Raw genomic sequence first — 55,822 nt, forward strand, 5'->3', positions numbered from 1 at the left:
CCTGACATTTCGCGCACGCATCCAGACAGGCCTGGTTGGCCGTTACCGCCATGACAGATCTCCTCACTCGTCGTTACCCCGTGAGGGTATAAGCTAGCAGCCCCTCGTAAGTCGAGTAAACAGTTGGCTTTTCGAACTTTGAGTTAATCCCCGGTGGGTTCCAGTTGGGGTGCGTGCAGTGTCATCGGCGGCTTCGTGTGGCACGATCGGGTCAATGCCTGGATCCGAAGCGCACCGCCCCGCCACGTGTGATGAGGAGCTGCTGTGCTGTCTAGGACCAGGGTTTCCCGCGTTGGCGGGCAGCGATCCTGACCGTGTGGTGAGGATCCGCGATGAGGTGGCGCACGGGTTTGCGGCGCTAGCCGACGTGACCCGTGCGGTGTCGTTCTTCGGTTCCGCGCGCACCCCGCCGGATCATCCGTACTACCAGCTGGCGCGCACGCTGGCCGCACGGCTGGGGGCCTTGGGGTTCGACATCATCACCGGCGGTGGGGCCGGGATCATGGAGGCCGCCAACCGGGGCGCCCGCGAGGCGGGGGTGCGCTCGATCGGCCTGGTTATCGAGCTGCCCTACGAGCAGCGCATGAATTCATTTGTGGATCTCTCGCTGGAGTTTAAGTATTTTTTCGTCCGTAAGCTGATGTTGGTCCGCTACGCGTCGGCGTTTGTGGTGTTTCCGGGCGGCTTTGGCACGCTTGATGAGCTGTTCGAGGCGCTCACGCTCATCCAGACCCAGAAGATACGACACTTCCCGGTCGTGCTTGCGGGCTCGCAGCACTGGGGCGGACTAGAGCAGTGGATCCGGACCCAGCTGCTTGAGCTGGGAATGATTTCGCCAGACGACGTCCAGCTGCTCGTGGTCGCTGACGATCCCTACGAGATTGGCGAGGTCATCGAGGGTGGGCTCCGTCGCCAGCTACAGACCTATCGCCCAACCACGCCGTGAGCGAATCGCCGAGATCACGAAAGGCGCCGACCCGCGACTGCGTTGCTTAGCTGCCGTCTGCGCCGACGTCGGTGGGGAACAAAAGTTTTCGGGATTGGTGTGTTTGTTTGGTGGACTGGCAGAAGTGATGGACTCAGACGCGGGCATGGCGTGGCTGCTGGCTGACGCGGCAGGGCCATGCCTAACCGGTGACCAGCGCGCGATGGTGTTTGTCGAATTGGGTTGCGGGGAAAATCATCTGGCGATCGAGACGATTCTTAATGCCGTCGTAGAAAACGGCTTCCCGTTGTCGACTGCCGTGCTGGCGGCTCTCACGGAATGGCTGGATTTATACGTCGGCAGCCCCGAGGAGCGGCTGCTGCGGGACCTGGTCCTCCAGGTCCGTGCGCAACGACCCGACTTCGAATCGGGACAGCATTGCGATTAACGTGCAAGCACTGCTGGTAAGCCTGCTTTGCGGCGGCCACGCCGATCGACGGCTTTGCCGTGTGGGGGGGCCGCCACCTTGCCAGGGGGTATGCGACCGCCCTGGCCAGCGGCGCGGCACGCACTCCCGTAAACGGTGAGCGTGGACTTTCCGAGAGGCAGACCGACGCACACCTCCGTAGCTGTCGGGCCGAAATCAGCAACTCTGAGGGCTTAACCAGCGGACCACCAAGCCGTCCACGGCTTTACGCGTCGTGGAATCAGGAGTGCTGATAGGCATCGTGTCAGGACGTTTGTCGGTTTTGGAACGCAACGCATGGCGCGCCGGGCCAACCATCTACGGCGCACGCGCCTACACCGCATTATGCCGGATTCGCCAGCACACCCTTCTGCGCGAAGCGACGATGTCGGTGACACTACTGGCTGTTTGATACCGTACCCGGGCGGGGTACAGATACCCGCAGGGGGTACAAACCAGACTGTGACGATGCTCGTCTCAGCGGGAATGCGACGCGCATACGCACCCAAAAATTGCTGCCCGACACATAGATCCCAACGACGGTGCGGCACACATACACCGGGCGGCGCCGGCGGCGACGAATGTGAGAAAGGACAGGAGGCGTCTGTGGCTATCGATCGACGAACTCGCATGAGTCTTATCGCGGTCGCTGTGATCAGTGTGATGGTGGTGGCCGTGGTGGCCGTGGTGATCGGGCGAGGCGATGACCACAATGGTGCGCTGCCCGCAGCGTCGGTCCTGCGCGCGGAAACGCCTGCGACCGTCACTGTCACTCCGGGCCCCGACGCGGTGAACGTTGACCCGCTGGGCGCGGTCATGGTGAGCGCGGCCAACGGCACCCTGTCCGATGTGCAGATGGTCAACGACCAAAACACGCCGATCCCGGGTGTTATGACCCCTGACCACCTGGTGTGGAAGCCCGGCGTGCCGCTGGGGTATGGCCGCAGCTACACCCTGACCGTGGCCAGTCGCGGGCCGACGGGAACTTTCGCGTCGCAGATGTCGAGGTTCACCACGCTTACACCCAGCAATCAGGCTGCGGTGTCGCTGACCACGACGTCGGGTGCGGCGCTGCGCGACGGCGGCACCTACGGGGTGGGCACGGTCATTGTTGCCCACTTCGATGAACCCATCATCGATCGCGCGGCCGCGCAGCGCCGACTGACCGTGACGACCGCTCCGGCCGTGGACGGCTCCTGGTATTGGGTTGATGACCAGAACGCCCATTGGCGCCCGGAGCACTACTACGCGGCGGGCACGAAAATCACCGTGGCGGCCAACATCTACGGCGCGCCGCTGGGTGGCGGACTGTACGGCCAAGAGGACCAGCAGACCTCGTTCACCATCGGTGACGCGCATGTGTCGATCGCCGACGACAACACGAAACAGGTCAACGTTTACAACAACGGCGTTCTGGTGCGCACCATGCCCACCTCGATGGGCATGGGCGGCACGCAAACCGTCGCCGGGCAGACCCTCACGTTTTGGACCCCACCCGGGGTGTACACGGTGATGGATAAGTCCAATCCGGTCGTGATGGATTCGTCCACCTATGGCTTGCCCGTCAATTCCCACCTCGGCTACCGCGAGACCATCAACTACGCCACCCGCATCAGCCCCGACGGCATCTATCTTCACCAACTCGACAGCACCGTGTGGGCTCAAGGCAACACCAACACTTCCCATGGCTGTCTAAACCTCAACGGCGACAACGCCAAATGGTTCTTCGGGTTTTCCCAACCAGGCGACATCGTCGAGGTCCGCAACACCGGGGGCCCGCCCCTGTCGTTGCAGAACAACGGTGACTGGAGTGTGCCCTGGGCGCAATGGCAGGCCGAAAGCGCCCCCGCCTGACCCGGCCGGGTGCTCTTCAAGACACGGCACGGGCTCCGTCAACGGTAGTCGCTGTCTCGTTGTAGAAACGCCGCTGCTCAAAACGTTTGCAGCGCTTGGCTCGCCAGATGAACCAAATCTGTCGCGGCAGTTTGGCCCAGGGCGCCGACGCCAGCCGTGATGGCGTAAAGGAGAAGCTGCTTTAACCGGCTGGGATTTGGTTGAGGCTCAGCGGCTTCCCTTTTGATCTCCACGGCGATCTGATGGGCGTGCTCCACTGCTTCAGGAGGCCCATCCGCGGCCGCCTCTAGTACTACAGCCGTAGATCGTTGCTCGTCGGCGTGTTTGCCTTGCTGGATTGGGTGACCGCGGCATCGTTCGGAGTTTGTGAGAACTAACGATGATGCCGCGGTCGCCGCGGCTTACAGGGTAGACGTTGATCGGTGGCGAAGTGGCTTTGATGAGGTGCTGGATCGGGTCGCGTCACGGTTCGCTCGGTGCGAGCCGCTGCGCAACGCCGGCGCGTTGATGCTCGGGTTGGTCTGTGACATTGACCGTAAGAACTGTTGGACGCTGGCCGAGCGTTGCGGCCACAGCAGCCCGGACCGGATGCAGCATCTGCTGGCGCGGGCGAAGTGGGACGCCGAGGGAGTGCGTGATGATCTTCGCGCCTACGTGGTCGACCACCTCGGCGATGACGAGGCGATCCTGATCGTCGATGAGACTGGAGACGTGAAGAAGGGCACTCATACCGTCGGGACTCAGCGCCAGTACACCGGTACCGCGGGCAGGATCGAAAACGCCCAAGTCGCTGTGTATTTGGCCTATGCGGGGCCCAACAGTCACGCACTGGTGGACCGCGAGCTATACCTGCCGAAGTCGTGGATCGACGACTCGGAACGCCGTCAGTGCGCCGGGGTGCCCACCGATGTCGAGTTCGCCACCAAACCTGCGCTGGCCGAGCGGATGATCACTCGTGCTGTGGCCGCCGGAGTCCCTGCGCGATGGGCCACCGGCGACGAGGTCTACGGCGCCGACCCCGACCTGCGCGCCGCGATCGCCGCCCAGGGGCTGGGCTATGTGCTGGCCGTCGGGTCCAATCGCACCGTCACCACCAGTACGGGCAGCCAGCGAGTAGACGAGCTTGCCCGGTCTCTGCCGCGGCGGGCCTGGCGGCGCGTCAGCGCCGGAACCGGCGCCAAGGGCCAACGCTGGTACTCCTGGACGTTGGTCGAAATCACCGACGCCGAGCCCGGCCACCATCACCTGCTGGTGCGCCGCAACGACAAGACCGCTGAATTGGCCTATTACCGCTGCTACAGCCCCAATCCGGTCACCCTGGCCGACTACGTACGGGTCGCCGGGCGGCGCTGGAAGGTCGAGGAATCGTTTCAAGCCGGCAAGGGCCTGGCCGGGCTCGACGAGCACCAGGTACGGACCTGGACCTCTTGGCACCGCTGGGTCACCCTATCCATGCTTGCCCATGCCTTCCTCGTCGTCACGACCGCCGCTCAACGGCGCAGCGACGAACCCGACGACCAGACCGGCCAGACACTGATCACGTTGACAGTCAATGAATTCCGCAGACTCTTCATCGCCCTGGTATTGCAGCCGCTACACGCGGTTGCCGACGTCCTCGCCTGGTCCACCTGGCGGCGACGACATCAAACGAGAGCCCGCACCTACCATTACCGCAAACAACATCAACAACAATGAACGCTATCTACGGCTGTAGTACTAGGGCGTCGGCAACCGCCAGCGCTCTTTTAATCTGCTCGGCCACCGTGTACGTCTGGGTTGCGCCAGGGCTGCCGATAGCGACATTGGCGCTGTTACTGATGTGAATCGTGGTCGCTCCCTGTGGGTCTGCCGGCGCGTTACCGCCCCGCACCGACTTTCCCGCATCAGCTAGCGCCTCGCCCTTGGCGGTGATGGATGGGCGCACCACACCATGGCCCCAAGATGCGGTGCCACTGATGTACTCCTGGTCCCGAAGCCACTCAGAGGCCTCCGCGACCTCTTGTTGTGTCAGCGAGTCGCCTTGCCACTCAACGGCATTCGCGATGTCGTCGGCCTTCAGCACCGGGTGTCTGTTGCCATCGACCATCGCCTTGAGATACAGCCATTTCAGGACCGCGTCCCGCACGCTCCATACCCGGTCAATCGGACTACTCGTCATCTCTTCCCCATCTTGTTCTCTGCTTCCATTCAGAGCCCGGTACACCGTCGAGCGCCCGACCAGCAAGGTGTCAGCGATCTCGGCCACCGGCATACCGGCGGCGGCCAGCTTTCGCGCGTGAGCCAGTCGGCGCCCCCTCAACGCCGGCGGTCGGCCGCCAATGCGGCCTCGAGCACGCGCGGCGGCCAGGCCCCCCATCGTGCGTTCGTGGTTAATGCCGCGCTCGAACTCGGCGAGCGCCCCAAACACATGCAACACCAGCCGGCCGGTGGCGCTGCTGGTGTCGATCTCCTCGGCCAGCGACCGTAGCCCTACCCCGGCGGCCGCCAGATTTTCCACCAGGCCGAGGAGATGCGGCAGCGAACGGCCTAGCCGATCCAGCCGCGTAACAACCACGGTGTCGCCCGCGACGACGGCCGCCACCAGTTCATCCAGGCCCGGGCGGCGCGCACGGGCCCCAGAGGCCACATCGGTCCATACACGCTCGCACCCGGCCGCCCGAAGTCCATCATGACCGTCGCCGCGGTCGCGATCCTGTTAGTCGCCCTGGCCGGCGTCAACTACCTCACCACCGACGTCAATCCGCCGGCACCGGCGACGCCGGCCACCGCGGCTCCACCACCACCACCCAGCCAGGCACCGCTCAACCGCGACACGATCCTGTCCGGGGCCACCGCCTCCGACGTCTGCCCCCGCGACCCCAACTATTCGGACGCCAACCGCGCGTTCGACAGCGACTTCAACACCGCGTGGGTGTGCACCCGCGCCAAGAACCAGGACGGCCAGCAGATCCAGATCGACTTCGGCCGGCAAGTCACGCTGACCCAGATCCGCATCATCGGCGGCTTCGACGCCACCGCACCCGACGGCACCGACCAGTGGTCCAAGCACCGCATCGTCACCAAACTCGAGGTGTACTTCCCGAAAGACCTCAGGCGAGACCCGGTGACAATCGACACCGGCGGCGCCCGCGACTGGCGATTCATCGCCTTGAACCCGCCGGCCACCGTCAGCAAATTGCTTATCCGCGTCGCTGAAACGTCTCCACCGCCCCAACCAGCAACGCCGACAAGTGAAACCGCCTCACCCAACCCGGACGAAGTGACCTCGGTAGCAATGTCGGAGATACAGTTCATCGGTATCGACGGACAGGCACCCCCACCCTGACGGTTCACCCCCGACAGTGATGCACCGTGCATCACCGACCGGTCACGCACGGAGCACAGCCGAGTCTCGCGCGTACCGTCGAAACGTGCCCACCACCAGGACTAAGCCCGCCGTGCGCGACGCCGCGTACGCGCCGATGCTGGCCACCCTGGGCGCCCCGCCCCAGGGCACCGGGCGGGCCGTGGAAGTGAAGGCCGACGGCCAGCGCGGCACGATCGTCGTGGCCGACGGCGCCGTCACCGTGTTCTCGCGCAACGGCACCGACGTCACCCGCACGTTCCCCGAGCTGGCCGGCGTCACCGCGGCGATCGGTGACCGCCGCGTCGTGCTCGACGGTGAAATCGTCGCCCTCGACGCCCAAGGGCGGCCATCGTTCACCCGGCTACAGCGGCGCTGGCCTCAGCAGCGTCGGCCCAGCGCGGACCTCGTACGCTCGGTTCCCGTCCGATTCTGGGCGTTCGACATCCTGCACGCCGACGGGCACAACGTCACCGAGCAGCCCTACACCCGGCGCCGGGACCTGCTCGACGACCTCATGGTGGTCGACAAATCGCGGGTACTCACCGTGCCGCGCCCCATGCTCGGCGTGACCCCCTCCGACGCGCTGGACGCCGTGGCCGCGCACGGGATGGAGGGTGTGGTCATCAAGGAACTCGACTCGCCGTACCGGCCGGGGGAGCGCAGCCCGTGCTGGATCAAGGTCCCGATCCGAGCCAGTATCGAGCTGACAATCGTCGGGTACTGGAACGCCGGCGGCCCAGGCGGACGCACCCGCGTCGGGTCCCTGCTCGTCGCCGGACACGACAAGACCGGCGACCTGATGGCCATCGGCCAGGTCGGCACCGGCTTCAGCGACCTCACGCGCCGGACCCTGCACGCCCTGCTGCAGCCGCTGCGATGCTCGACCGCCCCTGTCGCCAACCACGCCGACGTGCCCGGCGTGCGCTTCGTGCAGCCCCAGCTCGTCGCCGAGGTCGCCTACCGCGAGTACGTCGCGGGTCGATGGCTCCGACACACCAGCTTCAAGGGCCTGCGGCCCTCAGATCCCAGCCAGACACTGCTCCCGACCCCCGCGTAGCCCCGCTACTTCCTGCGGGCGCCGGCAGCCACGGCCAAAGCCGCCACGCCCACCCACGCGAGCTTGGCGTTCCCGATCTCGGCCAGGCCAGCGGCGCTGCCGGTGGTGTGCACCACGTAAAAGCCGAACACCAGGTACAGGTAGAGCACTCCGGCCAGCATCACGATGCTTGCGTTTTTCACGACGCGGTTCCCTCCGGGAAATCGCGGCAGAAGACCGCAGTCCTCTGGCTCCGCCGCTGCCGCGTAAATAGGTGGCGTCACCACCTATTCCGGGGACTCACGCCCCGTTTCACAGGGTCAAGAGTGCGAGGACCACCAGCGGTACAGGTCAGCCATCTCCGAGGTGTCGGCCTCGACAACGTTGAGCAGCAGGTCAGCGGTCGTGGTCCAGGCGATCACGGCCGTGCCGTCGCGGGTGCCGCAATACAGCGTCCCGGCCACCGACGTCGGGCTGGCGTTGCGCCGCCACGCGCCCGGCGACTGAATGTTTCCGGGGCACACGACCACCGACGACCGGCTCATCACGTCGGTGAACGCGCCCTGCAGGGCCGTCTCGTCCTCGGCGAGGGTGAACGTCGACGACACGGGGCCACCGGGATCGGTGTTCTGCCCGCACGACACAACGGCACGAGCGCCGGCACCGATCGGGGCCGGCTCGCAGCTGCCCGCCGGGTATCCCAGCGGAAGCAGCTCGGTGAGCTGTTCCTGGGCGGCGGTATCGCCGACCGGCGCCGGCGTCGACGTCGGAGCGGCCGCCGGCGGGTCGCTCATCTCCCGCCGCACCACAAGACTGATCAGCACCGCGGCGGCCACGATCAGGACGGCGGCCACGCTCCACAGGATGACAATCGGCCGGGGCATCGAGACGCTCGGCACCGACAGCTTCGACGCCGAGACCTTGGGCACCGAGACCTGCGGTCGTGCGCGCCGCGGCGCCTGGTTAGGCCGGAACTCTGTGGCGTGATCGAACAGCTGCTGCCGCGGCGGCGGCGGGATCGGCCGGGCCGGCTGCTCGACGACCGGAGCCGGCCTCGGCGGCGGCACGCGCCGCGGAGCCGGCGACGCCGGGATCGCGCGGTACGGCGCAGCCGACCCAGCGGGGGGCGCAGCACCGCGCACCGCGTCGGCCGCGGCCGCGGCGAACTCGCGAGCCGACCCGAACCGCTGCGCCGGATTCTTCGCCAACGCCTTGGCGATCACCGCGTCAAGATCCGGGGTGGCCCACGGCAGGTGCTCGGACACCCGCGGCTGGGCCTGCTGCAGGTGGGCGCGGATGGTGCCCACCACCCCGTCAGCCTGGAAGTACGGTTGCCGGCCGGTGAGCAGCCGGAACAGGGTGCAGCCCAGCGAGTAGATGTCGGCCCGGCCGTCGATCGGGTCACCGGTGATGACCTCAGGCGCGGAGTAGGCCAGGGTGGCGGTGAACGCCCCGTCCATCTCCCGGTCAGCGTCCTCGATCGGGCGGGCCACCCCGAAGTCGCTGAGGAACACCCGCTCACCATCACCAATCTCATCGCTGAGCAGCAGATTGGACGGCTTGACGTCGTGGTGCACGACGTTGCGCTGATGGGCGTAGTCCAAGGCCTTGGCGACCTCACCAACGATGTGGACCGCCCGGTGCGGTGTCATCGCACCGGCGCGCAGGGCCTCCTCGGCGTCGGTGCCGTCAACGTACTGCAGCGCGATCCACAGCTCGCCGTCGCTGGTTTCTCCGCGCCCGTACACCGACACGATGCCGGGGTGGTCGAACTGAGACACGATGTCGGCTTCGCGGATGAACCGCTCCCGGAACGCGCGATCGCGGGACAGCTCGGCGTCGAGGACCTTCAGCGCATCGCGCCGGGGCAGGGTCGGGTTCTTCGCCAGGTACACCGAGCCCATGCCGCCGGTGCCCAGCACACGTTCGATGCGGTACCCCGCTATCACTGAGCCCACCGAGACCATGCGTTCAAGGATGCGGCATGGAGGCGGCACGGTGGGCAAACGCTTCGTCAACGCGCCGACATGCCACGACGCGCGGGAGTGGTGTTGCGACACGCGCTGTCCGTCGGGGGTGACTGCGATAATGGTGAGCAGGCACCACTTCCTCCAGAAGGCGGAATGGGTTCCCGACCAGCCCGAACGACCGCCGAAGTGATTTGCGTCACAATAGTGTCGTTTCGGGCTGTTGAGGCCCCTTCAAGGTGAGACCCGCGAACAGTGCGGGGTGCCCGAAGGAGGAACAGCTTATGAACGAGGACCCCGAACGCGACCACGCCGCGTCCGCACCCGACGACGACGAACAGCTCGATCGCACCGCCGTGACCAACGCCGTCACAGAGGGGATCAGGTCTGCGATGACCGGCGGCCCACTGTCCGCCGTCCTCAACGCCGGCATGCGCGGCGCTGCCCATGACGCACTGGGCGCTGCCAGCATTGGCGCGTGGGCTTCGCCCGCCCATCAGCTGCGGGGCGAGAAGTTCGACTTCGGTTTGAGTGCTGCCGCCCAGGCAGTTGGTGACGCTCTCACGAAGGCCATCTCCGGGCGTGCGCACGACATTCTCGGCGGGAGCCTCTCCGACATCATCGGTGCGCGCGACCTGGTGTCACCGATCGACTTCATGAAGGACGTTCGCGGCCCACACCTTGATCTCGGCCTCGGCGCTGGCGCGCAGGTCGCCATGGACGCCTTCAAGCAGCGCACCGACGACCTGATGGGCCGCTCCACGCTCGCCGACATCATCGGGCCCGGCACCTTCACCTCACCTCTCGATCACCTCAAAGGCATCCAGGGACCCGACCTCGGCCTCGGCGCCGGCGCCCAGGCCGCCATGGACGCCTTCAAGCAGCGCACCGACGACCTGATGGGCCGCTCCACGCTCGCCGACATCATCGGGCCCGGCACCTTCACCTCACCTCTCGATCACCTCAAAGGCATCCAGGGACCCGACCTCGGCCTCGGCGCCGGCGCCCAGGCCGCCATCGACGCCTTCGGACCTCGGTCGTCGGCCTTCGACGTGCTGGGCCGGCACGGGGTGAACCCGCTGGCCGGGTTCCACTCGTCGCTAGATGCCGGCCTGTCGGATCGGTGGGGTGTCGGCAACCTGCTCGGCGGCCACGCGGCCAGCATCACCGATCAACTACGCCACGCAGCTCTGGGCGCCTATCCGTCCGCGTTCGACGACATGATGCGCCGCTCGCAGCATTCGATCCACGAGTTCATGTACGGGACGTCGCGGTTCCCTGAGCCGTCGGCATGGATGAACGATCTGTTCCGCCCTGCGGAGTCGATCACCGAGATGATGCGGTCGCTGTGGCCGCTCGCCGACCGCGGCATGCGCGCGGCGCAGTCTGCGCTGTGGGCTGCGCTGCGGATCGTCCGCATGCTGGAGCGCAACGACCCGAAGGCGCGGGACGCGGTGCGGGACTTCCTGATCGAGTGGCTCGACTTCAGTTACGCGACTTGGGATTTGGTGTGCTCGGCCACGTTGGTCCTGATGAACGTCGGCTCATGGCTGCCGGACAACCTGCTGGCGGGGACCTTCGATCCCTGCCCCCGGCTGCGCGCGCTGACCTTGAAGGAACATCGGGCGGTCAGCCGGCTGAGCACCGACCCCGACCTTCGCTTCCGAGGCAAGCCGCTGCTGTCTCTCGACCAGCCGGTCAAGGTGTCCGACGCCGACAGCTCGGTCACGGTGCTTCGTGACCTCGTTCGGGATCGAGCGGCACCCGATCCGGCCGACGTCGACGACGCCGAGATCGCCGACCCGCGGATCGCCCGGCTGTGGTGGAAGTTCACCGACCGCGAGCGCGAGATTCTGCGCGAGAAGAGCAAGCCGAGGGTGACGTGGCCGGCGGCGGCGATCGCCTGCGGCGGCACCGCAGCAGAAGGTGACCGGCTGCGACGCAAGGCCCGCCGCCTGGCCCGCGCCGATCAGACATCCGAGGCGCCGGTGCGCCGCGCCACCGAGGCGAGCTGATCGCATTGGGCGGCTACATTGATCCGGTTCAGCGCGTCGTCGACGACGCCTACAAGCGCACCAAGGGGCCGGTCGCGTTCCTCGACGAGTCGTATCAGGCCCCGGCCAACGGCACCCACCGCGGCTCGTTCTACGTTCTGACCGCTGTGCTGGTGGCCGTCAAAGACATGGACACACTGCGGACCGGGCTCGGCGAGATCGCCGGCAGCGACTACTGGCACACCCGCGACGCCTTGCAGACCGACGACGGGCGGGCCCTGACGCAGGAGATGCTCGACTACCTCGCCGAGGGCGTCGAACCGTGCGTGGTCGCCCACCGAGTCAACGTCGACGCCGAGGACGCCGACGCCGAAGGGGCGCGCCGGGAGTGCTACCACGCCCTGGCCGTCGAGCTGGCCGCCGGCCGGCCGGGCGTCTGGGACGCGGTGGACCTGCTCATCCTGGAGGAGCGCAACCAGAGCAACTTCAAGAACAAGGACCAGCTCAACCACAAAGAACTGATCTCAGCAGGGCGGGTTCCCCGACAGACCCGGCTCGTGCAGATCTCACCGGCATGTGAGCGCTTGTTGTGGCTGCCCGATCTCGTCGCCGCGGCGTATCGGCGCACCATCACCCACAGCGACCGCAGTCTGTTCGACGTGATCAAGGACCAGACGCACTTCGTCGCGCTGCCCTCACCGCAGACGGCCATCCAACCCCAGAAATGAAGCAGCCCCCGGCTGCCGTAGCTACACCGAGGGCCAGACCGACTGTCGAGGCATACGCCCGGAGGGCCGGTTCCTTTGCTCGCAATCAGGTTAACACCTATTCAGGCCGGAATCATCCCCGATCACAGGGTTACCGGAAGTCCGGCCACCTGCAGCGCCCCGCCCGGTGCGGCAGTGACCTGGCTTCGATCCGTTCCAGCAGCGCGAACCCGTGCCGCCCCGCATCACCTGCCGCCGACGACCATGGTCTTCCAGAAGTCTTTGCCGGCGCCTCCGGGCAGCTTGACCGGAGGCGCGGTGATGATGGTGGCTTCAGTATCCGGCGCGGCGACGCGAAAGCGAACCGCAGCGCCGCTACCGGCGGTGCGGAGGAGGCCCTCGCCTGCTGTGGAGATGAGCGAGGCCTCGTCGGAGCCAACAACGAGGCGCGAGGCGCTTGCGTCGGTGCGGTGCGCGATCCGTTGGGCGAACGTGTCCGCGCAGTCGTCGAGGAACCCCGGTTGTTCGGGGAGGAGCCCATCAGGTTCAGGGGCTTCGGCGTCGAAGTACCACAGGTAGATGCCAAGCGCCGCGCCGTCGGTGAGCACCTTGCTCATGATTCTGTCGAGGGGGCGGCCGTTGTGGTTGGCCAGTCGCGACCGACCCTCGACGATGATGATCAGATCGTTCATCGGCGTCTGATCGGCGGGGGCGCGGTTCCGGTACTCCTCGATGGTGGATGCACCTTGTTCCTTGAGAAGGCTTCTGCGACGGCTGATTTGGTCCTTTACATCATTGATGAACGTCAGCAGACTCCTATCACCGTCTGTGAGGTCGTTAGCGACCGCCACCACCGACGGCGCGCGGTCAACCAGCTGATGCACAAGCTGTGGCCCCACCAGACCCACGGTGGCGATCGCGAACTCCACCGGCGCATCGGCGGAGCGGGCGCCGGCGATCGCCGCGCTCAATGTGACGGATTTCCCAGATCCGGGCGCACCCATCACCAAGGTGTGGCAGGCCAGTTTCAGTGCCACGGTCTGCTCGTCGAGGGTTTGTCCGATCGCGGTGTAGCCCTGGGCGGCGTCGAGATCGGCGAGCTGTTTGGGCGCGAAACTGGGATCGAAAGCGGGTTGGCGAGGGGCACTGGGGATGTCGGGGATGTCGAGCTTTTCCAGCCGATTCAGGTCGTCGATCGAGACGATCGCGGCGAAGGGGCGATTCTGGTTCAGCACCACCAGCCGTTCGCCGTTCGAGGCTCGGGCCAGGAGTTGTCCGGAATTTCGATTCAGGTCGGTCGCGGATACGAGCGAGTGGGCGTGTCATTCCATCTGTGTAAGTCCGGGGTGGTCCAAGATCGGACCGCCGTTCGGGCGGACAGAAGGAGTGATTTGTGACCAAGGCCATAGCGTCGTCGGGTTCGGGAAAGTCGGCGGCTCGGCAACTGGCGGAGACGTTTTCGGCTGAGACGCTGGATTCGTTGATCAAGGATGCGGTGAAGTCGGGAACCCCGATTGATGGCGCCGATGGTTTGCTCAACGAGTTGACCAAGGCGGTGCTGGAACGGGCGTTGGATTCGGAACTGACCCACCACTTGGGATACGAGGCCGGTGACCCGGCCGGGCGCGGCAGCGGCAATTCCCGCAACGGCACGACACCGAAGACGGTGTCCACGGTCAACGGCCCGGTGGCCATCGCGGTGCCGCGTGATCGTAACGGCTCGTTCGAGCCGGCGATCGTGCCCAAAAAGGTCCGCCGGCTGGGCAACCTCAACTCGGTGGTGTTGTCGCTGTACTCGCGCGGCATGACCACCCGCGACATCGAAGCACATCTCGAGGAGGTGTACGGCGCGTCGGTGTCGCGAGAGCTGATCTCCAACATCACCGAGGTGGTGGTCGATGAGATCAAGGCCTGGCAATCGCGCCCGCTCGACGAGGTCTATCCGATCCTCTACATCGACGGGCTGCGGCTGCGCATCAAAGACAACGGGGTCGTCACCACCAAGGTGGCCTATCTGGCCATCGGCGTGGATCTCGACGGCCGCAAACACGCCCTGGGGGTCTGGATCCAAGACTCCGAGGGGGCGAAGTTCTGGCAGAAAGTCGTGATCGATCTGCGCAACCGCGGGGTGCGCGACATCCTGATCGCCTGCTGCGACGGGCTGACCGGGCTGCCCGACGCGATCCGCTCGATCTACCCCGAGACCGTGGTGCAGACCTCATCTATTAACAATGGACGAGCCGGGATGGTCTCGGCGTTCACCTGCACCACCACGGGCAGGACCTGTGCAAACGCGTCACCTTCGAGGTCCACATGCAGACCCGTCCGCCCGTGGTGGCTGCGGGGCATGGACCGGCCAGCGAGAGCAGCACCACCGGTATCAGCGGTGAGTGCCGAGATGAGGTTCCGGGCACGCCCCGTCATTGCAGCGTGAACTTTCGGATCGAAGGGATCTGACTGCAGTGATTCAGGATAGTCCGGACGGTGGGAAACGTTTCTGGTGCGGCATCGATTGGGGCGGACGCTCCCATCACCTCTGCGTCCTCGACGACGACGGCCAACAGCTCCTCAGCCGCAAAATCGCGCACACCGTCGACGGTCTGATGGCCCTGGTCGAGGTGATCGCTTCGTTGGCCGGCTCAGTGCTCATCGCTATCGAACGCGCCGAGGGCTTGCTTGTCGAACATCTCCAACAGCAATGCGAAGCTGAAATCTATTGCGTATCACCGAAGATCTCGGCTCGGGCCCGTGAACGGTATCGGATGGCGGCAGCAAAATCCGACGAGTTCGACGCCTACGTGCTGGCCGACACGTTGCGTCACCAGCATGCCCAGTGGCGGCCGTTAGCCACCCCGTCGCCGGTCCTTGCCGAGCTGACCGCGATCAGTCGCGACCGTCAACGCATCCTCGACATGCAGGTCGACACCGAAAACCGGCTGCGTTCGATCTTGGAGGCCTACCATCCCGCGCCATTGCACCTGTTCTCCTCACTGGACCGTGACATCACCCTGGCCTTCATCCAGACCTATCCCACGCCCGCGCAAGCGGGCAGGATCACCGCGACGCGGATGGGTGGATTCACCGGCCGTCACGGCTATAGCGGCCGCCAGAAGCCCGAAGCGCTCATCGAGCGCATGCAGCCGCACCTTTTGTCCGCTAGCGAAGGCACTGTGGCCGGTAAAGCGGTGGCGGCGAAAGCATTCACCGAACAACTCGCCTTGCTCAACACCCACTTACGAGGCCACGACAAGCGTCTACGTGAACTACTCGACGCTCACCCCGACACCCACATCTTCACCAGCTTCCCCGGTATCGGACCCGTCACCGCCGCAGTGCTGATCTCGGAGATGGGTGAAGAGCGCACCCGGTTTCCCTCGCCGTCGTCGCTGCTGGCCGACACCGGTTTGGCGCCAGTTACCAAGGCCTCCGGGCGCACACGGCAGGTTCGGTTCCGTTACGCCGCTAACCGCCGCATGCGGCACGCCATTGACTGGTGGATGTTCGTCGCCACCCGTGAAGATCCGTGGTCGGCCGAGATTTACCAGCAGGCCCGTGCTGCCGGCCATGCCCACCATCGAGCGTTACGCGGTCTCGGTGCTCGTTGGGTGCGGATCCTGTGGCGCTGCTGGCAAGACCACACCGCTTACGACCCGGCAGTTCATCACCGCCCGACCGCGGCCTAACTGGTTTACAGAAGCGTCCCGCTGCAGGCAGCAAACAATCGCTGCAGCGCGAACGAACGCGTCCGGAATCAGAAGGTTGACAGCGGGAGTCTGCGTGGTGCACGTGATCCGCAACGCGATGCGGTTCGTGTCCTACAAAGACCGCAAGAAGGTCGCGACATCGATGCGCGCGATCTACAGCGCGCCGACCGTGGAGGCCGCAGAGCTCGCGCTCAAGGACTTCGACACCGCCTACGGCGCCCAGTACCCGGGCGCGATCGACGTGTGGCGCAACGCCTGGCCCGAGTTCGTGCCGTTCCTGGATTATCCGGTCGAGCTGCGCAAGATCGTCTACACCACCAACGCGATCGAATCGATCAACTTCCAACTGCGCAAGATCACCAAGAACCGCGGCCATTTCCCCGACAAGGACGCCGCGATGAAGTTGCTGTACCTCGGGCTGCGCAACATCTCCAGCGAGAGAGGAGGGTTCTCGGGCACCGGAACATACAACTGGACTGTGGCATTGAACACACTCGCCAAGCTGTTTCCAGGGCGACTTCCGTTGTGTTAGAATACAATTCGTAGTCAAATCACCTCTGACTTACACAAAATTCGTGACAGGCTCGCTCACGCGCCACAGCAGATCGGCTCCGGTATCGGAAGCGTTACGCCACAACGCGTATGAGAAGAATCCACGATCAGCCAGCACGAGCATTTCCGGTGTCAGTGCATCGAGCACGTGCTCGACCATCGTGGACTCCGCGTCGCGGTAGGCGCCGATCGTGGCGGCGAAGATCGCATGAGTGCCGCACTCGGCGACCGCCAACAACCGCGCCTGCGGAAACGCCGACTTCTCACCCTTGTTCACCCCCGGACGCCCGAAGAACTCCTCATTGACCGGGCTATCCGCCACATCCAGGCACGTCCCGTCGATCGCGACCACCCTGCGTCCGGCCACCCACGTCCCCGGCGTATCCGCCGCGCCCAACGGACGAGCGACCCTCGCGAACAACGCAGCCAACGGCTGGGACCCCAATCGCTCCCGCGCCTGGAAAATGGCCGACTTCCCCGGCAACTGATACTGCTCACGCCACCCGGAAGCCCACGCTAAACCATCCGTGAGCTGGGATAACACATCCTCGTAGGAGCCATCGGAGTACAGGCCCATGCCGATGGCGAAATACGCCATCACCCGTGCCGGCAGTGCACGATGACGCACCTGAGTACGCCCCGTCGCCTCGATCACCTCATCAACCATCGCCGGCGGGAACACCCTCGTCAGGACACCCACAGACACCAGATCCGACAACCGACGATCCGATTCAGGCTTCCGCCAACCCGCGCGAGGCATACCAACAAACTACACCCATGTAGTCTTAACTGAACGGTATTGGAGTTAGGGCGCCGCGGCCTCAGTCGATCTGGCGTTGTCCGTCGTCGACGACCCGGCCGGCGACCTCGACCCACCCGTACGCGCTCCACGTGGTCTGGAGTACCGAGCCCTTGCCCTGCACGATGGTCAGGTCGCGGCTGAGGTACTCGGTGATGCGCACGGCCGCTGCGCCGGTGGCCTCGTCCTCGCGGATGCCCATGTGCGGGGCGAACATCCTGGCCCGGATCGTGCCTGCAGCCTGGTCGATCCAGGTCCACAGATAGTGTTCGGCTTCGTCGGCGTAATCGTCGGGATCGGCGGCGGCCAGTTCGTCGAGGGTCGCGACGTCGTAGATCGAGAAGGTCGGTGCCCACTCCGCGCGGGCGCTGACGGCGGCGAGTTCACCCGGGTAGGAGATCTGCACGATGCCGGCCGGCACCTGCAACGTCTTGATCGGCGTACCGCGGTCTCGCAGCCACCACGCCGCGCCGACGGTCGGGTGCCCGGCGAACGGCAGCTCCAGGGTCGGGGTGTGGATGTGCGCGTGCGCGCTGTGGGTTCCCTCGGGCGGCAAAGTGATGAAAACCGTTTCGCTGTAGCCCAATTCGGTGGCGATGCGCTGCCGGTCACCCGGATCGACGGTGGAGGCGTCCACCACCCCGAGCGGATTGCCGAATCTGCCGTCCTGGTCAGTGAATACGCGAAGCACTGTCACATCGATGGCCATGAGCCCGATGCTACGTGCTCCGAGAGCCGTCGGGTCAGGTTGCGCTGCGTTCGTCGGCGCCGATCGCATCGAGGACTGCGACCTGGGTGTCGACGTCCCCGGAGAGCGTGTTCTCGCTGGTGCCCGTGCGGAGCAGAGTGCGCAGATACTCCTGGTCGTAGACTGCGGGTTCGGTCGAATCGATGAACTTCTCGACGAGCTCGACGAAGCGGTCCGGCTCGTCGTGGAAGGGGAAATGGCCCGCGCCCTCGAAGATCTCCAGTCGTGAGCCGGGCATCGCGGTGTGGGCCATCTCGGCGTGGCTGACCGGGATCACCGAGTCCTGACTGCCCCAGATGAGTTGCACCGGAACCGATTGCGTCAGATAGCAGCGGTCCAGCATCGTGACGACCTGGCCTCGCCAGTCGACCACCGACCGCAGGGTCCGCGCGAACGCCGACGATGCGGTCGGTTCCGGCAGGTCAGCGAGGATCCGCAGCATGTTCGGGATGTCGCGCCCGATGCGCGTATTGCCGAGCAGCGGTCCGCCGACCCGGCCCAGCAGCCGCAGGGTGGGCAGTAGAAGCGGGAGCCGCAGAAGTGCCAGTGCCTCGGTACCCATCGGCAACGACGCCGCACGCAGCGCGATGTTGACGTCCTTGGTGACACCACCGGCACCGACCAGGATCAAGCGGTCGACGAGCTGCGGGAACTGGTAGGCGAACTGCATGGCGACGCCGCCGCCCAGGGAATGGCCGACCACCGTGGCGCTGTCGATGTTCAGGACGCTGAGCAGATCGCGCATACCGTTGGCGTAGGCGGCCACCGAGTAGTCGGCGCGCGGCTTGTCGGACTTGCCGTGGCCGAGCAGATCCGGGGCGATGACGGTGAACCGCTGCGCCAGTTGAGTCTGCACCCCGGCCCAGGTGGTCGAGTTGTCGCCGATGCCGTGGATCAGCAGGATGGCGGGCCCGGAGCCGGCGATCCGATAGGCGCGCCGGTACCCGTGGATGGTGCAGTACCGCAGGGTCGGGGTCAGTTCCCGAACGGGACGCAGGTTCGGTTTGCGCTCGGTCATCCGGCGCACTCCGGGGCTGCGCACTCGGTAATCACTGGCATCTCGCCCACCTCATCGTCGAACCGGCGTGCGCCGGCAGGATTCAGAGGCCTTCGCGGGGCTGGTCGTCCCCGTCCTTCCTCTTCTTCTCGCCGGCCTGTTGGGCGAGGAAACGCTCGAATTCGGCACCGAGTTCCTCCCCGCTGGGCAGATCTTCGTCCCGCGCCAGCAGAGAGCGGTTCTCCTGCGCGGCAACGAACGCATCGTACTGTCGCTCCAGGGCGTCCACCACCTGAGCGACCTCCGCACTGGCGGTGACCTGCTCGTTGATCTTGTCGAACACCACCGCCGCGGCTGTGGTCAGCTCCGCGGTCGGGATATCCAGCGAAGCGGTCCGGGCGACTTCCGCCAGCAACGTCTCGGCGGCGGACGGGTAGTCGGTCTGCGCCAGGTAGTGCGGCACGTGGACGGTGAATCCGACGACCTCGTAGCCGTGCTGGGCCATCCGGAACTCCAGCAGGTTGGACGCGCTGCCCGGAACCTGAACCTCACCCACCCAGGGCTGGTGCTCGGCGATGAGCTCCTTGTCGTTGGAGTGTGCGGTCAGGGTCATCGGCCGGGTGTGGGGTACCGCCATCGGGATGGATCCCAACCCGATGACCCGGCGCACCCCGAGTCGTTCAGCGAGCAGCCGGATCGCGGTGACGAACCGCTCCCACCGCAGATCCGGTTCCATCCCCGAGAGCAGCAGGAACGGCGTGCCGACGCTGTCGTGGAGCGCGTAGAGATTCAGCTCGGGCTCGTCGTAGTGGGTGAAATGGTCGGTCTTGAACGTCATCAGCGGCCGGCGGGACCGGTAGTCGAGCAGCTCGTCGATCGCGAAGGACGCCACGAGCTCGGTGTCGAGGCTGTTCTTCAGGTGCGCAGCGGCCAGTTTGATGGCGTGTCCGGCGTCGGAGAAGCCCTCCAGCGCGTGGATCAGCACCGGACCCCGGCCGTCGGGGGTGGACAGCTGCGGGCCGGGGAATTCGAGCTCGTACATGCCCGTCTGCTCCGGCTGATACCGCGAGCCTGAATCGTGTGCGTCGTCTGCCATTGTCGTCTCCTCGCCTCGACGCGCCCCTGTCTGTCGTGCACGGGGGCGTGAGCGTCCAGTGTCTCTCACGGCGGGATATCCGCCACTGCTGCCTCGGCAGCGTCACCCACTTGTTCGAACGTGCGGACCACCGTGTGACATTCCGTGGTGGTAACCGCCATTACCCTGCCCGCCGGCCACGAAACGCCGTTCGGCGCCGGCCGCCGGCCCGCTGCCTCCATCCCCAAACCCGATTTCATCCCCAGCGCGGCGCCACGACGGCCCCGACGGCGGCTCGACGTCGGTGGCGGTTGCGAGGTTTGCCTCATGGCATCCCGACATCACCCGGAAAATCACCTCGACATCTCGCTCGACCGCCCCGGCGCATTGATCGCCGCACTCCCGGCCGTACTCGGCTTCACCCCGGAGAGTTCCCTCGTCCTCGTCACCGTCGCCCACGGCGAGCTCGGTGCCGTCCTGCGCGGGGATCTGTCCGATCAGTCACCGCAGCGTCTGTGTGAGCTGGCCGAACTGGCCGCCGCATCCGGTGCCGACGCCGCGATCGCCGTCATCGTCGACGACGAGGGCGCGGGCTGCGCCATGTGCGCGGACGAGCACCGCGAGGCGACGAGCACCCTGGGCGACGAATTGGCCCGGGTCGGTGTCGAACTGATGGCGGCCCACGTGGTCCCCGAGGTGGCGGCCGGAGCACGCTGGTACTGCGTGGACGGGTGCGGTTCCTCGGGTGTGGTCGACGATCCGATGGCGTCGCCCACCGCGCTGGCCGCCGTGCTCGACGGTCGCCGTCTCTATGCCCGGCGCGACGAACTCCTCGATGTGGTCGCGACCGTCGACGGCCGACGCACCGGCGCGCTCGCCGCGGTGATCGAGCAGGCCGCGCCACCCGAGGCGCCGCGTCCGGACTCGCAGGCACGCCACGACATCGAGCACGCGCTGGAGTGTGCCCGCCGCAACGAGGCCGGCGACACGTTGAGCGATGACGACCTCAGCCGACTGGCCTGGGCGCTGACCGACACACGCGTCCGCGACACCCTCTATGCGCTGGCCGTCGGGGAGGCGGCGGGCACGGCCGAGGCGCTGTGGGCAGAGTTGTCGCGCACGCTTCCCGAACCGTGGCGAGTGGAAGCGCTTGTCCTGCTGGCCTTTTCAGCCTATGTGCGCGGTGACGGTCCTCTTGCCGGGATCTCGCTGGACGCGGCACTGCGGCACGCCCCGCACCGGATGGCCGGCATGCTCGACCGTGCTCTTCAGTGCGGGATGCGGCCCGAGCAGATCCGGGAGCTCGCCACCACCGGCTATCGGCTTGCTGCGCAGCTGGGCGTCCGGCTACCGCCGCGACGGCTGTTCGGCCGCCGCGTGGGATAGGTCAGACCTTCTCGACCTTGACCGCGTGGGCCATCTCGTGGGGCAACTCGACCTGCTCGTGGCCGGGGATGACGATCATCACGCCGCCGTGGTCGTTGTTCTCGACCGTCACGCGCGCATTCGGCACGACACCGGCGTCCTTGAGACGGGCGATCAGCTCGACATCGCCCTGCACGTGCTCGGTCAGCTGCCGCACGACGACCGCGACGGGCATGCCGGCGGGCAACTCGGTGAGACGCACGAGGCTCATCGCTTCGCCCGACTCGTCGCCGACACCGAGCTCGGAGAGACCGGGGATGGGGTTCCCGAACGGAGAGGTGGTGGGGTTGTTGAGGACCTGGACGAGGCGCCGCTCGACGTCCACGCTCATCACGTGCTCCCACCGGCACGCCTCGGCGTGGACTTCCTCCCACGGCAGGCCGATGACGTCGACGAGCAGGCGTTCGGCCAGACGGTGCTTGCGCATCACCGCGACGGCGAGAGCGCGTCCCTTGTCGGTGAGTTCCAGATGCCGGTCACCGGCGACATGCAGCAGTCCGTCGCGCTCCATGCGGGAGACGGTCTGGCTGACCGTGGGTCCACTCTGGTCGAGACGCTCTGCGATGCGCGCACGCAACGGGATCACGCCCTCTTCCTCGAGGTCGTAAATCGTCCGCAGATACATCTCGGTGGTATCGACAAGATCGTTCATTGCACACCCTCCGGTTCGAATGGAGTCTACCGGCTGGGGGACCAGCAGCGGCGCTTCCCGACGCGACACGGGACACACCGCCGTGGGCCGGCCGCCGCCCATGCAGAAGGCCCGCCAGAATCGTGGCGGGCCTTCGCGGGGAGTGGGATCAGGACGGCTCAGCTCGCATACGAACGCAGGCGGTCGGCGCGGTCTCCGTTGCGGAGCTTCGCCATCACCTCGCGCTCGATCTGGCGGACGCGCTCGCGGGACAGGCCGAACAGCTTGCCAATCTGGTCCAGCGTGCGCGGCTGACCGTCGTCGAGGCCGAACCGCAGCCGGATGACCTGCTGCTCGCGCTCGTCGAGAGTGGCCAACACGTAGCGGATGTCGGTGTGCAGCAGCTCGGAGATGACCGCGTTCTCGGCGGACATCGCCTCGGCATCCTCGATGAAGTCGCCCAGCGGGGCCTCCTCATCGCTGCCGACCGGCATGTCCAAACTCACCGGGTCACGGCTGTGCTCCAGCAGATCGTTGATCTTCTCGACCGGGATCCCCGACTCTTCGGCGAGTTCCTCGTCGGTCGCCTCACGACCCAGGTTCTGGTGCATCTCCCGCTTGATCCGGGCCAGCTTGTTGACCTGTTCGACGAGGTGGACGGGGAGCCGGATGGTGCGGCTCTGGTCGGCCATGCCACGGGTGATGGCCTGACGGATCCACCAGGTGGCGTAGGTCGAGAACTTGAAACCCTTGGCGTAGTCGAACTTTTCCATTGCGCGGATCAGCCCGAGGTTGCCCTCCTGGATGAGGTCCAGCAGCGGCATGCCGCGGCCGGTGTAGCGCTTGGCCAGCGACACCACCAGACGCAGGTTGGCTTCGAGGAGATGACGGCGGGCCGCCTCGCCGTCGCGTACCACCGCCGCCAGATCGCGCTTCCGGTTCTCACCCAGACGCTTGCGGGTCGCGAGCAGGTGCTGCGCATACAGGCCCGCCTCGATCCGCTTGGCCAGTTCGACCTCGTCTGCGGCAGTGAGCAGAGCCGTCTTGCCGATGCCGTTCAGGTAGACCCGCACCAGGTCTGCGGCGGGGCTTTGGGCGTCCAGATCTTGGTCGAATCGGCTGGTGGTGGCATTTGCCATGGCGGCCTCCTGATCGGGTGGAACATTCATGAGCTTCAACGCCCTGAGCGGGCAAAGAGTTCCCACCTTGTCCGCGGTTCACACGTTCTGATCTGCGGTTTTTATGCGGAGACCTGAGAAAGTGCTGAGAATGCGCCCCGAACGGGCTCAGCCGGGAACGTCGCCGGACGTATCGCCGGCGCCATGTTGCGGCGCGCGGCGCGTCGCACTTTCGATCGCCGGCCGCTCCGCGGTCGGGAACAGCGGGATCCGCCGCGGCATGTCGTAGCGGCGGGGCTCCTCGGCGTTGCGGGGTGGCCGGTCATTGGCGATCAGCACCGCCATCCACGGCAGCGGAATCGACACCACGATGATGGCCAGTGAGATCAGCCCGTTCTCCCAGATGCCGTAGGCCACCGCCGCGAGAATCAGGGCGGGGACACGGAACGACATCAGGGTCAGGTACTTGCGGACCCGCTGGCGATGCTGCTCCTCGTACGCGGGAGCTGCCCGGGTGATCAGTACCGGGCGGCCCTCGTCGTCGAAACTCAGTTCAGAGTCACGCACTGGATCAGCGAATCAATCCGGCGTTCATGCCTCCACTGTTCCACATCTGGGCGCAGCTACACCCGTCGCATTTCTTACCGATCGATGGCGAGGCAGAATAGGGGTCATGGACACCCAGACGATCGAGCGCACCGACGCCGACGAACGCGTCGACGACGGGACCGATGACGACACTCCGAAGTTCTTCCACTACGTGAAGAAGGACAAGATCGCCGAGAGCGCCGTCATGGGAACCCATGTCGTGGCGCTGTGCGGCGAGGTCTTCCCGGTGACGCGCTCGGCGAAGCCCGGCTCGCCGGTGTGCCCCGACTGCAAGCGGGTCTACGAGCAGCTCAAGAAGTAGACCTGCCGCCGCCGTTGCGGGACTCGGCCTTGGCCTTGAGCCACCAGTGCAGACGCTTGGCATGGGTGTCGGGGGCCGGCCACTCTTCTTCGATCGCCGCGTTGAGCTCGGCACCGATCATGATCGCGAAGCCAAGGAAGAACGCGAACAGCAGGAACGCGATCGGGGTCGCCAGCGCGCCGTAGGTGTAGCCGGTGCTGGTGATCCAGGTCAGGTAGACCCGCAGACCCCAGGTCGCCACGAGGAACACCCCGGCCGCGAGCAATGACCCTGTCAGCAGCCGGTGTGTGGGAAGCGGTTTGGGCAACGACACCCGGTAGAGGACGTTCACGGCGACGGCGAGGGCCACGAACAGCACCGGGAAGTACGCGAATCGCAGAGCGTCGTCCCAGCTGTCCGGGATGAACTCGGCGACCTTGCGGGGGCCGAGCGCGAGGAACGGCGCCGTCACGATCGCGCCGATCAGCATCACCACGTACAACCCGAGCGCGTAGAACCGTTGCCGGACCGGATGTCGCAGCGCCGTCTGGCCGTGAGCCTCGGTGATCGAGTCGACGAACGCCGAAATGGCCGACGAGCCCGCCCACAGCGAGATCACGAAACCCAGTGAGACGACCTCGCCGCGCGCACCGTTGACGATGTCGCGCACCGTCGGCTCGATGATCTCGCCAACGACGTTGGGGGAGAAGAACTTTCCCGCCAGGCTGATGAGCTGGTTCTCGATCGTCAGCAGCGTGTCGGGACCGAACAACGGTGCCACGTAGGCGAGGCTGCCGAGCATTCCCAACAGCAGCGGAGGCAACGACAGCGCGCACCAGAAGGCAGCTTGAGCCGACTCGGCAAAAATGGAATCGTCCCAGCTCTTGCCCAACGTGCGGGCGACGATGTGCCGGATGTGGTGGCGTGACGGTGTGGCTTTCGAGAAAGTCCGTTCCGGTGGCCGCTCTGACTGGTCATCCATGACCAGAACAGCATCGCCGATAGGTTGCCCTACGGCTCCAGCGGGCTCACTTCGATCACGGCGGCGAGTTCGACGAGCTTCGCCTCGTGCTCGTTGGCGTGATGCTGGCAGAAGAGAAGCTCGGCACCCGAGGGAAGCGTGGCCCGTACCCGGGCCGCGGCTCCACAACGGTCGCAGCGGTCAGCCTTGGTCAATCCCGGGCTGGTGAGCGTTGCGGTCATGGCACCTCCAAAGGGTGGGAGCGGTGTACATCTACTGTGTCAGACGCTTGGGGTTCCGGCCTTGTTCCCCGGGGGTTTACAGGTGTGTCGTGTCTCACGGGCAGTGCGGGTGGAAAGGAGTGCTGGGATGGAATCTCCACTGGAGACCACTTCGAAACCTGACGTCCTCGTCCACCTCTGCGGCGCGGACGAGTGGGAAAGGGCCCGGCGCAGCGGAACCCACGAACCGGACTCGCTGAAATCCGTTGGTTTCGTCCATCTGTCGAGCCCGGCGCAGGTGCATCTGCCGGCCGACCGGCTCTACGCCGACCGGACCGACCTGCTGTTGCTGCGCATCGATGCCGCACGCCTGACCTCTCCGCTGCGATGGGAACCGGGGCTTCCGTCTGATCCCGACGGCATGCGGTTCCCGCATCTGTACGGGCCGCTGCCGGTGGCGGCTGTGACCAGTGTCACGACCTACCGTCCCGGTCCCGACGGCCGCTACCCGGTGCTGACGGAGTGATCAGGGGACGATCGCGTCGACCTCGATCTCGACGACGAGTTCGGGCGAGATCAGTGCCGAGACCTCGACCATCGTGGCGGTCGGCCGGACGGCGCCGAACACCTCGTCGTGAACGGACCCGATCTCGCGCCATGCCGTGATGTCGGTGACGAACATCCGGGTGCGCACGACGTCGGTCAGCGATGCGCCCACGTCGCCCAGGGCGGCCGCGATGCGCACGAGCGCGTCCCGGGCCTGGGCGGACGCGCTGTCCCCACGCCCGGTGGTCCCGGCGACGAACACGTGGGCGCCGACCCTTACCGCGCGCGAGTAACCGACTGCGGCTTCGAATTCCGAACCCGAGGAGACGTTGATGCGTTCAGCCACGGGCCGAAGAGTACGTCCCGGTCGTAAGAGCGACATTCTCATATGCGGCATAGGCCGCTTTCGATGGCCGGATGAGACTCAATACACTGACGTGCCGTGGGCATCATCTTTGGCTTGGCGCCGTGGCTCGTGTACTGGGTCCTGGTCGGAAACGTCCCGTTCCACACTGCCGTGCTGGTCGCGCTGGCCGTTGCGGTTGCGTCGTTCGTCGTCGCGCGGGTGTCGGGTTCCCCGGGTCGGGTGCTGGAGATCGGCGCGGTGGCGACGTTCGCTGTCCTGACCGTCCTGACCTTCACCGTCAGCGGGTCCTTCCTGGAGCAGTGGCTCCAGCCGCTGAGCAACGCCGGGATCCTCGTCGCGGCGCTGGTCGGCGTGCTCGCCGGCCGGCCGTTCGTCCGGGAGTTCGCCGTGGTCGGTCAACCCAAGGAGGTCGTCGAGAGCGAACCGTTCGCGCGGATCACCTCCGTGCTGACGTGGATCTGGATCGCGGCGTTCGCCGGCATGACGGTTTCCTCGGCCATCCCGCCGATGGTGCAGGGGGATGCCACGATCCTCGACACACAGACCCCGCTGTCGTTCATCTTCTACTGGGTGGTGCCGTTCGCGCTGCTCGGTGTCGCGGCCCTGCTGACGCGGATCCTGCCCGACCGGATGGTGCCGCCCGCCGAGGAGATCGTGCGCAAGACCACGTTCGTCGCGTTCGCCGAGGCCGAGATCGACCAGTTGATCTACCTCGCCACCGAGCACGCCAACCGTGAGGCCGGCGCGGGCAAAGAGGCCTACGACGTCCGGATCGGCAGCAAGGGCGTCCCCCTGGTCGGTGACGAGACGCGGGAGTCGTGGCCGTCGACCTACAAGGTGCGCGACCGCAAGCGGTGACACGTCGCTAGACGGCGCGGGCCTCGATCACCGAGATCGGACTCACCGTCGGGATGACGCGGGTCAGCTGAAAACCCGCCCCCTCCAATAACTCCGAGTACTGCGCGCGGGTGCGCTCCTTGCCTCTCAGCATCAACAGCATCTCCAGGTCGAGCATGTGTCCGATGAACGACGACGCGCGTTCGGGCAGGACCATCTCCAGAAGGACGAGCTTTCCGCCCTCGGCGATCGCGGTGCGCACATTGCGCAGGATCGTCGCGGCGTCGGTGTCGTCCCAGTCGTGAACGATGTTCTTCATCACGTACACGTCGCCACCCGCGGGCACCGATTCCAGGAAGGATCCGCCCGAGACGGTGCAGCGGTCCGCCACCCCGGCGTCGGCGAGCAGCGGGGCCGCGCCGGCCACCACGGCAGGCAGGTCGAAAAGAATCCCTCGGGCGCCGGCGGCGCTGCGCAGGATGGTGGCCAGCACCGCCCCGTGCCCGCCGCCGACGTCGACGACGAGGCGGGCCCCGGTGAAATCGCATGCCTGCAGCGCCACGTCGTCGGACAGTCCGCTCGCGGACGTCATCGCGTTGTTGAACACCGTCGCGAACTCCGGATCGGTGTCGAGGTAGTCGAAGAACGGCATGCCGCGCAGCATGTCGGCGGCCGGCTGACCGGTACGCACCGAGTACTCGAGGCTGCCCCAGTCGGCCCATCGGGCCGGGTGGCCGATGAACAGCACCATGTCGCGCAGTGAGACCTCGGAGTCGGTGCGCAGCGCGTCACCGACCGGGGTGAGGGCGAACCGGCCGTCGCGCTCCTCGCGCAGCGCGCCGCGGCTGACCATCGCCCGCATCAGGCGGTAGACGGCGCCGGCATCGGCGCCGACCCGGGTGGCGACGTCGGCGGCATGAGCGGGTCCGTCGGCGAGTTCGTCCGGGATCCCGAGTGTGGCGGCCACATAGAGCACCTGGGTGGTCCACGCCCCGGTCGCCAACTCCATCAGCGCGACGTTGCCGGGGGCGGTGGATCGGTGCAGCCGCTGCAGTCCCGCGCGCAGACGATCCACCGCACGGATGAGGCGTACGGGCGGAACCCTGTTCGGCGCCGACCGCGCAGCAGAGCCGCGTGGGGTCGAGGTGTGTGTCATGCCGGTCAAACTAGAAGACCGGCCTTGTCCAATTCTTGGACGTTCCTAGTCCAGGTAGTCGCGCAGCACCTGAGACCGGCTGGGATGGCGCAACTTCGACATCGTCTTCGACTCGATCTGACGGATGCGCTCGCGCGTCACGCCGTAGACCTGGCCGATCTCGTCGAGGGTGCGCGGCTGGCCGTCGGTGAGGCCGAACCGCAGGCGGACGACGCCTGCCTCGCGCTCGGACAGCGTCTCCAGCACCGACTGCAGCTGGTCCTGCAGCAGCGTGAAGGACACGGCGTCGACGGCGACGACGGCCTCGGAGTCCTCGATGAAATCGCCGAGCTGTGAGTCGCCTTCGTCGCCGATGGTCTGGTCCAGCGAGATCGGCTCACGCGCGTACTGCTGGATCTCCAGCACCTTCTCCGGCGTGATGTCCATTTCCTTGGCCAGCTCTTCGGGGGTGGGCTCGCGACCCAGGTCCTGAAGGAGCTCGCGCTGGATGCGGCCGAGCTTGTTGATGACCTCGACCATGTGCACCGGGATGCGGATGGTGCGCGCCTGATCGGCCATCGCGCGGGTGATCGCCTGACGGATCCACCACGTCGCGTAGGTCGAGAACTTGTAACCCTTGGTGTAGTCGAACTTCTCCACGGCGCGGATCAGGCCGAGGTTGCCCTCCTGGATGAGGTCCAGGAACGCCATGCCGCGGCCGGTGTAGCGCTTGGCCAGCGACACCACCAGGCGCAGGTTCGCTTCCAGCAGATGATTTTTCGCACGGTCGCCGTCGCGGCAGATCCACATGTAGTCACGCCGCTGCGCGGTGGTGAGCTTCTCGCCCTTCTCGGCGAACTCGGCCATCAGCTGCGTGCAGTACAGGCCGGCCTCGATGCGCTTGGCGAGCTCGACCTCTTCCTCGGCGTTGAGGAGCGCGACCTTGCCGATCTGCTTGAGGTAGGCGCGAACCGAGTCGGCCGATGCGGTGAGCTCGGCGTCCTTGCGGGCCTGACGCAGCGCTTCGGACTCCTCTTCGTCCCAGACGAAGTCTCCGGAGGCCTTGTCCTTCTCCGACGGCTCGGGGAGCGAATCGTCGTCGGCCTCCTTGGCCGGCTTCGCGGCGGCCTTGGTGGTGGCCACCACCGGATCGGCCTCGGCGGACTCGTCGTCGGAATCGTCGTCCTCGGTGGCCTCGTCCTCGACCTCGATGTCGTCGAGCTCGAGGTCACCGTCGTCGACGAGATCCTCGCCGGGCTCGATGTCGTCGGTGGCGTCGACCTCGGTGCCGGTGAGTTCGTCGTCGACGACACCCGGCTCGGCGGCGGTGGCCTTCTTGGCGCGGCCGCGCGTCGCCGGGGCGTCGGCGGACTTCGCAGCGCGGGGCTTGGTGGCCTTGGTGGCCTTCTTCGCGGGCGCCTTCTTCGCGGGGGCCTTGGCGGCGGTGCGCTTCACCGGCTCGTCGGTCGCCGCGCTGGCCTTGGTCGCTGCCACGTACACCCTTTCGGTCGTGCGGGTCGTCGGGGCGCACACATGCGCCACCGAAATGTGTCGGCTATGTCGAATGTCGGCGTCGATCTCACGGCGTGGTGTCGGGGTGGGATACTTCCGCCTCTATCCGGTCGGCGGCCGCCGTCGACCATTGTAACGACAGAGTGGGTCGAGGCTGCGCACAGCGGCAAATTCCGCGCGGTGGCGCGCCGTTCGGGCGCAGGCCCTCCGAGGAGCGGACGTGCTCAGTGGTGTTCTCTGCCGGTGGCCGTGACGTCGGACTCAGCGGCCATCGCGGCGCCGACGATGCCCGCGGTGTTCTGCAATTCGGCGGCGACGACGGGCACCCGGTTCTTCAGCAGCGGGATCCACTTGGCGGCCTTGCGGCTGATGCCGCCGCCGGCGATGAACAGGTCGGGCCAGATCGCGTTCTCGATGGCCACCAGCACTTTCGTGACCTCCACGGTCCAGCGCTCGTAGGTCCATTCCTTGCGTTCCTTCACCGAGCTGGCGGCGCGGTGCTCGGCCTCTTTGCCGCCGACTTCGAGGTGTCCGAACTCGGTGTTGGGCAGCAGCACTCCGTTGTGGATCACCGCCGAGCCGATTCCCGTCCCGAAGGTCAGCAACACGATCACGCCGGTGTTGTTGCGTCCGGCGCCGAACTTCTCCTCGGCGAGTCCCGCGGCGTCGGCGTCGTTGAGCACGGTCACCGACTGGCCGCCGAGGGCGGCGGAGATGACGTCCTTGGCGTTCAGGCCGATCCAGGCCTTGTCGACGTTGGCGGCCGTGCGCACGATCCCGTCGGCGACGACGCCGGGGTAGGTGACACCGAGGGGGCCCTTCCACTCGAAGTGGGCGACGACGTCGGCGATGGTCTTGGCGACGGCCTCGGGCGTGGCGGGCTGCGGGGTCAGCAGCTTGAACCGCTCACCGATCAACGCACCGGTGTCGAGGTCGACGATCCCGCCTTTGACACCGCTGCCGCCCACGTCGATGCCGAAACCGCGGCGCTGGGGCACGGAGCTCGATGGCTCGGCGTCGGCAGTCATGCAGGCTCCTCTGCGCAGGTGGGCGGCAAACGCGATGTCACCCTATCGGCTCGCCAATTGTGATGTGTGCCAGTCGCGCATCCCATGGGACCCGACGGGCGCCGATGTGCTGCGATGGACGGTGTGAACACCATGCACGCCGCCGACGCACCCGTCCGGCTCCAGGAGGTGGCCGAGCGGCTCGCCGCCGAGGCCGCGCAGTTCGTCCGCCGCCGCCGGGTGGAGGTCTTCGGGGACGGATCGGCAGGTGCGGCGCCGGACACCGCGCAACCGTCGGTGCGGGCCAAGAGCACCCCGACCGACCCGGTCACGATCGTCGACACCGAGACCGAGCGCCTGCTGCGGGACAGGCTCGGGCAGCTTCGCCCCGACGACGCGATTCTCGGCGAGGAGGAGGGCGGGTCCGTCGACATCGCCGAGGGCCGACTCACCTGGGTGCTCGACCCGATCGACGGCACGGTCAACTTCCTGTACGGGATTCCGGCGTACGGGGTGTCGGTCGGCGTGCGCCGCGACGGCGTCTCGGTGGCGGGGGCCGTCGCCGACGTCGCCGCCGGGGCGGTGTATTCCGCCGCGCTCGGGCACGGCGCCCGGCTCAGCCGCGACGGAGTCGCGACCGAACTGCACGTCACGTCCGCGACCGACCTGTCGATGGCTCTGGTCGGCACGGGGTTCTCCTATGACCGCGCGCACCGCGAGCAGCAGGGACGGATCATCGCGACGCTTCTGCCCGAGGTGCGGGATCTGCGGCGGATGGGGTCCTGTGCGCTGGATCTGTGCGCGGTGGCCGCCGGGCGCCTCGACGCGTACTTCGAAGACGACGTCCATCTGTGGGACTGGGCCGCGGGCGCGCTGATCGCCTCGGAGGCCGGTGCGCTGGTGCGCCCGCCCCGGACTGAGGACGGGTCGGGTCTGATGGTGGCGGCCGCACCCGGCATCAGCGCGGCTCTGGACGAGGCGCTGGCACGTTCGGGCGCGCTGTAGCCGCGGTCAGCAGGTCCCGGTATGGGCCTTGGTCAGCAGGTCGGGGTCCGCGGGCTGGGTGGCGTCCGGCATCAGGCTGGTGAGCACCGCGTCGATGTCGTCGCTGTGGGCCAGTTCGGTGAAGTCGGTGCCGATAGCCAGGTCGACGGTGTCGTCGGTGCGCCCGTCCTGGAAGAGTTCCGTGCACGGTGCGACCAGCCAGAGGGCTGCGGCCGCCGCCCGCCCGGACGGGCCGAACCGGATCTGGCCCTGGCACTGCAGGCGCGCGGAGGCGTAGACGGGGTCGTTGGCCGCCTCGGGGTCGGTGAAGCCGAGGTCGCGCAGTGCGCCGGCGACCTCGCCGGCCTGTCCGCCCTGGCCGCTGGCGTTGAGCACGCGGATCCTGGTGTCGGCGAGTTTGGCCGGCGTGACGTCGAGCATCGACGAGCGGGTCACCTGCTCGCCGAGGTCGACGGCGGGGGTGTTCGGCTCGGCCGGTGGGGGAGGCGGGTTGCAGATCGCGGCCTGGACGACCTCCGGCGGGCGGGACAGCGCGATCATCCACACCAGCAGCGCGGCGACGGCCAGGCACGCGAACATCACTGCACCAGGCAGGAAGTTTCGGCGCCGGAACGGACGGCCGTGTTTGTCGAACGCCGTACCCTCGGTGATTTGCGCGACCACGCTGAGCACTCTAGAGCCCTTGTCACCTGGGCATCGACCCGCTCGACAGACCGCGAAAATTGTACTGTGATGCAAATCACAATAGAACCGGTGTCAATCCGGGCACGAATCATTTGGCGGATGCGTTCGACGCTGGTACAAAGCACTGCTGCATTGCTTCATGGAGGGGACAGGTATGGCCACCGACTACGACGCCCCAAGGCGCACGGAGACCGATGACGTTTCCGAGGACTCACTCGAGGAACTGAAGGCGCGGCGCAACGAAGCGCAGTCGGCTGTCGTCGACGTCGACGAATCCGAATCCGCGGAATCCTTCGAGCTTCCGGGTGCCGATCTCTCAGGCGAGGAACTGTCGGTGCGGGTGATCCCCAAGCAGGCAGACGAGTTCACGTGCTCGAGCTGCTTTTTGGTTCATCACCGCAGCCGGCTCGCCAGCGAGAAGAACGGCATGATGATCTGCACCGACTGCGCCGCCTGAGTCAGGGTCGCGCCGCGCTCACGAGTTGAGCGCGGCGAGGACCTTGTCCGGGTGTCTGGCGCTGATCAACCAGTACGGGGTGGGGTCGTCCGGGTCGTCGAGGACGAGCAGCACGAGCGGACCCACCCACGTCTTGTGCACGACGTACGCGGCGGGATCGAGCTGGCGACCCAGGGCCGCCGATTTCGCCGAGCGCGGCACCACCGCCGAGCGCGTCACCACCGACGCCGGCAGGTGCGCGTTGCCGACCCAGAGTTCGGTGTTGCCGTCGTCGCCGACCACCTGCACCTCGGTCCTGCCCAGGCCGATCAGCACCACCGCGGCCACCGGCAGGAGAACCGCATACGGCAGCCAGTCCGGGACCGCGCGAACGCCCTGATCGACCTCCAGTGCGATGAGAGCGGCGAGCCCCAGTCCGGGAAGCCACCACCACAACGGCACCCACAGCCGCTCGCGGTAGCGGACTGTTCGGGCAGTGGCGCGCGTGTCGGACACGAGGCCCAGAGTAATCTCTGACGTCGTGTCCACCTCTCTGGCGGTAGTACGACTCGACCCCGACCTCCCGTTGCCCAGCCGGGCGCACGACGGCGACGCGGGAGTCGATCTCTACAGCGCGCAGGATGTCGAGCTCGGCCCCGGAGAACGTGCGCTCGTTCCGACCGGCGTCGCGGTCGCGATTCCGCACGGCATGGTCGGGCTCATCCATCCGCGATCGGGACTCGCTGCGCGCGTGGGACTTTCGATCGTCAACACCCCCGGAACCGTCGACGCGGGGTATCGCGGCGAGATCAAGGTGTGCCTGATCAACCTCGACACGTCGACCCCGATCACGATCGGGCGCGGAGACCGCATCGCGCAACTGCTGGTGCAACGGGTCGAGCTGCCCGAGCTCGTCGAGGTCACATCCTTCGACGAGGCGGGGCTCGCCGACACGACCCGGGGCGACGGTGGCTACGGATCCTCCGGTGGGCATGCCAGTCTGTAGGCGGGGGCCGCGTGGCACCAGGTAGACCTATGGGTAGACACCGCAGCGAGAGGGCCGAAGCGCCCGAGGAGGTGACGTCGGTGGACACCGACGACGAAGAATTGGAAGGCCCGTTCGACATCGACGACTTCGACGACCCGGCCGTGGCCGCGGTCGCGCGGCTGGACCTGGGCTCGGTGCTGATCCCGATGCCCGATGCCGGCCAGGTGCAGGTCGAGCTCAACGAGGCCGGTACGCCCAGCGCCGTCTGGGTGGTCACGCCGAACGGCCGCTTCACCATCGCGGCCTACGCGGCGCCGAAGTCCGCCGGGCTGTGGCGCGAGGTCGCCTCGGAGCTGGCGGATTCGCTGCGCAAGGACGCACCGAAGGTCAGCATCGAGGACGGGCCGTGGGGCCGCGAGGTCGTCGGTTCCGGTGGCGAGGGCGCCGCGATGGTGCGGTTCATCGGGGTGGACGGCTACCGGTGGATGATCCGGTGCGTGGTGAACGGTCCCTTCGAACGGATCGCAGAGCTCACCGAGCAGGCGCGGGATGCGTTGGCCGACACGGTGGTACGTCGCGGAGACACCCCGTTGCCGGTGCGCACACCGCTGCCGGTGACGCTGCCCGAGCCGATGGCGGCACAGCTGGCCGCCGCCCAGCAGCAGGCCGCCGCGCAGCAACAGCAGGCGGCCACCGAGCAGCAGCCGCCCGCGCAGCAGCAGCCGCCCGCACAGCAGGAGCCTCCGCAGCCGAACGCGCGGCGCAGTGCGCCGGGATCGGCGATGCAACAGCTGAGGACCATCACCGGCGGATGACGATCGAGCGGTGAGGGTTGTGCACGCGAATAGGCGAATTTGCGTCCACAAGGCCCACGGTCGAGGGAGCGTCAGCTGCGGGACTGCGCGTCCTGCACCGCGGCCAGGCTGAGCCTGCCGAGGATGCCCGGGTCGGCGCCGATGTCGTCGAGGGTCACCGTGCGCAGCGCCGCGCGCGGTGCCGCCGACACCCACTCGACGCCGACCTCCAGTGGATGGACCGCATCGTCTGTGGCCGACACCACGCCCAACGGCGCGGTCAACGTCTCGAGTGCGGCGCTGGTCGGTCCGACGTAGCGTCCGGCCTCGTCCATCGCGTCCGGCAGTGCCGGCCACTGACCCGCCCAGGACCGTGTCAGCTCGTCGGCCAGCCAGGCCGGGCTGCCGGCGCGCATCTGCGCGGTCGTGGTTCCCAGCCCGTCGCGCCGCAGCTGCTCCGCCGAATACCGCGCGGCCAGCGCGGCGGGCGCCGTGTCGGGGTCACCGCTCCAGGCCGGCAGCGCGGCGAGCACCGCGAGCGCACACCCCGGATGCGCGACCGCCCACTCGACGGCGACCGCGGCGCCGATGGACACCCCGCCGACGACGATCGGTTGCGGCTCGCACGCGTGCCAGGCGCTGTCGAACTGCTCGCGGTAGCCGTCGATCAGTCGTTGCGGCTCGGGCCGCGGGGTCACCACGACGGCGCCGGCCTCGTGCAATGCCGTGGCGAAGGCCCGGTAGGCGAAGTCGTCGTCCGACCCCGTTCCCGGCAGCAGAACCGCGGTGACGCCGCGGAGATCGATCGTCATGTTTCGATCGTGCCTGGTCGGGGAAGGCCGGTCGAAGCGACCCGCGCAACACCCCGTCCGCAGTTAGCACTTCGGAACCAACAGGTCTACCGTGGCGTTGGCAAATGCAGCCACAGAGGCTCAGTAGAAGGTCAGGAGAGGCCATGGCCACGGCCGAGGGATATCTTCGACGGCTCACCCGCCGGTTGACCGAAGATCCGGAGCAGCTCGACGTCGACGAGCTCAGCAACGAGGCCGCCAACACCGGCGCTCAGAAGGCGATCGACTGTCAGCGCGGGCAGGAAGTCACGATGATCGGCACCCTGCGCAGCGTCGAGTGCAACGGCAAGAGCTGCGCCGGCGGCGTCAAAGCCGAACTGTTCGACGGGACCGACTCGGTGATGCTGGTGTGGCTGGGGCAGCGCCGCATCCCCGGCATCGAGTCCGGGCGCACCCTGAAGGTGCACGGGCGGGTCGGCAAGCTGGACAACGGATCCAAGGCGATCTACAACCCCCACTACGAGATTCAGAAGTGAGCGACCCCGGCACCGATCCGGGCACGCAGACACCACCGGCGCGAGGCGCAGCCGTCCTCGAACAGATGGGCGGCATCAGCGGCCTGATCTATTCGTCGCTGCCGGTCGTGGTGTTCGTTCCCGTGTCCTCGGCTTTCGGCCTGCTGCCGGCCATCGCGGCCGCGTTGGGCGTCGCCACGGTGATCCTGATCTGGCGGCTCGTCCGGCGTGAGACGGCGCAACCGGCGATCTCCGGATTCTTCGCCGTCGGGATCAGCGCGCTGATCGCCTATCTGGTCGGCGCGTCGAAAGGCTATTTCCTTCTCGGCATCTGGATGTCGCTGTTCTGGGCGGTGGTGTTCGCGCTGTCGGTGGTGATCCGCCGGCCGGTCGTCGGCTACATCTGGGGGTGGGTCAACACCCATGACCGGCGCTGGCGGGAGGTCCGCCGGGCGGTACTAGCGTTCGACCTCGCGACGCTGGTGTGGGTCGCGGTGTTCACGTCACGATTCGTTGTGCAGCACCATCTTTACGACGCCGATCAGACCGGTTGGCTCGGGGTGGCGCGCATCGCGATGGGATGGCCGCTGACGGCGGTGGCCGCTCTGGTGACCTATCTCGCGATCCGGCGCGCCCAGCGGTACGTCCGAGAAGCCGGTCTGGGCGACACCGACACCGACGCCCGGTCGGTCAGCGCTGCTGAGGATTGAGCAGCAGCGTCCGCAGCTCGTCCTCCGCCTCGGCCGCGGTGACGAACAACAACTCGTCACCGCCCTCCAGCGGCTCGTCACGCTCCGGGACGATGACCCGCGGCCCGCGCAGGATCGTCACCAGGGTCGCATCGCGGGGGAGCTCGAGGCGCTTCACCGGCTTGCCGCCCCACGGGGTGTCGTCGGGCAGCGTGATCTCGACGAGGTTGGCCTGGCCCTTGCGGAACTCCATCAGCCGCACCAGGTCGCCGACCGAGACCGCCTCCTCGACCAGTGAGGCGAGCATGCGCGGGGTGGACACCGCCACGTCCACACCCCAGGACTCGTCGAAAAGCCATTCGTTGCGGGGGTCGTTGACCCGCGCGACCACCCGCGGTACCGCGAACTCGGTCTTGGAGAGCAGGCTGAGCACGACGTTGGCCTTGTCGTCGCCGGTCGCGGCGATCACCACGTCGAACTCCTGCAGTTTCACCGACTCCAGCAGGCTCAGCTCGCACGCGTCGCCGAGACGCCAGTGCGCGGCGGGAATCGCGTTGACGTCGATGTGTTCGGCGTTGCGCTCCAGCAGGGTGACCTCGTGGGCGTCGACGAGTTCACGGGCGATGGAGCGGCCGACCGCTCCTGCTCCGGCGATGGCGACTTTCATCGGACGGTCACCTCAGCCTTCTGCGTCTTCGCCCGGCGGCAGCGCCGCGATCGCCAACGCCTCGGCGATGTGCCCGGAGACCGCCGCCAGATACACCTGATCGCCGGCCTGGATGACCGTCTTGGCCTCCGGCAGCAGACCGGCCCCGAACCGGATCATGAACGACACCCGACCCGACGTCGCGGACTCGAGCTCACTGATGCGCCGACCCACCCAGGCCTCGTGCAGCGCCAATTCCATCACCCCGACGTTGCCCGACGGGTCGCGCCATTTCGTGGTCTCCGTCTCGCGGGTGAGCACGTTGAGCAACCGGTCGGTGGTCCACGGCACGGTCGCCACGGTGGGGATGCCCAGACGCTCGTAGACGGCCGCACGCTTGGCGTCGTAGATGCGGGCGACGACCCGCTGGACGCCGAACGTCTCGCGGGCCACCCGTGCGGAGATGATGTTCGAGTTGTCACCGGAGGACACCGCCGCGAACGCCGACGCATTCTCGATGCCCGCGCGAACCAGCACGTCGCGGTCGAATCCCATACCGAGCACCCGCTCGCCCGAGAAGTCGGGGGAGAGCCGGTGAAAAGCGGTGCCGTCACGGTCGATCACCGCGACGTCGTGCCCGATCCTGGACAGGCTGTCCGACAGCGATGCGCCGACCCGGCCGCACCCCATCACCACTACACGCACCTGAGGGTCCTTTCCCGGCCACGGTCGCTGCAAAACCAGTGCACCCGGAAACGCTACCGCTTTGCGGCGCCCGGCGGACCGCAGGCTTACTCTTGGCAGTCGTGTCCAAGCTTTCGACCGCCGCTCGGCGGCTGGTACTGGGCCGGCCGTTCCGCAGCGACAAGCTGTCGCACACTCTGCTGCCCAAGCGGATAGCGCTGCCGGTCTTCGCCTCCGACGCGCTGTCGTCCACGGCGTATGCGCCCGAGGAGATCTTCCTCGTGCTGTCGGTGGCCGGTCTGGCGTCCTATTCGATGGCGCCGTGGATCGGTCTGGCGGTCGCCGCGGTGATGCTGATCGTGATCGCCAGTTACCGGCAGAACGTACACGCCTACCCGTCGGGTGGCGGCGACTACGAGATCGCCACCACCAACCTCGGCCCCACCGCCGGGCTCACGGTGGCCAGCGCGCTGCTCGTCGACTACGTGCTGACCGTGGCGGTGTCGATGTCCTCGGCGATGGCCAACATCGGCTCGGCGGTGCCGTTCATCAACCAGCACAAGGTGTGGTTCGCCGTGGCGGCGATCCTGGTCCTGGCGGCGTTGAATCTGCGCGGAATCCGGGAGTCGGGAACCGCGTTCGCGATTCCGACCTACGCGTTCATCGTCGGCATGAGCGTGATGCTGATCTGGGGCTTCGTGCAGATCTATGTGCTCGGAACGCCGTTGCGGGCCGAATCGGCGGACTTCGAGATGCACTCCGAGCACGGCGATGTCCTGGGGTTCGCGTTGATCTTCCTTGTGGCGCGGGCATTTTCGTCGGGCAGTGCCGCGCTGACCGGTGTCGAGGCGATCAGCAACGGGGTGCCGGCGTTCCGGAAACCCAAGTCCCGCAACGCCGCCACCACCCTGCTGCTGCTCGGGCTGATCGCGACAACCCTGTTGATGGGCATCATCATGCTCGCCCGCGCGATCGGCGTGCAGATCGCCGAACGGCCCGCAGAACAGCTGGTCGGCGCGCCCGAGGATTATCACCAGAAGACCCTGATCGCCCAACTGGCCGAGACGGTCTTCCACGGCTTCCCGTTCGGCCTGTTCTTCATCGCCCTGGTCACCGCGCTGATCCTGGTGCTGGCCGCCAACACCGCCTTCAACGGGTTCCCCGTGCTGGGATCGATTCTGGCCCAGGACCGTTTCCTGCCGAGGCAGCTGCACACCCGCGGCGATCGACTGGCATTCTCGAACGGCATCCTGTTCCTGGCATTCGGCGCCGTCGCGTTCGTGGTGGCGTTCCAGGCTGAGGTGACCAAGCTCATCCAGCTCTACATCGTGGGCGTGTTCGTGTCGTTCACGCTGAGCCAGATCGGCATGGTCCGGCACTGGACACGGCTGTTGCGGACCGAGACCGACGCCGCCGCCCGCGGGCGGATGGTGCGCGCGCGCGTGATCAACACGGTCGGCTTCCTGTGCACCGGAACCGTTCTGATCATCGTCGTGGTGACCAAGTTCGTCGTCGGGGCGTGGATCGCGATCCTGGCGATGGGCGCGCTGTTCGGGATCATGAAGCTGATCCACCGCCACTATGCCTCGGTGAGCCGTGAGCTCGAGGCGCGGGCCGCCGACGCCGAGGACATCGTGCTGCCCAGCCGCAATCACGCGGTCGTGCTGGTGTCGAATCTGCACATGCCGACGCTGCGTGCGCTGGCCTACGCGCGAGCCACCCGGCCCGACGTGCTGGAGGCGATCACCGTCAGCGTGGACGACGCGGAAACCCGCGAGCTGGTGCACAAGTGGGAGAACAGCGACGTCAGCGTCCCGCTGAAGGTGATCGCCTCGCCGTACCGGGAGATCACCCGTCCGGTGCTCGACTACGTCAAGCGGGTCACCAAGGACTCGCCGCGCACCGTGGTGACCGTGTTCATCCCCGAGTACGTCGTCGGTCACTGGTGGGAACAGGTGTTGCACAACCAGAGTGCGTTGCGACTGAAGGGCCGGCTGCTGTTCGAACCCAACGTGATGGTGACCTCGGTACCGTGGCAGCTGACATCGTCGGAGCGTCTCAAGAAGATGGCGCCGCAGTCCGCGCCGGGCGACGCACGCAGAGGATTCCTCGAATGAGCGCCGACGACAGTGCCGAGGAACTGACCCTGACGACGGTGGCGCCGGCCAACGGCGGGAGCTGCATCGCCCGCCACGACGGGCGGGTGGTGTTCGTCCGCTACGCGCTGCCGGGTGAGACGGTGCGCGCGCGTCTGGTCGGTGACCGTGGCTCGTACCTCAACGCCGAGGCGGTCGAGGTCCTCGAGTCGTCGGCCGACCGGATCGACCCGCTGTGCCCGATCGCGGGCGCCGACGGGGCGGGCTGTTGTGACCTCGCATTCGCCGAGCCCGCGGCAGTGCGCCGGATCAAGGGCGAGGTGGTCGCCAATCAGCTTGCCCGCCTTGGGGGTTTCCAGTGGCGCGACGAAGCCGAGGCGGCGGCCGAGCCGGTCGGTGACGGGGGAGCGACGGGGTGGCGGACCCGTGTGCGGCTCGACACGTCGGACGACGGACGGGTGGGTTTTCACCGCTACCACAGCGGCGACCTGGTGCACCGCCTGGATTGTGCGCAGCTGCCCGCCGGAATGGTCGACGGGTTGGCCGACATGCGGTGGGCACCGGGGTCGGCGGTGCACGTCGTGCTCGACGACGACGGCAACCGCCATGTGGTGGTGGCCGCTGGACGCGACCGGGGTGTACGCACGACGGTCGTCGAGGGCGACTACGAGACCGTGCAGCGCGTCGCGGGACGGTCCTGGCGCGTGCCGGCGACCGCGTTCTGGCAGGCGCACCGTGCCGCGCCGGAGCTTTACAGCGCGCTGGTCACGCGGTGGGCGCGGCTGGAGCCGGGGATGTCGGCGTGGGATCTCTACGGCGGCGCAGGGGTTTTCGCGGCCGCGCTGGCCGCGGGGGTCGGTCCGGACGGCAGCGTGCTCACCGTGGACACCTCCCGCGGGGCATCGCGGTCGGCCCGGGCCGCGCTGGGCGACCTCGGCAACGTCACGGTGGTGACGGACTCGGTGCGGCGCGCGCTGGGCGCGCAGCGCGAGCGGGCTGATGTCGCGGTGCTCGATCCGCCGCGCACCGGTGCGGGCCGCGAGGTCATCGATCTGCTCGCCGGCGCCGGGGTGCCCAGGATCATCCACATCGGTTGCGAGGCCGCGTCGTTCGCGCGTGACGTCGGGCTCTATCGCACACACGGTTACGCGGTCGAGGAGCTGCAGGTCTACGACTCGTTCCCGCTGACCCACCACGTCGAGTGCGTGGCGGTGCTGTCCCGGTGACGCCGGGGCCGTCCCGACGGGTGCCCGCGGCGCCGATGGCATACATTGTTCGTACTTGGTGTGCCGGGAAGTCTGGTCGGCGTCGTTGAACCGACCACAGATGATGGGACTCTCGAATTGGCCACCACACCTCTGCCACCGCCGCGCCGCCCGGTGTTCTCCCGCGGATCATGGGCGGAGACCCGGCGGGTCACCGAGATCCTGCGCAAGGAGACCGTCGGTGGCGTCATCCTGTTGGCCGCCGCCGCCGCAGCGCTGATCTGGGCGAATTCTCCGTGGGCGGAGGGCTATTTCGCATTGCGCGACCTCGAGCTCGGCGGCGAGTGGTTCGGGCTGCACCTCAACCTCACGCTGGGGGCGTGGGCGGCAGACGGGCTGCTCGCGATCTTCTTCCTCGTGGTCGGGCTGGAGTTGAAGCGGGAGTTCGTCGCCGGTGACCTCCGGGACCCGAGCCGGGCGGCACTGCCCATCGCCGCGGCCGTCGGCGGCATGGTGGTTCCCGCACTGATCTTCGTCCTGGTGAATCTGAACACCGGGGACGGCGCGCTGCGCGGCTGGGCGATCCCGACCGCGACCGACATCGCGTTCGCGGTGGCGGTGCTCGCCGTGATCGGCACACATCTACCGTCGGCGCTGCGGACGTTCCTGCTGACTCTGGCCGTGGTCGACGATCTGCTGGCGATCACCGTGATCGCGGTGTTCTACACCGAGGACATCAACGGGCTGGCTCTGGCGCTGGCCGCCGTCCCGCTGGCGCTGTTCGCACTCTGCGTGCAGCGCGGGGTGCAGAAGTGGTGGGTGCTGGTGCCGCTGTCGGTGGCCACGTGGGTGCTGATGCACGAATCCGGTGTGCACGCGACGGTGGCCGGTGTGCTGCTCGGCTTCGCGGTGCCGGTACGGCGCCAGGCGACCCCGCGCGGCCGCGGTCCCGCGCCGTCGCAGCGGGTCGGGATGGCCGAGTATTTCGAGCACCGGGTGCGTCCGGTCTCCGCGGGCATCGCGATCCCGGTGTTCGCGTTCTTCGCCGCCGGCGTCAGCATCGGCGGCCTCGACGGTTTCACCCGAGCCCTCAGCGACCCGATCACGTTGGGCATCGTGCTCGGACTGGTCCTGGGCAAGCCGATAGGAATCGTGCTCACCACCCGGGTCTTGTCCGCGGTGACACGGGCCAACCTCGACGCGTCGCTGCGCTGGGTCGACGTGGTCGGAATGTCGATGCTGGCCGGGATCGGCTTCACGGTGTCGCTGCTGATCGGCGATCTGGCCTACGGGCTGGGGTCCGAACGTGACGAATTTGTGAAGATCGGCGTGTTGTTCGGCTCACTGCTGGCAGCGGGTGTGGCGGCAGTCGTCCTGCTCACCAGAAACCGTGCCTACCGGCGCATTTACCGCGAAGAGACGGTCGACGAAGACCGCGACGGAGTGCCCGATGTGTACCAGACTCGACAGGACCGGACCTGAGGACCGTGCGTAGACTGACGGGATGCTTGAACAGATCCGCGGTCCAGCAGATCTACAGCACCTGTCGAGGGCCCAGATGGAGGACCTGGCCCGCGAAATCCGCGACTTCCTGATCCACAAGGTCGCGGCGACAGGCGGACATCTGGGACCCAACCTCGGCGTTGTCGAGTTGACGCTTGCGCTGCACCGCGTCTTCGACTCCCCGCACGATCCGATCCTGTTCGACACCGGACACCAGGCGTACGTCCACAAGATGCTGACCGGTCGCAGCCGGGATTTCGACACCCTCCGCAAGAAGGACGGGCTGTCGGGATATCCGTCGCGCTCCGAGAGCGAGCACGACTGGGTGGAGTCCAGCCACGCCAGTTCGGCGCTGTCGTACGCCGACGGTCTGGCCAAGGCCTTCGAGCTCAACGGCCACCGCAACCGCCATGTCGTCGCGGTCGTCGGTGACGGCGCGCTGACCGGTGGAATGTGCTGGGAGGCGCTGAACAACATCGCGGCCTCGCGCCGGCCCGTCGTGATCGTGGTCAACGACAACGGCCGCAGCTACGCCCCGACCATCGGTGGCTTCGCCGAGCACCTCGCGGGTCTGCGGTTGCAGCCCGGCTATGAGCGGGTGCTCGAGGAGGGCCGCAAAGCCGTCCGCGGCGTACCGATGATCGGCGAGTTCTGCTACCAGTGCATGCACAGCATCAAGGCCGGCATCAAGGACGCCCTGTCGCCGCAGGTGATGTTCACCGATCTCGGCCTCAAGTACGTAGGCCCCATCGACGGTCATGACGAGTCGGCGGTGGAGGGTGCGTTGCGGCATGCCCGCGCGTTCAACGCCCCCGTCGTCGTGCACGTCGTCACCCGCAAGGGCATGGGCTACGCGCCGGCCGAGAACGACGTCGACGAGCAGATGCACGCCTGCGGCGTCATCGACCCCGAAACCGGCCTGGCCACTTCGGTTCCCGGCCCCGGCTGGACGGCGGCGTTCTCCGAGACCTTGATCGAGTTGGCCGCCAAGCGCCGCGACATCGTGGCGATCACGGCCGCGATGCCGGGTCCGACCGGTCTGAGCGCGTTCCGGAAACGCTTCCCGGACCGGTTCTTCGACGTCGGTATCGCCGAGCAGCATGCGATGACGTCGGCCGCCGGCCTGGCCATGGGCGGAATGCACCCGGTGGTCGCGCTCTACTCGACGTTCCTCAACCGCGCGTTCGACCAGATGTTGATGGACGTTGCGCTGCACAAACTTCCGGTGACCATGGTGCTGGACCGCTCCGGCATCACGGGCCCCGACGGGGCCAGCCATAACGGCATGTGGGATCTGTCGATCCTGGGCATCGTGCCCGGCATGCGGGTGGCCGCCCCGCGCGACGGCGCCCGCCTGCGCGAGGAACTCGCCGAGGCCGTCGAGGTCAAGGACGGCCCGACCGCGGTGCGGTTCCCGAAAGGTGATGTCGGCGAAGACATTCCGGCGATCGAACGCCGCGACGGCGTCGACGTGCTCGCGGTGCCCGCGGACGGTCTGTCCGACGACGTTCTCATCATCGCGGTCGGCGCGTTCGCCGCGATGTCGGTCGCGGTGGCCGAGCGGCTTCGCGATCAGGGGATCGGCGTGACCGTGGTCGATCCGCGGTGGGTGCTCCCGGTGCCCGCCGCGGTCAACACCCTCGCCGCCGCGCACAAGCTCGTGGTCACCGTCGAGGACAACGGCGGGCACGGCGGTGTCGGGTCGGCCGTATCGGCGGCCCTTCGTCGCGCCGAGATCGACGTACCGTGCCGCGACGCCGCGTTGCCGCAGGCCTTCTTCAATCACGCCTCGCGAGGTGAGGTGCTCGCCGAGGTGGGGTTGACCGAGCGCACCATCGCCCGCCAGATCACCGGCTGGGTGGCCGCTCTCGGCGCGACGGCCGGCGACCGCCAGGTCAGCGAATCCGTCGACTGATCTTGGGACTCACTACAAGCCGGGCGGTAATCGCCCTCGTAGCAACGATCGCGGTCCTGATGGGTTGTGCGCCCGGCGCGGGGGCGGTGGTGCCCGCGTGGTCGGGACTCGACGTCCGCGGCTACGACGCACCCGTCCCGGCGCCCGGGGCACTGCTGGACGCCGTCCCGCTGGACCCCGCACTGTCGGTGCCGGGGGCGGGCAGCGCCTACCGGATCCTGTACTCGACCGTCGATCAGCACGACCGCCCCGCGGTCAGCACCGCGGCGGTCTTCCTGCCGAGAACGCCTGCGCCGCCCGGCGGTTGGCCGGTCCTGGCCTGGGCGCACGGCACCGTCGGGCTCGGGGACGCCTGCACGCCGTCGGCGCGTGAGCGCAGCGATCGCGACGGCGACTACCTGTCGCACTGGCTCGATGAGGGCTATGCGGTGGTCGGCAGCGACTACACCGGACTGGGCACCCCGGGCCTGATGAGCTACCTCAACAGCGTCACCACCGCGCGCGGCGTGGTGGACTCGGTGCTCGCCGCGCACCATCTCGACGTCGACCTGTCACCGAAGTGGGCGGTGGTCGGCCAGTCCCAGGGTGGAGGCGCGGCGGTGGCCACCGCGCGGTGGGCCACCGAGTTCAGCGCCGGTTCGGGTCTGGACTACCGCGGGGTGGTCGCCACCGGCACCCCCGCGAACGTCGAATCCATCGTCAAGCAGGCCGGCCCCGACATGACGGTGCCACCGGAGCTCGGTCCGATGGGTTCGGCCTACACCGCCTACATCGTGGCGGCACTGCGGGAGGCACGTCCGGATCTCGACATCGACCGGGTGCTGACCCCGGCCGGGCGTGAGGCCGCCGACCGGGCCGAAACACTGTGTGCGGCAGACCTCGCCGGTTCGCTCACCGATCTGTCGGTGCCGGGCTTCTTCACTGCGCCCGTCACGTCGATTCCCGGCGCGGCCGACGCGATCGATGCGTACATGGGCATCCCGTTGTCGGGCTACGACCGGCCGGTGTTCCTCGGCGTCGGGATGCGCGACCGGGATGTGCCGCCGGGGTTGACGCTGCGGTTCGCCGACGCGCTGTCGGCCAACGGGCAGGACGTGACGCTCAAGGTGTATCCGGACGCCGATCACAGCGGTACCGTGCTGACCTCGGTGCCGGATTCGACGGCGTTCCTGGCGCGCGCCTTCAGCTGACCGGGGGCTCACTCAGCGCCCGGCTCAACGCCGGCACGGTCAGCTCGCGTTGCCACTGTCTGGCCGTCGACTCGCGCAGGAACGCATCCACCGCAGCGGTGGCGTCGCCGTCGGCGGGCGGCTGCCAGTCCCAGCACAGCCGCCGCACGGTCTCCGGGGACAGCAGGTTCTCGACCGGTACCGACACCTGTTGGGCGAGCGCGGTCAATTCGGCGCGGGCGGCCTCCAGTCGTACCGCCGCCTCCGGCTTGCGCCGCGACCAGCGCGACGCCGGCGGGGGACCGTTGGACGGTTCCTGCGCGTCGGGTGGGTCGTTGGTGCGGGCGCGCGCGAGCGCGTCGAGCCACACCTGGGCGCTGCGGCGCTGCTTCGAGCCACCGAAAACCGGTAGGGCCGTGAGCTTTTCGATGGTGTCGGGGTTGGCGGTGGCGGCGCTGATGATCGCGCTGTCGGGCAGGATCCGTCCGGGGGCGATGTCGCGGCGCCGCGCGATCTGGTCGCGGGTGGTCCACAGTTCGCGCACCGCGGCCAATGCCCGGGGGTCGCGCACCTTGTGGATACCCGAGGTCCGGCGCCACCGGTCCCGTCGGGTGGGGGATCCTTCGAACGTGCGCAGGTACTCGAACTCCTGGCGTGCCCATTCGGCCTTGCCCTGCTCATCGAGAATCGCGGCGATCGCCTCGCGCAGATCGGTCAGCACCTCGACGTCGAGGGCGGCGTAGTTCAGCCACTCGTCGGGCAGCGGCCGCTTGGACCAGTCGGCCGCGCCGTGGCCCTTGGTCAACTGCAGGCCGAGCAGACGCTGCACCATGGCGGCGAGGTTCACCCGGTCGAAGTTGGCGAGGCGACCCGCGAGTTCGGTGTCGTAGAGCGCGGTGGGGCGCATGCCGATCTCGGCCAGGCACGGCAGGTCCTGGTCGGCGGCGTGCAGCACCCACTCGTCGGTGGAGAGGACCGCGGCCACCGGGGCCAGGACCTCCATCGGGTCGCCGCCGTGGCTGACAGGGTCGATGAGCACCGTGCCCGCCCCGACGCGACGGATCTGCACCAGATACGCGCGATTGGAATACCGGAAGCCCGACGCGCGTTCGGCATCGACGGCGAAGGGACCGGTACCCGACGCGAGAAGGTCTGCCGCCCTGGCGATTTCGATGCGGCTGGACGACACGTCCGGCACCCCGTCGCGCGGGGTGAGAAGAGGTTCGGCCTCGATGTCGGTCGGTTCAGGTGTTTCCGGCGCGGAGCCGGCGGTCTCGGGTTCGGGCATGGGCCTCAGGCGCGGGTACGCGAGTTCAGGTCGGTCACCCCGGTCGGGGGCAGCCCGGCGGCGTGCTCGAGGACCTCGCAGAACGCCTGCACGTGCGGTCCGAGTTCGAGCGTGGTGGCCGTCCAGGAGGCCCGCAGCTCCAGTTGATGGGCGCGCGGCGGTCCGGAGATGTCGCCGTAGCGCACCGAGGTGGTGGCGGTGACGGTGCCGCCGAGCGCGGTCACATGCTCGGCCCGCTGTTCCAGCGCGTCGACCAGCCAGCTCCACGCCACCTCGGGCAGCAGCGGATCGACCGCCTCGGTCGAATCGAGGTCGGCCTGGATGTAGGCGACCAGACGCATGGTGCCGTCCCAGGCTTCGGCGCCCTCGGGGTCGTGCAACAGGATGAGGCGACCGAACGCGTCGCCTTCGGAGCGCTCGGGGATGATCGCGGTCTCGGCATGCTTGACCTCGGCGCCCAGCGCGTAGCTGAAGGGCGCCAGGCGCTGCGGCGGCCGGATGGGCCCCAGCTCGATCTCCGGACGCACGGTGGTGGCATTCATCGCCGCCACCGCTTCACGGAACTGAGCCGGTTCGGCGGTGGTCACGGCGTTTGACGCTAGTCCATCCCGGCAGGTCTGTCGGCAGGCGCGCCGAGAGCGACATGGCAGCATGGGGGGCGATGAACACGCGCCGCGAACTGCCCGAATCCCCCTATCTGGCCGCCGCGGCCGGTCGCAAGCCCCACCGCGTGCCGGTGTGGATGATGCGCCAGGCCGGGCGGTCGCTTCCCGAATACCGCGAACTGCGGGCCAAGAACACGATGATGCAGGCCTGTTTCGACGCCGACCTGATCACCGAGATCACGCTGCAACCGGTGCGCAGGCACGGTGTCGACGCGGCGATCCTGTTCTCCGACATCGTGGTGCCGCTGCGCGCCGCCGGGATCGACCTGGACATCGTTCCCGACGTCGGACCCGTCATCGCCCATCCCATCCGCACCGCGGCCGACGTCGCCACCGTCTCGCCGCTGCGCCGCGAGACGGTCGCGCCGGTGGCCACCGCGATCGGGCAGCTGACCGCGGCGCTCGGCGACGTTGCACTGATCGGCTTCGCGGGCGCGCCGTTCACGCTGGCGTCCTATCTCATCGAGGGCGGCCCGAGCCGCAACCATGAGCGCACCAAGGCGATGATGCTCGGCGAGACCGAGACGTGGAACGCCCTGATGGCGGCGCTGACCGACGTGACGATCGAGTTCCTGCGCGTGCAGCTCGACGCCGGTGTGGACGCGATCCAGGTGTTCGATTCGTGGGCGGGGACGTTGTCGCTGGCCGACTACCGCGCCTACGTCCTGCCGCACAGCGCGCGGGTGTTCGAGGCGCTGGCGGGCTACGGCGTGCCGATGACGCACTTCGGGGTCGGCACCGCCGAGCTGCTCGGCGCGATGAGCGAAGCGGTCTCCGGGCACGGCGTCCCGGCCGTCGTCGGGGTGGACTGGCGCACGTCGCTGACCGACGCCGCGGCGCGGGTCCGGCCCGGCTGCGCGTTGCAGGGCAACCTCGATCCGGTGGTGCTGCTGGCGGGCTGGCCGGTGGTGGAGCGTGCCGTGCGCGCCGTCGTGGAGGACGGCCGGCGCGCAGTCGATGCCGGTGCCACCGGGCACGTGTTCAACCTCGGCCATGGCGTGCTGCCCGCCACCGACCCGGCGATCATCACCGACGCGGTGGCGCTGGTGCATCAGCTGTGAGCGTTGCGGCGCGGTACTGCGTTGTCGGCGGAGGCATCTCGGGCCTCGTCGCCGCCTACCGGCTGCGGGTGGCCGCCGGGCCGGACGCGGTGATCACGGTGCTCGATCCCGCCGACCGCCTCGGCGGGATCCTGCGGACCGAACGCATCGGCGGGCAGGCCATCGACGTCGGGGCGGAGGCGTTCGTGGCACGCCGGCCGGAGGTGCCGGCGCTGCTGGGTGAACTGGGGCTGTCCGGCAGGCAGATCACCACCACCGGCGCGCGGCCGCTGATCTACAGCGAGGGACGCCTGCACCAACTTCCCACCGACACCGTCAACGGCATCCCGTCGCGGCCGTCGGCGCTGAGCGGCCTCGTCGACGACGCGACCGTGCGGTGGATGCTCGACGAACCGCGGCGTCCGCTGGTGTGGCGGTCGGGCGCCGACCCGACGGTGGCCGAGCTGGTCGGTGAAAGGTTCGACGAGCAGGTCGTGGTGCGGTCGGTCGATCCGCTGCTGGCCGGGGTCTACGCCGGGTCGGCCGCGACCATCGGCATGCGGGCCGCCGCGCCCACCGTCGCCGCGGCCCTCGACAACGGCGCCCGCAGCCTCACCGAGGCCGTCGTCGCGGCGCTGCCGCCGCCGCGCGCGGGGTCGGTGTTCGGCGCGATCGACGGCGGCTATCAGGTTCTGCTCGACGAACTGGTGCGCCGCTCGGGTCTGCAGTGGGCGCAGGTCGCGGCCCGCGGCGTGCACCCCGTGCGCGCCGGCTGGGAGGTCGTCGACGACGAGGGCGGCCACTGGCCCGCCGACGCCGTCGTGCTCGCGGTGCCGGCGCCGCGACTGCCCGCGCTGCTGGCCGACCTGGCTCCGCACAGCGCGGACATCGCCCGCCGGATCCCGGTGGCCTCCGCTGCGGTCGTCGCGCTGGCGCTGCCCGGCGGGACGCCGCTGCCCGAGCAGTCCGGCGTCCTGGTGGCCGGCCGTGGACCCCTGCACACCAAGGCGGTGACGCTGTCGTCGCGCAAGTGGGGCCGGCGCGGCAGCGCCGAGATGCTGCGACTGTCCTACGGGCGCTTCGGCGACGATCTGGCGCGCAGCACGGGCGACGACGAGCTGCTGGCCTGGGCCGACGAGGACCTGGCCACGTTGTTCGGCATCGCGGTGGAACCGGTCGACGCCCGGGTGGTCCGGTGGATCGACGCGATGCCGCAGTACGGGCCGGGCCACGCCGACCGCGTCGCGGACCTGCGTGCCGGTCTGCCGCGGGGGCTGGCCGTCGCCGGTGCCTACCTCGACGGCATCGGTGTGCCCGCGTGCGTGGCGTCGGCGGCCAGGGCGGTGGCGTCGTTGGTCGCCGGTTCGTCAGTGGGACAATGACCGCATGGCCAAGCTCGATTTCGACGAACTGAACTCCACGATCCGCTACCTGATGTTCTCGGTGTTCTCCGTGAAGCCCGGTGTGCTGGGCGACGACGACGCCCGCGCGGCACTCGTCGACGAGACCGCGACGTTCCTCAAGCATCAGGAGGACAACGGTGTCGTGGTGCGCGGGCTCTACGACGTCGCCGGGATGCGCGCCGACGCCGACTTCATGATGTGGACGCACGCCGAGAACGTGGAGGCGCTGCAGGCCACCTATGCCGATTTCCGCCGCACCACCACGCTGGGCCGCGCCTCGACGCCCGTGTGGAGCAACGTCGCGCTGCACCGCCCCGCCGAGTTCAACAAGAGCCACATCCCGGCGTTCCTCGCGGGGGAGGAGCCCGGCGCCTACATCTGCGTGTACCCGTTCGTGCGGTCGCTGGAGTGGTACCTGCTGCCCGACGAGGAGCGCCGTCGCATGCTCTCCGAGCACGGGATGGCCGCCCGCGGTTACAAGGACGTCCGGGCGAACACCGTGCCGGCGTTCGCGCTGGGCGACTACGAGTGGCTGCTGGCGTTCGAGGCGCCGGAACTGCACCGCATCGTCGACCTGATGCGTGACCTGCGGGCCACCGACGCGCGCCGGCACGTGCGCGAGGAGACCCCGTTCTTCACCGGGCCGCGCGTGTCGGTGGAGAAGCTGATCTCGGCGCTGCCGTAGCTCGTCGCAGCGCTAGGACCCCGACGGCACCAGCCGCAGTGAGATCGAGTTGATGCAGTAGCGCTGGTCGGTCGGGGTGGGGTATCCCTCGCCCTCGAACACGTGGCCCAGGTGGCTGTGGCAGTTCGCGCACAGCACCTCGACCCGTCGCATGCCCAGGGAGTCGTCGGTCCGCAGGATCACCGCGTCGGAGTCCGCCGGATCGAAGAAAGACGGCCACCCGCAATGGGATTCGAACTTCTCGGTGCTGCGGAACAGTTCGGCGCCGCAGGCGCGGCACTGGTACACACCCTCGGTCTTGGTGTCGGTGTACTCGCCGGTGAAGGGACGTTCGGTGCCGGCTTGACGCAGCACGGCGAACTCCTGCGGGGTGAGGCGTTCGCGCCACTGGTCGTCGCTGAGCACCAGCTTCGGGGCAGTCATGACTGCCAGGCTACTCGGACGGCTTGGCTGCCGGCGTGAGCTGCTTCATCCACACCGGGTCGATGCCCTCGTCGAGGCGATTGTCCTGCCGGGCATCGAGATAGCGGAACAGCAGCACCGCGAACACGACCACCATCATCAGCGACCAGCCGTAGGTGATCTTGAGGTATTCGAAGGCGCGGCCGGTGCTCGGCAGCTGCCACAGCAGCCACCGGTCCATCGTCAGGAAGCCGTAGGCGGCCAGCCAGGCGACCCAGCTGCGGATCACCGAGTTGGGGAGCACCACCGTCATCAGGAACGGGAACAGCGCGATCGAGTAGTAGCCCTGGCCCAGTGACAGCGCCAGCCACGATGTCGTGAGCAGCACACCCGAGGACGTCAGCATCCAGAAGAACGGATCGCGGGTGCGGTAGTGGCTGTAGAGCAGCCACAGCGATATCGCGCCCAGCACGATGATCGTCACGCGCAGCGTCATGATCAGCCACATCGGCAGTCCGTAGTACAGACCGTTGCCCAGGATCGAGCTGTTGAAGTAGTCGCGGGTGGACAGGATGTAGGGCACCGTGCGGGTGACGAAGTTCATCGGGTCGCTGATCAGCGGCCAGGCGGCGGCGTTGAACACGAGCGGCACCACGAACGCGGCCACCAGTGCCCGCCACTGCCGGTTGAGCAGCGGGAGGAGAAGCAACGGAGCCAGCAGTGGTTTGACCACCAGGGTGAGCCCGATGCTGATTCCGGCCAGCCACTCGTGGTTGCGGTTGCCGTCGAGCAGCCACCGGAAGAACAGCACCTCCAGCAGCAGCAGGACGCCGTTGATGTTGCCGAACACCAGTGTGTTGGTGACGCTTTCGGTGCAGAACATCGCCAGCAGCAGCGCCGGTGCGGCGACCGAGGACAGCGTGTAGTTGAACAGCCGCAGCAGGAAGTAGCCGGCGAGGATGATCGCGACGGTGTTGAAGAAGATGAACCAGTTACGCGACGCGACCTCGGGCAGATAGCCGAACGGGGCGATGATCAGCGTTCCGCCGGGCGGATACAGATAGTGCGGGTCGACGTGGTCGAAGTGCTCGTTGTAGATGTCCCAGCCGAATTTGAAGTTGATCACCGCGCGGTAGACGGGCGCGAAGTCGTCGGTGATGTAGCGGTTGAACACGAGCACGTAGCTGCGGTGGATGACCGCCATGATGGCCAGCGGCCACAGGATCGACCGCAGCACCGTGGCCGTCGTCGGAGGGGCCGTGCGGGGGCGGAACGCGGTCAGCACAAGATCACGCACGCCCCGCACGGTACCGCAGTGTTCGCCGGGAACCGTCAGGCCGGGCAGTACGTGTCGGTGGACGGCAGTTCACCGGACGTCAGGTAGTCGAGGACCGGTGGCAGCGCGCACGGCGAGTAGATCGCGGCGCCGTGTCCGATGCCCTGCCAGATCACCCGGCGATTGGAGGAGCCGGCGTTGATGGCGGTCGCCGCGACCGCGGCGACACCCTCGTTGCCGACGATCGGATCGTTGGCGACGCCGAGCAGCAACGTCGGAATCTCCAGCTCGCTGGGCTCGGCGGGGGCGCTGCCGCTGGGCCAGTTCAGGCACTTCACCATGTCGAGGGCGCCGGTTGTCCCGAACTGCGGGTACATCTTTCCCCAGGCCACGACGAGTTCACGGACACGATCGGGCGTGGGCCGGTTCAGCGCGTCGCTGCAGGTGTTGACGAACTGCCCGTCGGTCTGGCGCAGCGTCTCGGCCTGGTTGATCAGGTTGTTGAGCCGGTTGGTGTTGCCGCCGCGCGCGTCGGCGATGGCCTGGGCGAGCTCGTTGCCGGCATCGACGCGGCCGCCGCGCGGGTAGCCCAGCGCGGTCGAGATCGCGTCGGCGAGGGCGGCGACGGAGGTCCCGCCGGGGCCCCGCCCGGCGCGGGCATCGGTCATCAGCGCGTCGACGGCGGCTTTGGGGTCGGGGCCGAGCGGGCAGTTCGTCGCGACGCACTGCGTGGCCCACGCGTCGAGCGCGGCCTGCTCACCTTTGACGCGTTGCTCGGTCGCCGCCTCGGCCGAAACGCCCAGCGGTAGCGGCGAGTCGAGCACCAGGCGCGCGACCTTGGTGGGGTGCGCGCCGGCGTAGGCGAGCGCGACCTGGGCGCCGTTGCCGACACCGAACAACGCGAGCGCCGGGACGTCCCACGTGGTGCGCAGACGCTCGATGTCCTCGGCGGCGTGGGCGTTGTCGTAGGCCGAGTCGCCGGGGGCGATGGTGTCGGTGCAGCTGGTCGTCGCGGTCATCGTGACGGCACCGAGGTTGGCGACGGGGTCGTCACCGGACTGGAACTGCGCCTGCTCGAACATCTCCTGACGGTCGAACAGGTCGCGGCAGTCCAGCGCGCCCGACATCCCGATGCCGCGGCGGTCGACCGACACGATGGGGTTCGTCTTGAGCACGTCGGCGCCGGCGCGGGACAGCCAGGCGGGCAGCTGCACCGAGGACGGCACGTCCGAGCCGGTGGTCATCACCAGGGGACCGGCGTCGGCGGGAGTCTGCTGGGACGTCGCCCGGACCACCCCGATGCTGACGGTGCCGGACGCGCCGTTGATGGAGTCGAGGTCGGCGTCGTAGCTGGCGCAGTCGAGCTTGACGCCGGGCAGCGGGGGCACCGACGCGGACGCGAACACCCGCGAGGTGCAGTCCCGCCAGGACAGTTCGTTCTTCGGGGCTTCGACGGCGGGCGGGCCGGCGGGTTGGTCGCTGGTCTCGGGAGCGCCCTGCGGGCCGGCGCCGGAGTCGGTGGCGTAGCGCGGGTTGGCGGCCAGGCCCGGGGAGCACGCCGACAACGGCAGCACCACGGCCAGCGACAGCACGACAGCCCGGACCACTCGACGCATGGGCACCACAGTACTGACCGGTGATCAGCGGTCGCGGAGGTAGCGCAGGTACAGATAGCCGTCGCCGTCGGTCAGCGCGTGGCCCAGGACCATGCCGCTGCGCACCTCGCCGTCGCCGGTCACGATGCGTCCGGGGCCGCCGCCCAGCAGCAGCGGCGCGACGGTCACACAGAGTTCGTCGACGAGGTCGTCGTCGGTGAACATGCCGAGGATTCCCGGTCCGCCTTCGGTGAGCACGCGCCGCAACCCCCGCTCGGCGAGCAGCGTGAGCGCTTGGGCCGGGTCGACGGAGTCCGGCTGCGCCCCGGACGCGTCGAGGACCTCGGCGACCGACCCCAGCAGCCGCCGGGTGTCGTCCAGTGCGCGCGTCGAGGTCAGGATCAGCGGGGGCACGTCGGTGCGGGTGAACAGTTTCGCGTCCCGGTCCAGCCGGCCGGATCGGGTGAGCACCGCGATGGGCGGCACCTCGGACTGTCCGCGTTGCTGCCGGGCCAGGCGGGCGGAGGCGCTGAGCCGCACCCCGGAGTAGTCCTCGGACCGCACGGTCTGCGCGCCGACGACGATCACGTCGGCGAGTTCACGCAGTGCGGAGAACAGCGCGCGGTCCCCGTCGCCGCCGAGGCCGCCGGACTTGCCGGCGCTGGTCGCGCCGCCGTCGACGGAGGTGATCATGTTGGCGCGCACCCAGCAGGAGTCCAGCCCGTCGGGATAGGGGTAGTGCGCGGCGAGGTCCGGTACGCCGACGGCATCCGTTCGGCCCAAGAGTGTGAAGTGCGTCCCGTCACCGCTACCGGACATACGAGAAATCAGAACACGCCGTTAAGGTGCCTGCATGCACGGGTCCAGCGATGTCGAGCATCTGGTCGATCGGCATCCCAGCGTCACACCGGAGCGGCTGGTCGCTCAGCTGATCCCGCCGCCCACGTTCGCCGACGTCAGCTTCGACACCTACCGGCCCGACCCGTCGGAACCGTCGCAGGCCGCGGCGGTGCAGACCTGCCGGAAGTTCGCCGAGCAGGCGGTAGAGCGCCGGGCGGGCAAGAAGAAGTTGTTCGGCAAGCGCGAGGTGCTGCCCGGCGTCGGGGTGTACCTCGACGGCGGCTTCGGCGTCGGCAAGACCCATCTGCTGGCGTCGTCGTACTACGAGGTGGCGGGGCGTTCGGATTACCGGCAGGCGTTCGCGACGTTCGGCGAGTTGACCCAGCTCGCCGGGGTGTTCGGGTTCATGGAGTGCATCGAGCTGCTGTCGGATTACGCGCTGGTGTGCATCGACGAGTTCGAGCTCGACGATCCGGGGAACACGACGCTGATCTCGCGCCTGTTGTCGGCGCTGGTCGAGCGCGGGGTGTCGGTGGCGGCGACGTCGAATACGCTGCCCGAGCAACTCGGTGAGGGCCGCTTCGCCGCCCAGGATTTCCTGCGTGAGATCAACACGCTCGCATCGATGTTCACGACCGTGCGGATCGAGGGACCTGACTACCGGCATCGTGACCTGCCGCCCGCGCCGG

At 68.0% G+C, this 55,822-nt stretch carries 57 protein-coding genes and 4 pseudogenes (2 of these 61 only partly in view); 31 read left to right on the plus strand and 30 right to left on the minus strand.

What is annotated here, in order from left to right; genetic code table 11:
- Positions 1-52, minus strand: partial view of a four-helix bundle copper-binding protein gene (locus tag DYE23_RS31935; RefSeq protein WP_072501656.1) — the beginning only. It extends 269 nt beyond the left edge of the window; the window shows 52 of its 321 coding nt (coding positions 1-52); the start codon lies at positions 50-52; its stop codon lies beyond the left edge, outside the window.
- Between the two features lie 240 nt (positions 53-292).
- On the opposite strand from DYE23_RS31935, the gene DYE23_RS11455 reads away from it, so the two are divergent.
- From DYE23_RS11455 to DYE23_RS11470, 5 genes are all read left to right on the plus strand, one after another.
- Positions 293-946 (plus strand): LOG family protein, encoded by a 654-nt coding sequence (locus DYE23_RS11455; protein WP_371304220.1) that lies wholly within the window; start codon positions 293-295, stop codon positions 944-946.
- Positions 947-1,073: 127 nt separating this feature from the next.
- Positions 1,074-1,373 (plus strand): tryptophanase, encoded by a 300-nt coding sequence (locus DYE23_RS32030; protein WP_435404785.1) that lies wholly within the window; start codon positions 1,074-1,076, stop codon positions 1,371-1,373.
- A 265-nt stretch (positions 1,374-1,638) separates the two neighbouring features.
- Positions 1,639-1,803 carry a hypothetical protein gene (locus DYE23_RS30850; protein WP_159449420.1) on the plus strand — a complete coding sequence of 55 codons (165 nt, stop codon included), beginning with the start codon at positions 1,639-1,641 and terminating at the stop codon, positions 1,801-1,803.
- 218 nt (positions 1,804-2,021) lie between these two features.
- Positions 2,022-3,245 (plus strand): L,D-transpeptidase, encoded by a 1,224-nt coding sequence (locus tag DYE23_RS11465; protein ID WP_115326391.1) that lies wholly within the window; start codon positions 2,022-2,024, stop codon positions 3,243-3,245.
- Positions 3,246-3,611: 366 nt separating this feature from the next.
- Positions 3,612-4,940, plus strand: coding sequence for an IS701 family transposase (locus DYE23_RS11470; RefSeq protein WP_435404778.1), 1,329 nt, complete (start codon positions 3,612-3,614; stop codon positions 4,938-4,940).
- Between the two features lie 7 nt (positions 4,941-4,947).
- Here DYE23_RS11470 and DYE23_RS31375 read toward each other — a convergent pair whose 3' ends face one another.
- Positions 4,948-5,871 carry a recombinase family protein gene (locus tag DYE23_RS31375; RefSeq protein ID WP_235660376.1) on the minus strand — a complete coding sequence of 308 codons (924 nt, stop codon included), beginning with the start codon at positions 5,869-5,871 and terminating at the stop codon, positions 4,948-4,950.
- Positions 5,872-5,913: 42 nt separating this feature from the next.
- On the opposite strand from DYE23_RS31375, the gene DYE23_RS11480 reads away from it, so the two are divergent.
- Together DYE23_RS11480 and ligD are read left to right on the plus strand one after the other, a co-directional pair.
- Positions 5,914-6,570, plus strand: coding sequence for a discoidin domain-containing protein (locus DYE23_RS11480; RefSeq protein ID WP_235660310.1), 657 nt, complete (start codon positions 5,914-5,916; stop codon positions 6,568-6,570).
- 85 nt (positions 6,571-6,655) lie between these two features.
- Positions 6,656-7,648, plus strand: a complete 993-nt coding sequence (gene ligD / locus DYE23_RS11485; RefSeq protein ID WP_337442310.1) for a non-homologous end-joining DNA ligase — start codon at positions 6,656-6,658, stop codon at positions 7,646-7,648.
- 5 nt (positions 7,649-7,653) lie between these two features.
- Here ligD and DYE23_RS30855 read toward each other — a convergent pair whose 3' ends face one another.
- Both DYE23_RS30855 and DYE23_RS11490 read right to left on the minus strand, forming a co-directional pair.
- Positions 7,654-7,830, minus strand: a complete 177-nt coding sequence (locus DYE23_RS30855) for a hypothetical protein (protein WP_172527673.1) — start codon at positions 7,828-7,830, stop codon at positions 7,654-7,656.
- Positions 7,831-7,947: 117 nt separating this feature from the next.
- Positions 7,948-9,594, minus strand: coding sequence for a serine/threonine-protein kinase (locus DYE23_RS11490; protein ID WP_115327244.1), 1,647 nt, complete (start codon positions 9,592-9,594; stop codon positions 7,948-7,950).
- 284 nt (positions 9,595-9,878) lie between these two features.
- Between DYE23_RS11490 and DYE23_RS11495 the strand changes: the two genes are divergently transcribed.
- Both DYE23_RS11495 and DYE23_RS11500 read left to right on the plus strand, forming a co-directional pair.
- The gene (locus DYE23_RS11495; protein WP_115327245.1) at positions 9,879-11,609 is read left to right on the plus strand and encodes a sigma-70 family RNA polymerase sigma factor; all 1,731 of its coding nucleotides are present in this window, start codon (positions 9,879-9,881) and stop codon (positions 11,607-11,609) included.
- A gap of 5 nt (positions 11,610-11,614) precedes the next feature.
- Entirely contained in the window at positions 11,615-12,316 is a 702-nt protein-coding gene (locus DYE23_RS11500) for a hypothetical protein (protein WP_115327246.1), read from the plus strand.
- A 224-nt stretch (positions 12,317-12,540) separates the two neighbouring features.
- On the opposite strand, the gene DYE23_RS11505 is transcribed toward DYE23_RS11500, so the two are convergent.
- Both DYE23_RS11505 and DYE23_RS31745 read right to left on the minus strand, forming a co-directional pair.
- Entirely contained in the window at positions 12,541-13,332 is a 792-nt protein-coding gene (locus DYE23_RS11505; RefSeq protein ID WP_264032958.1) for an FtsK/SpoIIIE domain-containing protein, read from the minus strand.
- 144 nt (positions 13,333-13,476) lie between these two features.
- A pseudogene (locus DYE23_RS31745) lies at positions 13,477-13,590 on the minus strand (type II toxin-antitoxin system prevent-host-death family antitoxin); the annotation flags it as partial.
- A 149-nt stretch (positions 13,591-13,739) separates the two neighbouring features.
- Between DYE23_RS31745 and DYE23_RS11510 the strand changes: the two are divergent.
- From DYE23_RS11510 to DYE23_RS11520, 3 genes and pseudogenes are all read left to right on the plus strand, one after another.
- A pseudogene (locus DYE23_RS11510) lies at positions 13,740-14,543 on the plus strand (IS256 family transposase); the annotation flags it as partial.
- 214 nt (positions 14,544-14,757) lie between these two features.
- On the plus strand, positions 14,758-15,978 hold the full coding sequence (locus tag DYE23_RS11515; RefSeq protein ID WP_079654850.1) for an IS110 family RNA-guided transposase: 1,221 nt from the start codon (positions 14,758-14,760) through the stop codon (positions 15,976-15,978).
- Between the two features lie 91 nt (positions 15,979-16,069).
- Positions 16,070-16,531: pseudogene (locus tag DYE23_RS11520) on the plus strand (transposase); the annotation flags it as partial.
- A 54-nt stretch (positions 16,532-16,585) separates the two neighbouring features.
- Here DYE23_RS11520 and DYE23_RS11525 read toward each other — a convergent pair.
- From DYE23_RS11525 to DYE23_RS11540, 4 genes and pseudogenes are all read right to left on the minus strand, one after another.
- A pseudogene (locus DYE23_RS11525) lies at positions 16,586-17,311 on the minus strand (IS4-like element ISMfl1 family transposase); the annotation flags it as partial.
- Positions 17,312-17,372: 61 nt separating this feature from the next.
- Positions 17,373-18,059 (minus strand): PhzF family protein, encoded by a 687-nt coding sequence (locus tag DYE23_RS11530; RefSeq protein WP_011894804.1) that lies wholly within the window; start codon positions 18,057-18,059, stop codon positions 17,373-17,375.
- Positions 18,060-18,093: 34 nt separating this feature from the next.
- Positions 18,094-19,116: an alpha/beta fold hydrolase gene (locus DYE23_RS11535; protein ID WP_115328941.1), complete on the minus strand. Its 1,023-nt coding sequence runs from the start codon at positions 19,114-19,116 to the stop codon at positions 18,094-18,096.
- 82 nt (positions 19,117-19,198) lie between these two features.
- Complete coding sequence (locus tag DYE23_RS11540) at positions 19,199-20,191, minus strand: proteasome assembly chaperone family protein (RefSeq protein ID WP_011894802.1); 993 nt, start codon at positions 20,189-20,191, stop codon at positions 19,199-19,201.
- Between the two features lie 306 nt (positions 20,192-20,497).
- Between DYE23_RS11540 and DYE23_RS11545 the strand changes: the two genes are divergently transcribed.
- Complete coding sequence (locus DYE23_RS11545) at positions 20,498-21,556, plus strand: DUF4192 domain-containing protein (protein ID WP_115327248.1); 1,059 nt, start codon at positions 20,498-20,500, stop codon at positions 21,554-21,556.
- A gap of 1 nt (position 21,557) precedes the next feature.
- Here DYE23_RS11545 and DYE23_RS11550 read toward each other — a convergent pair whose 3' ends face one another.
- The 3 genes from DYE23_RS11550 to DYE23_RS11560 form a co-directional block, all read right to left on the minus strand.
- The gene (locus tag DYE23_RS11550; RefSeq protein ID WP_115327249.1) at positions 21,558-22,247 is read right to left on the minus strand and encodes an iron-dependent transcriptional repressor DtxR; all 690 of its coding nucleotides are present in this window, start codon (positions 22,245-22,247) and stop codon (positions 21,558-21,560) included.
- Between the two features lie 158 nt (positions 22,248-22,405).
- Positions 22,406-23,365, minus strand: coding sequence for a sigma-70 family RNA polymerase sigma factor (locus DYE23_RS11555; protein ID WP_013471997.1), 960 nt, complete (start codon positions 23,363-23,365; stop codon positions 22,406-22,408).
- Between the two features lie 147 nt (positions 23,366-23,512).
- Complete coding sequence (locus DYE23_RS11560) at positions 23,513-23,911, minus strand: DUF3099 domain-containing protein (protein ID WP_011894798.1); 399 nt, start codon at positions 23,909-23,911, stop codon at positions 23,513-23,515.
- A 106-nt stretch (positions 23,912-24,017) separates the two neighbouring features.
- Here DYE23_RS11560 and DYE23_RS11565 point away from each other — a divergent pair, with 106 nt between their 5' ends.
- Entirely contained in the window at positions 24,018-24,254 is a 237-nt protein-coding gene (locus DYE23_RS11565) for a DUF3039 domain-containing protein (protein ID WP_011894797.1), read from the plus strand.
- Here DYE23_RS11565 and DYE23_RS11570 read toward each other — a convergent pair.
- Positions 24,244-25,215, minus strand: a complete 972-nt coding sequence (locus tag DYE23_RS11570) for a YihY/virulence factor BrkB family protein (protein ID WP_011894796.1) — start codon at positions 25,213-25,215, stop codon at positions 24,244-24,246. The two genes, DYE23_RS11565 and DYE23_RS11570, sit on opposite strands and share 11 nt — an antisense overlap.
- Positions 25,216-25,244: 29 nt before the next feature.
- A complete protein-coding gene (locus tag DYE23_RS11575; RefSeq protein WP_011894795.1) occupies positions 25,245-25,436 on the minus strand; it encodes a DUF7455 domain-containing protein in 192 nt (63 codons plus the stop codon).
- 127 nt (positions 25,437-25,563) lie between these two features.
- Between DYE23_RS11575 and DYE23_RS11580 the strand changes: the two genes are divergently transcribed.
- Positions 25,564-25,941 (plus strand): DUF952 domain-containing protein, encoded by a 378-nt coding sequence (locus tag DYE23_RS11580; RefSeq protein WP_013471996.1) that lies wholly within the window; start codon positions 25,564-25,566, stop codon positions 25,939-25,941.
- Here the strand turns inward: DYE23_RS11580 and DYE23_RS11585 are convergent, their stop codons facing one another.
- Positions 25,942-26,307 (minus strand): RidA family protein, encoded by a 366-nt coding sequence (locus DYE23_RS11585; protein WP_435404786.1) that lies wholly within the window; start codon positions 26,305-26,307, stop codon positions 25,942-25,944.
- Positions 26,308-26,403: 96 nt separating this feature from the next.
- On the opposite strand from DYE23_RS11585, the gene DYE23_RS11590 reads away from it, so the two are divergent.
- Entirely contained in the window at positions 26,404-27,186 is a 783-nt protein-coding gene (locus DYE23_RS11590; protein ID WP_011894792.1) for a hypothetical protein, read from the plus strand.
- 7 nt (positions 27,187-27,193) lie between these two features.
- Here DYE23_RS11590 and DYE23_RS11595 read toward each other — a convergent pair whose 3' ends face one another.
- The 3 genes from DYE23_RS11595 to ppgK form a co-directional block, all read right to left on the minus strand.
- Positions 27,194-28,321 (minus strand): methyltransferase, encoded by a 1,128-nt coding sequence (locus tag DYE23_RS11595; RefSeq protein WP_115327251.1) that lies wholly within the window; start codon positions 28,319-28,321, stop codon positions 27,194-27,196.
- A gap of 45 nt (positions 28,322-28,366) precedes the next feature.
- On the minus strand, positions 28,367-29,794 hold the full coding sequence (locus DYE23_RS11600) for an RNA polymerase sigma factor (RefSeq protein ID WP_235660377.1): 1,428 nt from the start codon (positions 29,792-29,794) through the stop codon (positions 28,367-28,369).
- Positions 29,795-30,036: 242 nt separating this feature from the next.
- Complete coding sequence (gene ppgK, locus DYE23_RS11605) at positions 30,037-30,840, minus strand: polyphosphate--glucose phosphotransferase (RefSeq protein WP_115327252.1); 804 nt, start codon at positions 30,838-30,840, stop codon at positions 30,037-30,039.
- Between the two features lie 114 nt (positions 30,841-30,954).
- On the opposite strand from ppgK, the gene DYE23_RS11610 reads away from it, so the two are divergent.
- Positions 30,955-31,824 carry an inositol monophosphatase family protein gene (locus tag DYE23_RS11610; protein WP_115327253.1) on the plus strand — a complete coding sequence of 290 codons (870 nt, stop codon included), beginning with the start codon at positions 30,955-30,957 and terminating at the stop codon, positions 31,822-31,824.
- Between the two features lie 6 nt (positions 31,825-31,830).
- On the opposite strand, the gene cei is transcribed toward DYE23_RS11610, so the two are convergent.
- Positions 31,831-32,487: an envelope integrity protein Cei gene (cei, locus tag DYE23_RS11615; protein ID WP_041788644.1), complete on the minus strand. Its 657-nt coding sequence runs from the start codon at positions 32,485-32,487 to the stop codon at positions 31,831-31,833.
- Between the two features lie 175 nt (positions 32,488-32,662).
- Here cei and DYE23_RS11620 point away from each other — a divergent pair, with 175 nt between their 5' ends.
- Positions 32,663-32,965, plus strand: coding sequence for a DUF4193 domain-containing protein (locus DYE23_RS11620; protein WP_011894786.1), 303 nt, complete (start codon positions 32,663-32,665; stop codon positions 32,963-32,965).
- Between the two features lie 18 nt (positions 32,966-32,983).
- Here DYE23_RS11620 and DYE23_RS11625 read toward each other — a convergent pair whose 3' ends face one another.
- Positions 32,984-33,460: a DUF3093 domain-containing protein gene (locus tag DYE23_RS11625; protein ID WP_013471991.1), complete on the minus strand. Its 477-nt coding sequence runs from the start codon at positions 33,458-33,460 to the stop codon at positions 32,984-32,986.
- Between the two features lie 25 nt (positions 33,461-33,485).
- On the opposite strand from DYE23_RS11625, the gene dut reads away from it, so the two are divergent.
- Together dut and DYE23_RS11635 are read left to right on the plus strand one after the other, a co-directional pair.
- The gene (dut, locus tag DYE23_RS11630) at positions 33,486-33,950 is read left to right on the plus strand and encodes a dUTP diphosphatase (RefSeq protein WP_011894784.1); all 465 of its coding nucleotides are present in this window, start codon (positions 33,486-33,488) and stop codon (positions 33,948-33,950) included.
- 29 nt (positions 33,951-33,979) lie between these two features.
- Positions 33,980-34,747 (plus strand): DUF3710 domain-containing protein, encoded by a 768-nt coding sequence (locus DYE23_RS11635; protein ID WP_013471990.1) that lies wholly within the window; start codon positions 33,980-33,982, stop codon positions 34,745-34,747.
- Between the two features lie 71 nt (positions 34,748-34,818).
- On the opposite strand, the gene DYE23_RS11640 is transcribed toward DYE23_RS11635, so the two are convergent.
- The gene (locus tag DYE23_RS11640) at positions 34,819-35,538 is read right to left on the minus strand and encodes an alpha/beta fold hydrolase (RefSeq protein ID WP_115327254.1); all 720 of its coding nucleotides are present in this window, start codon (positions 35,536-35,538) and stop codon (positions 34,819-34,821) included.
- 143 nt (positions 35,539-35,681) lie between these two features.
- On the opposite strand from DYE23_RS11640, the gene DYE23_RS11645 reads away from it, so the two are divergent.
- Both DYE23_RS11645 and DYE23_RS11650 read left to right on the plus strand, forming a co-directional pair.
- Positions 35,682-36,053 (plus strand): OB-fold nucleic acid binding domain-containing protein, encoded by a 372-nt coding sequence (locus DYE23_RS11645; RefSeq protein WP_013471989.1) that lies wholly within the window; start codon positions 35,682-35,684, stop codon positions 36,051-36,053.
- A complete protein-coding gene (locus DYE23_RS11650) occupies positions 36,050-36,742 on the plus strand; it encodes a DUF3159 domain-containing protein (protein WP_115327255.1) in 693 nt (230 codons plus the stop codon). Before DYE23_RS11645 ends, DYE23_RS11650 begins: the two co-directional genes overlap by 4 nt.
- On the opposite strand, the gene DYE23_RS11655 is transcribed toward DYE23_RS11650, so the two are convergent.
- Both DYE23_RS11655 and DYE23_RS11660 read right to left on the minus strand, forming a co-directional pair.
- Positions 36,723-37,388 carry a potassium channel family protein gene (locus DYE23_RS11655; RefSeq protein WP_011894779.1) on the minus strand — a complete coding sequence of 222 codons (666 nt, stop codon included), beginning with the start codon at positions 37,386-37,388 and terminating at the stop codon, positions 36,723-36,725. The two genes, DYE23_RS11650 and DYE23_RS11655, sit on opposite strands and share 20 nt — an antisense overlap.
- Before the next feature lie 12 nt (positions 37,389-37,400).
- Complete coding sequence (locus DYE23_RS11660) at positions 37,401-38,072, minus strand: potassium channel family protein (protein WP_013471987.1); 672 nt, start codon at positions 38,070-38,072, stop codon at positions 37,401-37,403.
- A 101-nt stretch (positions 38,073-38,173) separates the two neighbouring features.
- On the opposite strand from DYE23_RS11660, the gene DYE23_RS11665 reads away from it, so the two are divergent.
- From DYE23_RS11665 to DYE23_RS11685, 5 genes are all read left to right on the plus strand, one after another.
- A complete protein-coding gene (locus DYE23_RS11665) occupies positions 38,174-40,168 on the plus strand; it encodes an APC family permease (protein ID WP_011894777.1) in 1,995 nt (664 codons plus the stop codon).
- Positions 40,165-41,373 carry a class I SAM-dependent RNA methyltransferase gene (locus DYE23_RS11670; RefSeq protein ID WP_115327256.1) on the plus strand — a complete coding sequence of 403 codons (1,209 nt, stop codon included), beginning with the start codon at positions 40,165-40,167 and terminating at the stop codon, positions 41,371-41,373. Before DYE23_RS11665 ends, DYE23_RS11670 begins: the two co-directional genes overlap by 4 nt.
- A 117-nt stretch (positions 41,374-41,490) precedes the next feature.
- Entirely contained in the window at positions 41,491-42,834 is a 1,344-nt protein-coding gene (gene nhaA, locus DYE23_RS11675; protein ID WP_099962682.1) for a Na+/H+ antiporter NhaA, read from the plus strand.
- Positions 42,835-42,856: 22 nt separating this feature from the next.
- Positions 42,857-44,770 (plus strand): 1-deoxy-D-xylulose-5-phosphate synthase, encoded by a 1,914-nt coding sequence (gene dxs, locus DYE23_RS11680; protein ID WP_115327257.1) that lies wholly within the window; start codon positions 42,857-42,859, stop codon positions 44,768-44,770.
- A gap of 59 nt (positions 44,771-44,829) precedes the next feature.
- Positions 44,830-45,960 (plus strand): alpha/beta hydrolase family protein, encoded by a 1,131-nt coding sequence (locus DYE23_RS11685; protein ID WP_115327258.1) that lies wholly within the window; start codon positions 44,830-44,832, stop codon positions 45,958-45,960.
- On the opposite strand, the gene DYE23_RS11690 is transcribed toward DYE23_RS11685, so the two are convergent.
- Entirely contained in the window at positions 45,953-47,227 is a 1,275-nt protein-coding gene (locus tag DYE23_RS11690; protein WP_115327259.1) for an HRDC domain-containing protein, read from the minus strand. The genes DYE23_RS11685 and DYE23_RS11690 overlap by 8 nt on opposite strands.
- A 5-nt stretch (positions 47,228-47,232) precedes the next feature.
- A complete protein-coding gene (locus tag DYE23_RS11695) occupies positions 47,233-47,814 on the minus strand; it encodes a DUF3000 domain-containing protein (protein WP_011894771.1) in 582 nt (193 codons plus the stop codon).
- Between the two features lie 74 nt (positions 47,815-47,888).
- On the opposite strand from DYE23_RS11695, the gene hemE reads away from it, so the two are divergent.
- Genes hemE through hemQ form a run of 3 tightly spaced genes read left to right on the plus strand, consistent with a single transcriptional unit; the run spans position 47,889 to position 51,020 of the window.
- Complete coding sequence (hemE, locus tag DYE23_RS11700; protein ID WP_011894770.1) at positions 47,889-48,953, plus strand: uroporphyrinogen decarboxylase; 1,065 nt, start codon at positions 47,889-47,891, stop codon at positions 48,951-48,953.
- Positions 48,950-50,314: a protoporphyrinogen oxidase gene (locus DYE23_RS11705; RefSeq protein WP_115327260.1), complete on the plus strand. Its 1,365-nt coding sequence runs from the start codon at positions 48,950-48,952 to the stop codon at positions 50,312-50,314. The genes hemE and DYE23_RS11705 overlap by 4 nt, the downstream gene beginning before the upstream one ends.
- Before the next feature lie 4 nt (positions 50,315-50,318).
- Complete coding sequence (gene hemQ, locus DYE23_RS11710) at positions 50,319-51,020, plus strand: hydrogen peroxide-dependent heme synthase (protein WP_011894768.1); 702 nt, start codon at positions 50,319-50,321, stop codon at positions 51,018-51,020.
- Between the two features lie 12 nt (positions 51,021-51,032).
- On the opposite strand, the gene msrB is transcribed toward hemQ, so the two are convergent.
- From msrB to DYE23_RS11730, 4 genes are read right to left on the minus strand one after another with little or no spacing between them, the layout of a single operon-like run.
- Complete coding sequence (gene msrB / locus DYE23_RS11715) at positions 51,033-51,443, minus strand: peptide-methionine (R)-S-oxide reductase MsrB (RefSeq protein ID WP_013471979.1); 411 nt, start codon at positions 51,441-51,443, stop codon at positions 51,033-51,035.
- Positions 51,444-51,453: 10 nt separating this feature from the next.
- On the minus strand, positions 51,454-52,719 hold the full coding sequence (aftC, locus tag DYE23_RS11720; protein ID WP_172527757.1) for an arabinofuranan 3-O-arabinosyltransferase: 1,266 nt from the start codon (positions 52,717-52,719) through the stop codon (positions 51,454-51,456).
- 35 nt (positions 52,720-52,754) lie between these two features.
- Entirely contained in the window at positions 52,755-54,314 is a 1,560-nt protein-coding gene (locus tag DYE23_RS11725) for an alpha/beta fold hydrolase (RefSeq protein WP_115327261.1), read from the minus strand.
- Between the two features lie 24 nt (positions 54,315-54,338).
- Positions 54,339-55,112 (minus strand): pyrimidine reductase family protein, encoded by a 774-nt coding sequence (locus DYE23_RS11730; RefSeq protein WP_011894764.1) that lies wholly within the window; start codon positions 55,110-55,112, stop codon positions 54,339-54,341.
- 34 nt (positions 55,113-55,146) lie between these two features.
- Between DYE23_RS11730 and zapE the strand changes: the two genes are divergently transcribed.
- On the plus strand, positions 55,147-55,822 hold the 5' portion of the coding sequence (gene zapE, locus DYE23_RS11735; RefSeq protein ID WP_011894763.1) for a cell division protein ZapE. It continues 374 nt past the right edge of the window; 676 of the gene's 1,050 nt are visible here — the first part of the coding sequence; it begins with the start codon at positions 55,147-55,149; its stop codon lies beyond the right edge, outside the window.

It is taken from the genome of Mycolicibacterium gilvum, from assembly GCF_900454025.1.
GTDB classification, from domain to species: domain Bacteria; phylum Actinomycetota; class Actinomycetes; order Mycobacteriales; family Mycobacteriaceae; genus Mycobacterium; species Mycobacterium gilvum.

Bases quoted from the DNA above. Each gene is read 5' to 3' on its own strand.
- DYE23_RS32030 (WP_435404785.1), top strand. From the start codon at position 1,074: ATGGACTCAGACGCGGGCATGGCGTGGCTGCTGGCTGACGCGGCAGGG.
- DYE23_RS11465 (WP_115326391.1), top strand. From the start codon at position 2,022: ATGAGTCTTATCGCGGTCGCTGTGATCAGTGTGATGGTGGTGGCCGTG.
- DYE23_RS11480 (WP_235660310.1), top strand. From the start codon at position 5,914: ATGACCGTCGCCGCGGTCGCGATCCTGTTAGTCGCCCTGGCCGGCGTC.
- DYE23_RS11490 (WP_115327244.1), bottom strand. From the start codon at position 9,594: ATGGTCTCGGTGGGCTCAGTGATAGCGGGGTACCGCATCGAACGTGTG.
- DYE23_RS11495 (WP_115327245.1), top strand. From the start codon at position 9,879: ATGAACGAGGACCCCGAACGCGACCACGCCGCGTCCGCACCCGACGAC.
- DYE23_RS11530 (WP_011894804.1), bottom strand. From the start codon at position 18,059: ATGGCCATCGATGTGACAGTGCTTCGCGTATTCACTGACCAGGACGGC.
- DYE23_RS11535 (WP_115328941.1), bottom strand. From the start codon at position 19,116: ATGACCGAGCGCAAACCGAACCTGCGTCCCGTTCGGGAACTGACCCCG.
- DYE23_RS11540 (WP_011894802.1), bottom strand. From the start codon at position 20,191: ATGGCAGACGACGCACACGATTCAGGCTCGCGGTATCAGCCGGAGCAG.
- DYE23_RS11545 (WP_115327248.1), top strand. From the start codon at position 20,498: ATGGCATCCCGACATCACCCGGAAAATCACCTCGACATCTCGCTCGAC.
- DYE23_RS11550 (WP_115327249.1), bottom strand. From the start codon at position 22,247: ATGAACGATCTTGTCGATACCACCGAGATGTATCTGCGGACGATTTAC.
- DYE23_RS11555 (WP_013471997.1), bottom strand. From the start codon at position 23,365: ATGGCAAATGCCACCACCAGCCGATTCGACCAAGATCTGGACGCCCAA.
- DYE23_RS11565 (WP_011894797.1), top strand. From the start codon at position 24,018: ATGGACACCCAGACGATCGAGCGCACCGACGCCGACGAACGCGTCGAC.
- DYE23_RS11570 (WP_011894796.1), bottom strand. From the start codon at position 25,215: ATGGATGACCAGTCAGAGCGGCCACCGGAACGGACTTTCTCGAAAGCC.
- DYE23_RS11575 (WP_011894795.1), bottom strand. From the start codon at position 25,436: ATGACCGCAACGCTCACCAGCCCGGGATTGACCAAGGCTGACCGCTGC.
- DYE23_RS11580 (WP_013471996.1), top strand. From the start codon at position 25,564: ATGGAATCTCCACTGGAGACCACTTCGAAACCTGACGTCCTCGTCCAC.
- DYE23_RS11595 (WP_115327251.1), bottom strand. From the start codon at position 28,321: ATGACACACACCTCGACCCCACGCGGCTCTGCTGCGCGGTCGGCGCCG.
- ppgK (WP_115327252.1), bottom strand. From the start codon at position 30,840: ATGACTGCCGACGCCGAGCCATCGAGCTCCGTGCCCCAGCGCCGCGGT.
- DYE23_RS11610 (WP_115327253.1), top strand. From the start codon at position 30,955: ATGGACGGTGTGAACACCATGCACGCCGCCGACGCACCCGTCCGGCTC.
- DYE23_RS11620 (WP_011894786.1), top strand. From the start codon at position 32,663: ATGGCCACCGACTACGACGCCCCAAGGCGCACGGAGACCGATGACGTT.
- DYE23_RS11635 (WP_013471990.1), top strand. From the start codon at position 33,980: ATGGGTAGACACCGCAGCGAGAGGGCCGAAGCGCCCGAGGAGGTGACG.
- DYE23_RS11640 (WP_115327254.1), bottom strand. From the start codon at position 35,538: ATGACGATCGATCTCCGCGGCGTCACCGCGGTTCTGCTGCCGGGAACG.
- DYE23_RS11645 (WP_013471989.1), top strand. From the start codon at position 35,682: ATGGCCACGGCCGAGGGATATCTTCGACGGCTCACCCGCCGGTTGACC.
- DYE23_RS11655 (WP_011894779.1), bottom strand. From the start codon at position 37,388: ATGAAAGTCGCCATCGCCGGAGCAGGAGCGGTCGGCCGCTCCATCGCC.
- DYE23_RS11670 (WP_115327256.1), top strand. From the start codon at position 40,165: ATGAGCGCCGACGACAGTGCCGAGGAACTGACCCTGACGACGGTGGCG.
- dxs (WP_115327257.1), top strand. From the start codon at position 42,857: ATGCTTGAACAGATCCGCGGTCCAGCAGATCTACAGCACCTGTCGAGG.
- DYE23_RS11685 (WP_115327258.1), top strand. From the start codon at position 44,830: ATGGGTTGTGCGCCCGGCGCGGGGGCGGTGGTGCCCGCGTGGTCGGGA.
- DYE23_RS11690 (WP_115327259.1), bottom strand. From the start codon at position 47,227: ATGCCCGAACCCGAGACCGCCGGCTCCGCGCCGGAAACACCTGAACCG.
- hemE (WP_011894770.1), top strand. From the start codon at position 47,889: ATGAACACGCGCCGCGAACTGCCCGAATCCCCCTATCTGGCCGCCGCG.
- hemQ (WP_011894768.1), top strand. From the start codon at position 50,319: ATGGCCAAGCTCGATTTCGACGAACTGAACTCCACGATCCGCTACCTG.
- msrB (WP_013471979.1), bottom strand. From the start codon at position 51,443: ATGACTGCCCCGAAGCTGGTGCTCAGCGACGACCAGTGGCGCGAACGC.
- DYE23_RS11725 (WP_115327261.1), bottom strand. From the start codon at position 54,314: ATGCGTCGAGTGGTCCGGGCTGTCGTGCTGTCGCTGGCCGTGGTGCTG.
- DYE23_RS11730 (WP_011894764.1), bottom strand. From the start codon at position 55,112: ATGTCCGGTAGCGGTGACGGGACGCACTTCACACTCTTGGGCCGAACG.